Origin of the sequence: Cohnella sp. GCM10027633 (assembly GCF_042675445.1) — a bacterium.
Classification (GTDB): domain Bacteria; phylum Bacillota; class Bacilli; order Paenibacillales; family Paenibacillaceae; genus Cohnella.
In genome coordinates this window covers 57,672-98,148 of sequence record NZ_JBHTGV010000017.1, presented here as the reverse complement: position 1 = coordinate 98,148, position 40,477 = coordinate 57,672, and the positions used below count along the sequence as shown (strand labels likewise).

Here is a 40,477-nt window from a genome sequence, read left to right as displayed (position 1 = left end):
AACGCGTGCAGCTGACGAGTACTAATCGGTCGAGGGCTTATCCTAATGATACGGATGGCCAACGGATGTTTCATACACTTTCACCAACGCTTTGTTTCGCATCCAGTTTTCAAGGCGCAAGCCTTGAGGTAGTTCAGTGTGGCGGTGTAGCTCAGCTGGCTAGAGCATTCGGTTCATACCCGGAGGGTCGGGGGTTCGAGTCCCTTCGCCGCTACCATACCTTTCCTTAGCAGTATCCCGTGGAGGCTTAGCTCAGCCGGGAGAGCATCTGCCTTACAAGCAGAGGGTCGGGGGTTCGATCCCCTCAGCCTCCACCATATTTACCACTTGTTATCGCGGAGCCGTGGTGTAGTGGCCTAACATGCCTGCCTGTCACGCAGGAGACCGCGGGTTCGAATCCCGTCGGCTCCGCCATTATTTCCCCAAAAAGTGACGTTGACCTCCGAAGATGATTCCGATTACTTTTCGGGGACCCCGGTCGCAGGGAAGTAACTTGTATGGCTCGATAGCTCAGCTGGTAGAGCAGAGGACTGAAAATCCTCGTGTCGGCGGTTCGATTCCGTCTCGAGCCACCATTCGTATTATCCGATCGATCATTATTGGGTATAATGATTATCGGCTCTTATCGTGGAGGCTTAGCGAAGTGGCCAAACGCGGCAGACTGTAAATCTGTTCCTTCGGGTTCGGTGGTTCGACTCCATCAGCCTCCACCAGTTTTTCTTTAACCCAAATGGACTTCGAGCCATTAGCTCAGTTGGTAGAGCACCTGACTTTTAATCAGGGTGTCGTAGGTTCGAGTCCTACATGGCTCACCACTCGAACAAACGAACAGACGTGCAAACGTCTGTTTTTTTTGCGTTCTCGTATGCCTTGCCCTCGCGAAGGAGAACTTATAAGCAACTCGCTTGACCGGGGGTGTGGACCATGATGTATTTGTATGCGCTCGTATTCGCCTTTACGCTCGTCCTGCTGCTCGTTCCAATCGTTCGGCATTATGCGATTCGACTTGGGTTCGTGGACCGGCCGTCCAAGAGGAAGATCCACGCGGAGCCGGTTCCGTTGTCCGGCGGTCTAGCGATATTCGTCGGAGTCATTCTGACTTCCTTCCTCTTCATGGGACACCCCGCGGTGTTCCGGACGCTCTTGATCGGCGGCACGACGCTAGTCGCCATCGGGCTCGTCGACGATTTCTTCAAGTCCCGAGGACGGGAGTTTCCCGTCTGGCCGAGATTGATCGCTTACATAGCCGTAGCTTTCGTGCCCGTCTGGCAAGGCATCGTCATTCAAGGCGTATCTTCGCCGTCATCCGCCGCGATGATCTTGTTCACTCCGATGATCGGCGATTTCGTCACGGTCGTCTGGGTGTTCGCCCTCATTAATATGCTGAACTTCATCGACGGCGTAGACGGGCTTGCGTCGGGCGTCTGCGTCATCTCCTCCCTGACGTTGTTCGCGGCTTCCTTAATAGGGGATCAACGCAGCACGGCGGTCATCGCCGTGGCGCTCGCGGGCTCGTGCTTGGCCTTCCTCGCTTACAACTTCCACCCCGCGCGAATATTCATGGGCGACGCCGGCGCGACGTTCCTCGGCTATACGCTGGCCGTTACCGCGATCGACGGCACGCTGAAGGGCGCCACGATTCTGTCCTTGCTCGTGCCTTTGCTCGCAATCGGCGTTCCGATATTGGATACGGCCATCGTGTTCATCCGCCGTCTGATCGAAGGGAAAGGACTGCATCGCGCGGATAACCTTCATACGCACCATAGCCTCATGAAATGGGGGCTGACGCAAGTGCAGACGGTATCCTTCCTCTACTTGATCGCCGCGGTGTTCTCCTTGCTGTCGATCGTCGTCTTGCTGGCCTTACGATAAATAGCGAGCGGATGCCCGTTCCCCGCGCTCAGGCAGCGTCAAATATGGTACAATGACGCAGAGATCGCATCCTTACTGACGAGGGGCACAAGCCATGAATAAAACCAGACTGCAGCAGCTAGAGCAATTGCTGGGTGCGCCGGTCGTGCCGAAGACGCTGACGACTGCCGAATGGGAGCGCGAAGGCGGCAAACGGCTGCCCGAAGTCGGCGATTCGGTCGCTTTGAAGCAAGGCGTACGTATTGTCGCGCGGGTGAACGGCGCCGAACTGAGCGTACTGGAAACCGGCGCGAAGCTTACGCCGTTGGAGGAAAGGCTGCTCAGCTACGTTCTTCAGCAGAACCTAGCGAAGCCGCAAGCCGTCTCCAACGATCTTGAACGTCAAGCCAGACGTCTGGGCGAGTGGATTCAACAATCGGTTACGGCGGGAGAGTGGCGCGCGGAAGTGCCCGACCGCATGGAACTCCGAAATCGGCTATTCGACGGCATGGTGCCGTTCATGCTTCTGTGCGAACAACTGGAAGATAAAGAACCTACATATACGGAATTGGAGAAGACGATCCGTTCCTACATCTCCGACGAGACGCTTCTCATTCCGCTGCGAGAGCACGAATGGTTGATCCTCAGCACCGATCGCGTGCTGACGGAAGCCGAATCCGACACCGAAGAGGTGCTCGGACCGGAGGAGACGAAGGAAGTGCTCGCCTCTCTCGCCGAAGGGCTCCATCAATTGGTGACGGGGGAATGGGGCGGCGAATGCCATATCGCGGTCGGCGAGCCGATCATTCCTTCCGAGAACGTCGTGAGGATCGTAGGCACCATGAGGGAGACGATATTCCTGGGCCGCAAGTTTCACGTGGGCATGCAGGTGCACTTGCCGTGGCTCGTTCACTTGGAGCGTCTGCTTAGCGGCATTCCGGAGCTCGTCCGTTCCCGGTTCGTCGAAGAGATGATGGGCAGACCGGACTTATTCACCGATTCCGAGACGATCACGACGCTCGACGCGTTCTTCTCCATGGACTGCAACGTCAGCGAAACGGCGAAGAAATTGTATATCCACCGCAACACGTTATTGTACCGATTGGATAAGATTAAGCACGAGGCAGGACTGGATGTCAGGTCGTTTAATGACGCAGTATTAGTACGCATATTATTGCTATTGTACAAAGTCACGAAAAGGAAATGAATTTTTTGTACGCTTTGTGCATAGTCATCCGGCTTGGGTCTGAGGTAAGATAGTCGTGTACCTTCAAACGAAGTTTAGGGGGATAAGCAAATGGCAGGCGTACGCTTAGAACACGTGTATAAAAAATATGCAGGAACCGACAAAGCATCGGTTACCGACTTTACCTTGGATATCCAAGATAAAGAATTTCTCGTTCTTGTTGGTCCATCCGGTTGCGGTAAATCCACGACGTTGCGGATGATCGCAGGTCTTGAAGAAATTTCCGAAGGCAAGCTGTACATCGGCGATCGCGTCGTGAACGACGTCGCTCCGAAAGATCGCGACATCGCAATGGTATTCCAATCCTACGCATTGTATCCACATATGAACGTTTACCAGAACATGGCATTCGGCCTGAAGCTGCGTAAGTTCCGCAAAGACGAAATCGATCGTCGCGTACGCGAAGCCGCACGCACGCTCGAAATCGAACACTTGCTGGACCGCAAGCCTAAAGCATTGTCCGGCGGTCAACGTCAGCGCGTTGCCCTGGGCCGCGCAATCGTCCGCGAACCGCAAGTATTCTTGATGGATGAGCCGCTTTCCAACTTGGATGCGAAACTCCGTACGCAAATGCGGGCTAACATCTCCAAACTGATGAAGCGTCTTGAGACGACTTGCATCTACGTAACCCATGACCAAACGGAAGCAATGACGATGGGCGACCGTATCGTCGTTATGAAAGACGGCTTCATTCAACAAGCCGCTACGCCTGAAGTGCTGTACAACCACCCGACGAACCTGTTCGTCGCTGGCTTCATCGGCGCTCCTGCGATGAACTTCATCACCGGCCAACTCGTGGAAGACGGCGGTTCCGTACGTTTCCGCGCTACGGGCTTCAACGTTGAAGTTCCTGAAGGCAAAGCGAAGCTGCTTCGCGGCAAAGGCTACATCGGTAAAGAAATCATCCTCGGCATTCGTCCGGAAGACCTTCATGAAGAGCCAGTATTCATCGAAGCTTCCCCGAACAGCATCGTTAACGCAACGATCGAGGTTTCCGAGAACTTGGGTCACGAAATGTTCTTGTACTTGAACGGACTTGGCAAAGACAACGTGATCGCTCGCGTTGACGGCCGCTCCGGTCTGCGCGAGAACCAAAACGTGAAGCTCGCTATCGATATGAACAAAATTCACGTGTTCGATAAAGAGACGGAACAAAACATCCTCGAACACGAATAAAATTTGCGATACGAGAGACCGTTCGGCTTGCTTGCCGGACGGTTTTTCTTGTTGTGCGGAAGGCAAGCCGCAATCCCGATTGCGTTGTCGGATTATTTTCGATACGATGGGAAGAGGAAACTGGAAAAAGGAGCTGTGCGATGGCTAAGAAAGTGAAAGTATCCGAGCTCGTGCAGCAATTTCACCTGGAGATCGTCGCGGGTGAAGACGGACTGCGCCGGATAATCGTAACCGACGACTTGAATCGTCCCGGCTTGGAGATGGCCGGTTACTTCAATTATTACCCTGCGGATCGCGCTCAGATTCTCGGCCGTACCGAGCTTGCGTTCTTGGAGACGCTGACGACGGAAGAACGCCGAGACCGCATGGAGCGAGTGTGCCATGAAGAAACGCCATGCATCATTATTACGCGAGGATTGGACGCTCCCAAAGAGTTGGTCGAGATCGCGAACGAACGTCATTGTCCGGTGCTGCGCAGCGGCGTGGCGACGACGATTCTGCTCAGCCGCATTACGAACTTCCTCGAGAAACGGCTGGCGCCGTCGGCTACGATACACGGCGTTCTCGTGGACGTCTACGGGGTGGGAATGCTCATCACCGGGGGAAGCGGCATCGGGAAGAGCGAAACGGCGCTAGAGCTCGTCAAGCGCGGACACCGGCTGATCGCCGACGATGCGGTCGAGATTCGTCAGACGTCCGATAACCAGCTGTTCGGAAGCGCGCCGGATCTGATTCGCCATCTGCTCGAGATTCGAGGTCTGGGCATTCTGAACGTCATGACGCTGTTCGGTGCCGGCGCCGTCCGTAACCAGACGAATATCAACTTGGTCGTGAAGCTGGAGAATTGGCAGCAAGACAAGCAGTACGACCGTCTCGGGTTGGACGAAGAGAAGACGAAGATCATCGAGACGGACGTTCCGCTCCTTACCGTGCCGGTTAGACCGGGGCGCAACTTGGCGGTCATTCTCGAGGTCGCGGCGATGAACTACCGCTTGAAGCGAATGGGTTACAACGCGGCGCTGCAATTCACGAATAAGCTTACCGAAGCAATCGCCGAAGACGAATTCGAATAAGAGGCTACGGAGGATGGGTATGTTTCCATTAATTTTGGACCCGATCGCGTTCGAGCTCGGGCCGATCACGGTGCATTGGTACGGAATTATTCTGGGGCTTGCGGCTCTGGCGGGGTTATTGCTCGCGATTCAAGAAGGCAAGCGCTTCGGCATGCTGCCGGACTTCTTCTTGGACTTGCTGCTGTTCGGCGTGCCTTCCGCGATTATCGGCGCGCGGCTCTATTACGTCTTGTTCAAGCTGGATTATTACGTAGATCATCCCGGACAGATCATTCAGATCTGGGAAGGCGGCATCGCGATCTACGGCGCGCTCATCGGCGCATTGGTGTGCGGATTCTTCTACATACGGGCCAAAGGGTATTCCTTCTGGCGCATCGTCGATATTTGCGTGCCATCGCTATTGATCGGACAGATGATCGGTCGTTGGGGCAACTACGTGAACCAAGAAGCGTACGGCGGTCCCGTCGAACAATCGTTCCTGCGGGATACGCTTCACCTGCCATCTTTCATCGTCGATCAGATGAACGTACAGGGCGTGTTCCATCACCCGACCTTCCTGTACGAATCGATGTGGAGCTTGCTCGGCTTGGTCGTCTTGTTCGTCCTTCGCCGTCAGCGCTTCTTGCGCGCGGGCGAGTTGTTCTTCACGTACTTCATCTGGTATTCGATCGGCCGCTTCTTCATCGAGCCGCTTCGCACGGATAGCCTCGCGTTCGAAGGTCCGGGTTGGCTCGCTTCGCTTATGAACGGACTGTGGTCGCCGATGGAACTCCTGTCGTTCGATACGGGGTATCTGAACCCAGACGAAGGCAACGTCCGCATCTCGCAACTGCTGGCGCTGCTCATTATCGTCGTGGGCATCGTGTTGATCGTGCTGCGCCGCCGCATGGGCTGGGCGAAGGAGCGGTATTCCGATCCGCTCGTAAGCACGAAGCCGACCGCGGCAGCAGTCGCGGTCGCGGGAGCGGAGACGGGAGCATCGGCAACGACCGAGGCTACCGGCGGGCAACAACGCAAGGAAACGGAGACAACGGAGAATGACGCCAAGCAACAAGAAGATCCAAGCCGTCCTGTTTGATCTGGACGGGACGATCATCGACACGAATGAACTCATTATCGAGTCGTTCCTGCATGCTCTGAAAGGCATCGTGCCGGAGAGCTTCGGAAGGACGCATATTATCCCGAGCATGGGCCAGCCGCTCACGATGCAGCTGCAGCAGTTCTCCGGACGGGAGCAAGTCGACGACTTGACCGCCTTGTACCGGGAATACAATCATCTTCGTCACGACGAGATGGTAACGTTGTTCCCGGGCGTGGCGGAGGTTGTACCCGCCTTGAGCGAAGCAGGCATCCGAATCGGCATCGTCACGACGAAGATGCGGGCGAGCTCCATACGCGCGCTAGAGCTGCTCGGCATCTACAAGTACGTCGACACGCTGGTGTCCCTGGACGACGTGACGCATGCGAAGCCGCATCCCGAGCCGGTCGCCAAGGCTATCGCAGCGCTTGAGGTCGATCCTGCGGCAACGTTCATGGTCGGGGACAGCTCCGTCGATATGAAGTCCGCGATCGCGGCGGGAGCCGTTCCCGTCGGCGTGGCATGGTCGCTCAAGGGACCGGACAACTTGTTCGAAGCCGGAGCGGTTCATATGCTGCACGGCATGGACGAGCTTCTCATTCTAAGCGGAATTGCGGGTGGCGGCGATTGAGGAAGGTGGAGCGGTATCCGGTAGATGGGCCGAACGCGCTCTGGCAAGTGTATCGGACGGTGTCCAGATTCAAGGCCGTGCGCAACTTCGTCTTCATCCAGATCGCCCGTTATTGTCCAAGCCTGCCGGCGAAGAACTGGATCTACCGCCGGGTGCTGGGGATGAAGGTGGGACGCCATACTTCGTTCGCGCTCATGGTGATGGTCGACGTCTTCTTCCCGGAACGGATCAAGATCGGGGACAACAGCATTATCGGATACAATTCCACGTTGCTCACGCATGAGTACTTGATTAAGGAATACCGCTTGGGCGACATCGTCATCGGCTCGGAAGTGATGATCGGAGCGAACGTGACGATATTGCCGGGCGTGACGATCGGAGACGGCGCCGTGGTGGCGGCCGGTTCGGTCGTTACGAAGGACGTAGCGGCTGGCGCATTCGTCGGCGGCAACCCGATCCGGGAGATCGAGCGCAAGACGGAACGAACCGAATAACGACGCAGGATTGGAAGCCGCCGAGAGGCGGCTTTTAAATTTTAACATTGAGATCACACTCCGATAACATTACAATGAGTAAAGTCAACCTAGGTTATGATAGGAGTGGAAAATATAGTGAAAGTCGCCTGGAAGGGATTTTTGCGGACACCGTTCGTGCTAACGTTCGTATTGCTCATGCTCAAGATGGTCCTCTTCCGTACGTTTATATTCGAGAACGTTCAATTCAGCGGCCTTATGGCCGACGCAGCCGCGATTCTAACGCTCATGTGCGTGTTCGAACTCGCGGTCCCCTCGAGATGGAAGGCGCTCGGCCACGGCATCTTGAACGCGATCGTCTCGATGCTGCTGTTCGCGTCGACGGTATACTTCAGTTACTACGGCACCGTGCCGATCTATACGGCGCTCTATAGCCTCGATCAAGTGGGACAAGTTCAAGACAGCGTGGAGTCGTCGATCTCGATGTCGAACTACTTGCTGTTCGTCGATCTGTTGGCGCTTGCCGTCGTTGGCGTATGGAGCTTGCTGAAAGGCGTACGGATCTTCCGGATGCATCGGGTCGCCAAACCGATGAACGTCGTTATCTCTCTGATTGCCTTCGCCGTCATCTCCGGCGGCTTCATCCGGGCGAACCACGATATTCCGAACGAGCTCGTGCAAGCGGAGAGCCTCGGCTTCCTGAACTACGAAGTAACGGCGGCCGTGAAAGTCAGCCAAGAGGAAGGCGTATCCGAAGAAGAAGTCGACGGAATCTCGAAGGAGCGGCAAGAGCTGGAGGAAGTATTCGCGCAGATCGGCGGCACGACGATACCTTCCGCGGAGGAAGCGAAGCTGTTCGGCGCCGCGAAAGGCAAGAACGTCATCGTCATTCAGCTGGAGGCGTTCCAGAACTTCGCCATTAACCTGTCGATCGACGGACAAGCGATTACGCCGAACTTGAACGCGTTGATCGGCGAGAGCTTCTACTTCCCGCGATTCTTCCAGACGATCGGACAGGGGAATACGTCCGATGCGGAGTTCATGTCGAACACCTCGATCTACCCGACGGGCGTCATCGCGATGTCGACCGGCTACGGCGATCGCGAGATTCCGAGCATGCCGCGGCTGCTCGCGGAAGACGGCTACGTCTCGAACACGTTCCATGTTAACGACGTCACGTTCTGGGACCGCAACCGGATGTACCCGGCGCTCGGCTTCACGAAGTATTACGACAAGCCATCCTTCAACAACGATAAGTTCAACGCGTTCGGCGCGTCCGATATCGAGCTGTATCGGGTAGGGACGGAGAATCTGAAGGAGCTGCACGACGAGAACACGCCGTTCTACGCGCAGTTCATAACGACGTCCAGCCATCACCCGTTCAAGGTGCCGAAGGATCTGCAGCGGATCAAAGTGCCGGCTTCCTTGGAAGGCACGCAACTCGGCAACTACTTGATCGCCTTGAATTATACCGACTACGCGATCGGGGAGTTCATTAAGGGATTGAAAGCGGCAGGAATGTGGGACGACACGGTGCTCGTCATGTACGGCGACCACTTCGGCTTGCAGCCGAAAGACAACGATCCGGCATGGGTAAGCGAGCAGCTCGGCATCACGTACCAAGAGCGGATCAGCAGATTCAACATTCCGTTGTTCGTGCGCGTGCCCGGCGTCCAAGGGGGAATAAAAGAGCAAGTCGGCGGACAAGTCGACATCATGCCGACGATCGCCAACTTGCTCGGGATTTCGTTCGAGGACCGGGGGTACACCGCGTTCGGCCACGATCTAATGAACGTGGAACGCAACGTAGTGGGCATGCGCTACTACTTGCCGACAGGCTCGTTCTTCAACAATGACATTCTGTTCGTACCGGGCAAAGGCTTCGACGACGGAACCGCGGTCGATTTGAAGACTTTGCAGCCGGTAGCGGATTTCAGCCAGTATCGCAAAGACTATGATTATATTCTGTCGCTTCTGAAGCTGTCCGATCAGTACGTGAAGTCGTTGCCTAATAGATAAAAAGAAGATAAGTTCAGGTTACTTGTAGGTAACGCCGACGTACGCGAGCACGTCGCGGATGATCATGAACAATTCGCCGTTCGTCAATCGGTTCACGTCGTTCACGTTCGTGACCGTATCGTTGCGGATCCAGGTCCGGCCGATTAACTTCGTTAATTCGGTTCCCGGCTCGGCCTCCAGTCCGATCGCCTTGGCGATTACGTATGCCGTCTGTTCCAGCGTCAACGGAGCAGGCGGCTTTTCCGTCGAGAGCAAGCCGGATACGTTATGATTAAAGTTGAATGGGTACATTAATTGCAGTCTTCGCATGCCGCTCAGGATCAACGATGGATTCGCGGGATCGTCCAGCTTCCAGGCATCGTTCTTGTAGCCTCCGGTCGTCAGGAACAAGCTCGTGGCGGCGACCAAGCCTTCATAGCTCGGATGCTTCGCGTAAGCGGGCTTAGCGAACGGGCGCATCTTCAGATCCATGCCTTGCTTCGTCAAGCGGCTACGTAATTCCGCAATCGCCGGACGCGAGGCAGACAGCTGTCGGAACGTCAGGTTGCGCTCCTTGGCGAGCTTCGCGGCTGCTCCCGCGGCTTGGCCCGTCGCCATGCCGAGCGGTACGACCCGCGCGCTTCCGTGCGGCAGCGAGTCGAAGCTGGCGGAGCGACCGACGACGAGCAAGCCGTCGATCTTCTTCGGCACGAGCGAGCGGAAGGGCACGCCGTACTGCTCGGGCATCATCATAATCGCGCCCCAAGAAGCGGCGTTCAGCGTCTGAATATCGACTTCGTAGGAGCCGTAGGCGATCGCGTCCCAATAGTCGCGGTTCTCCATCAAGTCGACCATGCGCAGCCTATACTCGCCCGTCAAGTGCCGGGACTCGCGTACGTACAGCTCCGGCGCGACGCCAGCGAACTTCAAGTTCTTGAACGGCTTGTACTTCTTCTTCAAGTAATCGACGATGAGAGGCGCTTCCTTCGCGCCGATCGCGAGACCTTCCTGAACGGAAGCGGGATCGAGCGGATCGACGTCGTAGATCTGCATCGAGTTGATCAGAATCGTGTTGTCGTCTTGGCGTCCGATGTTCAGGCCGCGCATCTTCACGCGCGTCGGATTCGAGGACGGATATTCCTTGGCGTCGGCGTAACCCCAGATGCTGCGCGAGTCGAACCCGGCTCCCGGGTAACGCTGCATCTCGCGCCATACGGCGTCCGTGACGCCGCTCAGCTTGAAGACGAGAGTGACGGCCATGCGCGCTTCCGGCTCGCCGATATCTTCGCGGCCCATCGTGAACGGGGCGCCGGCGGCTGCCGCGACGTCTCCGTCCTGCGTGGCGTCGATGACGGCGCCCGCCCGTACCTCTTGCTCGGAGCCGTCCGCCTTCACAATGCGCAGGCCGACGATCGCGCGACCGTTCATGATCGGATCAAGCTGCTTCGCTTTCATAAGCACGTCGATGTTCGGCTCGTCTTGCACGAGCTTCTGGAACGCGCTCGCCGCACGGTTCACATCGAACGAGGTGCCTTCTATCAGGCCGTACCATTGTTGGAAGATGCCTTGATTCAAATAAGGAGAAGGATATGTAGAATTGATGACGGGCGATTTGTTAAGGTCTAGCGAGTTGAGCCATCCGAGCGTCAGCAAGCCTCCGAGGACGTTGCGTTGTCTAGGCTCGACGAGCAGCACCTTGAGGCCGTTGCGTGCCGCGGAGACGGCGGCCGTCACGCCTTCGGGATCCGTGCCGGCGACGATAACATCGTAAGCGGGCTTGACCGTCTGGACGGAAACGATCGGAGCGGGCGGTTTGAGCGTGACTTTGTACGGGGCGGCGTAGGCCGTGGTCGGGCTCGTCGCGGTCCAGAGCAGCAGGATGGCGAGCAATGCCCAGAGATACGTAGCAATGCGCGGTCTAGGTTGCCGGGTAAGTCGGTTCATGCGGCGTAGTCTCCTTAACATTCTTGTAAATGGCACCCAAAATGGTACAGAATATCTAGCTTCGTGTAAAGAGAGATTTAATCGAAAGAATAGATGAAACAAATGGGATTCTGTAACGTATATAGGTTGGCGCCATTGTTTGCTTGTCGAATTGTAGCGGACGACGTGTTATGGTGTAGAAGATTATCTCTAATCCTACTAGCGCAAGATAGAGAGAAAGTTAGAAGTTCAGATAGAAAGCGAGAGTACACATGATAGCCAAAGGAATTACGAATCGAAGAATGCTGATTAAATACGCGCGGGCGTTCGTCGTGCTCGCGCTCGCTATTTTCCTCCTTATGCCTCAGCCGTTCGCCGCGTCGTACCGCGTCTCGATCCAGTCGAAGCCGCTCTCCTCGACGGCCAACTTGGCAAGCGCCTACGACGTCGTCGTCGTCGGAACAGACCCCGAGGGCGTTGCGGGGGCCGTCTCCGCGGCGCGGAACGGGCTCAAGGTGTTGCTCGTAGAGACGAGGCAGCGCCAAGCGCTCGGCGGCTTAATGACGCTCGGCTGGCTGAACTCGTTGGACATGAACAAGTCGCCGGTCATTAACGGCAAGTACCCGGAGAAGACGCTGAACAAGGGCATCTACCAAGAGTGGTACAGCATGATCGAGGGCACTTCCTTCGACGTGAGCCGGGCAGCGAACGCGTTCCGGAAGCTCGTGCAGGAAGAGCCGAACATCCACCTGCTCATGAACGCCAAGCAAGCGACGCCGGTGCTGCAGGGCTCGAAGGTGACCGGCATGAACATCGTGAGAGAGAACGGGAAGCAACTGAGCATCCGCACGGCTGCCATTATCGACGCGACGCAGGACGCGGATGTTGCAGCGATGGCGGGAGCGCCGTACACGCTGTTGCGCGAGGATCTCGGAGATCCGCCGGATTTGCGGATCGCGGTTACGCTCGTGTTCAAGATCAAGGGCGTTACCGACCAGGTGTGGCAGGAGATGCGCAAGGATCCGAACACGTCGGGATCGGATGCGCGAAGCATATGGGGGTTCAGCAACGCAAGGGAGTACGTGTCCTCCAACCCGGATCGCGTGGGCATCCGCAGCTTGAACATCGGACGGCAGGACGACAATTCGATATTGCTGAACACGATGCAGATCTACGGCATCGATCCGCTCGACCCGGCTTCGCTCGAAGAGGGCATCCAGATCGGCACGAAGGAAGCGCCGCTCATCGTCGATTACTTGAAGAAAAAATACAAGTCGTTCCGCAACGTGTCGTACGGGGGCGTCGCTCCCGAGTTGTACGTGCGGGAATCGCGCCACATCGTCGGCGAATACCGGCTGACGATCGCCGATTTGCTGGAGAACCGCGATTTCCCGGACGCGATCGCTTACGGTTCTTACGAGGTCGACATCCAAGGTTCGAGCATCGGTACGACCGGCAAGCCGCAGAGAGGCTCGATTCTGATGAAACCGAAGCAGTACGGCGTGCCGTTCCGCGCGATCGTTCCGCAGAAGATCGACGGCCTGCTCGTCGTGGGCCGCGCGGCGAGCTTCGATACGCTACCGCACGGCAGCGCGCGCGTTATGCCGCTCGGGATGGCGACGGCCGAAGCCGCCGGTAGCGCGGTAAAGCTCGCGAAGGAGAAGAAGAAATCCTTCCGGGAGCTGTCCCGCTCGAGCGCGGACATGAAGGAGCTGCGGAGCCGGCTGACGAAGCAGGGCATGGATCTGCGGATGAGGCCGATCGCGAAGCAGCCTTATCAGGAGCATAAGGATTATGCGGGCCTGCTCACCGCGGTCAGCTTGTACGCGACGGTCGGGGACTACAACAATAAGGCATGGAAGCTGGACGAATCGTCTAATCCGGTGAGATTCACGAACATGTTCCGCAGGCTGCAGAAGAAGTTCCCGGTTCAATTCCAGACGGAGCACAATATCTCGAAAGTATTGAAGGACGACACCGCCCTTCCGTTAAGCTGGGAGGATGTCGCGTATCTGCTCGCGAAATCGGCGGGCGCGCCCGTCGATCGGAAGCAAGCGCCCGCTTGGATTCTCGAGCAAGGCTGGGTCGCGGAGAAGACGGTCGCGGGGTTCGCGGACAAGAACAAGCTGACGAACGGGAATACGTTCATGGTGCTGCGCGATCTGGCGGAGAACGTCGCCGGCACGAAGTTTAGGTAACGAGAAGGGGCTGCGCCGAAGGGGTGCGGCTCCTTTTCCGTATGTTGGCACCCGTTCCACGAAGAGGAATTTTCGCAACTTATGCCTGAGCAGGCACGTCTATTGGATATGCTGACTAGGGAAGAGAAGGTGTCCATACATGACAAGAGAACGCAATCCGCGGAGATCGCTCGTCGCGCTGCTCGCCGCGACGCTGCTGGCTTCGTCCGCGTCCCCTGCCGCCGCGGCGGGCAACGGAGACATGTCGTCCGGCACGACGTCGGTCGTCCTCTACATAGACAATAAGGAAGCGTTCCTGAACGGCGCGGAAGTCACGCTCGATCAGGCGCCGGTCGTCTTGCAAGGCAAGACGTTCGTGCCCGCCAAGTTCCTCGGCGACGCGCTGGGCATGAAGGTCGAATGGGAAGAGAAGACGCGGACGGCGTACTTGGAGACGCCGACCGCGCTCATCCGCCTGGATACGCTCAACAAATCCGCGTGGGTGAACGACTACTGGTACAAGCTGGACCAAGTGGCAGCGATCGTGAACGGCAAGCTGCTCGTGAAGCTGACGTGGCTCTCCGATTATATGGGGGCGAAGTATACGTACAACCCGGAGCTTCACAGAATCGACGTGCTCCACGTGAACAAGCCGGCGGGCGCGTACGACCCGGCGACGGACAACTCGCGGCCGGTGGCGAAGTTCATGCTCGGCAAGGGCAGCTACAAGATCGGCGAGCCGATCAAATACGTCAACCTGAGCTACGATCCGGACGCGGAGGCGCTGAAGCTCGAGTGGGAAGGCAAGGAGGAAGCGTTCTTCGAGCCGGGAACGCATCCGGTGACGCTCGTCGCGACGGACAAGAGCGGGAACAAGAGCGCGCCTTTCACCCGCAACGTCGTCATCGAGGACGACACGTACTTGAGCGAGGTCGAATATCCGATCTATACGAAGCCGATCGGAAGCTACATGACGACGGACTGGTCGTCGTTGTACTTGAACTTCTTCAAGCTGGCGCAACTGCAGAAGCAGGTATCGGAGGATCGGTCGCGCTCGCTGCTCGTCAGCGACAGCCCGGAGACGTTCAAGGAGACGGGAATCCTCTATCAGGATACGGTCACGGGGAAAACGCGGCTATACGCGAACCATCAGAACGGAACGCCGAACAAGGTGTCGTTCGCGATATTGGCGACGAACGAGAGCGATCGGCCGGTGACGGTAGCGACGACGCGGCAAGGCGAGGTGTATCCGACGATCTACGCGATGCAGATGGGCAGCGAAGCGAGCGTCGACTTTCTAATGAACGATCCGGTGGACGAACGCATGACGATTCCGCCGGGAGAGACGTACGTCTACAAGCAGTTCCCGGACTTCTATCCGGGGCAGGGCGTCAACCTGCTGTACGACGTCGATTCCGACGGCCCGGTGCAGTACACGTTCGCGGTGTCGGATGCCGTGTCCGCCGACATGATCGATCTGCCGAAGCTCGCCTTCAACGGACACATTCGCGGTACGTTCCCGATCACCGGGTTCGATTGGAAAGTCGATCTGACGGCGAAAGGCCTGGATCAGCCGAAGCTGCTGATCGTCGGGGACGGCAAGACCGACGCTTTCCAGAAGGGGGTAGATCCGCTGCGCGGCACCGAAGCTATCGATTCCGGCAATTACGGCACCGTGTATCGCATTCACGCCGACCGTCCGCGGAAAATGGCGATTCTGGTGCTGGCCAGAGGCGGCGCGTTCAAAGGCCCGTTCAAGATCGACGGAGAGATCCGCAAGGTACCGGGCTCGGGCGTGCTGACGGCGTACGACGGGATGGTCATCCTGCACAAGACGACGGGCAAGGAGGCGAGCTTGGACATCGAGTTCACGCCGCCGGCCGGCTCCGCGTTCCCGATCAACCTGATCTTCTATCCACTGGACGAACGCGCGAATTGACGGGCGGCGGCAGGGGGCCGAATCTTGCGGACAGCGTCCGCGAGAGCGGCCCTTTCCTTATGCGCGTTTGCTCCTTGCATCGGGTTGACGATCGCGCGTTAGCGTGCTAATATTACGATTAACATTCTTTATTTTGGCAGTATGGTAACTTATTATCGCTTTAACGCATTGAAGTATTATGGGCGATGATGAATGAAAACGAGGTGCGACAAGGTGACGAAACCGAAAGTGTTCGAGAAGCCGACCGGCGTCAAAGATTACCTGCCCCATGCCGTAACGAAGCTGCGCCGGATCGAGCAGGACGTGCTCGCCTGCATGCAGCGCTGGGGCTACGAGCAGATCATGACGCCGACGATCGAATATTACGATACGGTCGGGGTGGCGAGCGCCACGTCCGATCAGAAGCTGTTCAAGCTGCTCAACCAGAGAGGCACGACGATCGTGCTCCGCTCCGATATGACCGCGCCGATCGCGCGCGTCGTCGGCTCTTTATTGAAGAATAAGGCTTATCCGCTGCGGCTGAGCTATCACGGCAACGTGTTCCGCGCGTTCGAGGAAGAAGGCGGGCGCGAGGCGGAGTTCTACCAGACGGGCGTCGAGCTCGTCGGCGACGCTTCGCCGGAAGCGGACGCGGAGGTCATCGCGCTTGCGATCGCTTCTTTGCAGGCAGCGGGCGTGCCGTCGTTCAAGATCGCGATCGGCCACGTCGGCTTCCTGAACGGCTTGTTCGAAGAGACGCTGCCGGGGCGGACCGGCGAGCAGACGAGGTTGAAGGAATGTTTGCTGCAGCGGGATTACGTCGGCTACCGCGACGTGCTTCGCGCGTTGGAGCTGGACGAAGCGGTGAAGCGGGAGCTGGAAGGCATCCTGAGGCTGCGCGGCGGTCAAGAGGTGTGCGACCAGGCGCTCGTGCTGAGCGGGAACGCGGACGCGCAGGCGGCGATTCGCCATCTGTGCGAAATCTACGACGTGCTGGCCGCTTACGGCGTTCAGGAGCACGTGCTGATCGATTTGACGATGATCGGGGACTTCTCTTACTATACGGGAATGACGTTCGAGGGCTATGCGTCGAATCTCGGATTCCCGGTATGCAGCGGCGGCAGGTACGACAACCTGCTGGCTCAATTCGGCCGTCCGTCGCCGGCGACCGGCTTCGCGCTCAAGACGACGCGGATCATGGAAGTGGTCGGGGATCATCTGGAGCAGCCGGAGCGAGTGCTCGTCGCCTACGCGCGAGAGAAACGGCAATCGGCGCTCGAACAAGCGACGCGTCTGCGGGAGGCGAACCGATCGGTCGTCACCGCGTTAGCGGAAGCGGAAGAACTGCTCGGATTGCTGGCGCTGCGGTCGGCCGGAGAGTCGATCGTATTCAACGGCGAGACTTACGACGAACTGGTGCTCGTCGGCGGCAAGGAGGAATCGGCATGACGGACAACGGCATCTTGAAGGTCGCGATGCCCAAGGGGCGCATCTATAAGCAAGCGAGCAAGCTGTTCCGGGAAGCGGGCCTTCCGATTCCCGAGGACTTCGACGATTCGCGCAAGCTGATCATCCCGGTTCCGGAAGCGAACATGGAGTTCATCATGGCGAAGCCGGTCGACGTGCCGACGTACGTCGAATACGGCGTGGCGGATATCGGCATCGTCGGCAAGGACGTGTTGATGGAAGAGAGCAAGGACGTCTACGAGCTGCTCGACCTCGGCATCGCCAAGTGCCGGATGTCGGTCATCGGGCTGCCGGACTGGAAGCCCGTCATCCATCCGCGGGTGGCGACGAAGTATTCGAACGTCGCTTCGCAATACTATCGCGAGAAGGGCGAGCAGGTCGAAGTGATCAAGCTGAACGGCTCGATCGAGCTGGCGCCGTTGATCGGCTTGGCCGATCGCATCGTCGACATGGTGGAGACGGGCACGACGCTGCGCGATAACGGACTCGTCGAGATGGAGACGCTGTTCCAGGTAACGAGCCGGCTGATCGCGAACCGCGTCAGCTACAGGCTGAAGAATACGGCGATACAGGCGTTGTGCGATCGACTGGGAACGGTCATTAAGGTCGAAGCGTAAGGCGCCGGGATTGAAGACGGATCGGAGGGTTGTCGGATGTATATAGGGAAAGCGGAAGGGTTCAAGCTCGACCGCAAGGTCGAGTACGGGACGATTGAGCAAAACCAGGCAGTCAGAGAGATCGTGAACGCGGTCATGCTTGAAGGGGACGATGCGTTGATCCGCTACTCCGCGAAGTTTGACAACGTATTGCTGACGGCTGGGCGGCTGCGGGTTACCGAGGAAGAAATTCAAGGCGCTTACGAGCGGGTGGAGCCGGAGTTCCTGACGGCGCTCCGGCAAGCGGCCGCGAACATTACGGCTTTTCACGAGAAGCAGAAGCGCGGTACATGGGTCGACGTGCAGCCGGACGGCACGATGCTCGGCATGATCCACCGGCCGCTTCGACGCGTCGGGCTATACGTCCCGGGCGGCAAGGCGGCGTACCCGTCGTCGGTGCTCATGAACGTGCTGCCGGCGAAGGTCGCCGGCGTGCCGGAGATCGCGCTCGTGACGCCGCCGGCGACGGGAGGGCGCGAAGGCATCGACCCGTACATTCTGGTGGCGGCCGCGGAAGCGGGCGTCACGGAGATGTACCGGGTCGGCGGCGCCCAAGCGGTAGCGGCGCTCGCCTTCGGGACGGCGACGATTCCCGCCGTCGATAAGATCTGCGGGCCCGGCAACATCTACGTGGCGCTGGCGAAGCGCGAAGTGTACGGCGCGGTCGACATCGACAGCATCGCGGGCCCGAGCGAGATCGTCGTGCTAGCCGACGGCGGCGCCGATCCGCGGTACATCGCCGCGGATATGCTGTCGCAAGCGGAGCACGACGAGATGGCGTCGGCTGTGCTGGTGACGACGTCGCAAGCGCTCGCGGACGCGGTCGCGGCCGAGCTCGACCGTCAGGTAGCGACGCTGCCGCGCGTCGATATCGCGCGCAAGTCGTTGGAGGCGCACGGCGCGATTCTCGTCGTGGACAGCCTGGACGAAGGCATTGCCGTCGTGAACAAGCTGGCGCCCGAGCATCTCGAGGTGATGACGGAGGAGCCGATGGAGCTGCTCGGCCGCATCGAGACGGCGGGAGCGATCTTCCTCGGGCCCTACAGCTCCGAGCCGGTCGGCGACTACTTCGCCGGACCGAACCATATTCTGCCGACGAACGGGACGGCGCGATTCTCCTCGCCGTTGAACGTCGACGACTTCGTGAAGAAATCGAGCCTTATCCGATATAGCAAGGAAGCATTGCTGAGAGACGCAGCCGGCATCGCCACGCTAGCCCGCCATGAAGGGCTGGAGGGGCATGCGCGCGCGGTCGAAATCCGATTGGAAGGACGGGAATCCTAAGATGAGCGAACTGGAAAACAAGCAAGGCCGCAACGCCGCATTATCCCGCCGCACGAACGAAACCGATATTAAGCTGTTGCTTGGCGTCGACGGCTCGGGGGACGTCTCGCTCGAGACGGACGTTCCGTTCTTGAACCACATGCTGGACCTGTTCGCGAAGCACGGGCAGTTCGACCTGAAGGTCGACGCGCGCGGCGACGTGGACATCGACGACCACCACACGGTCGAGGACATCGGCATTTGCCTCGGGCAGGCGCTGCGCGAGGCGCTCGGCGACAAGGCCGGCATCAAGCGCTACGCGAGCGTGTTCGTTCCGATGGACGAAGCGTTGGCGCAAGTCGTCATCGACATCAGCAACCGGCCGCACTTCGAGCTGCGCGGGGAGTTCCCCGCGGCCAACGTCGGCAGCTTCACGACGGAGCTCGTGCACGAGTTCCTATGGAAGTTCGCGCTCGAGGCGCGCGTGACGCTGCACGTCATCGTCCACTACGGACGCAATACGCACCATATGGTCGAAGCGGTATTCAAGGCGTTCGGTCGCGCGCTGGACGAAGCGACGACGATCGATCCCCGCGTGAAGGGCGTGCCCTCCACGAAAGGAGTGCTCTAAGTGATCGCCATCATCGACTACGGCATGGGCAACCTGCATAGCGTGAGCAAAGCCGTCGAGCGGCTCGGCCGCGAGGCCGTCGTCACGGCCGACCCGGAGACGATCCTGGCGGCGAGCGGCGCCATTCTGCCGGGCGTCGGCGCGTTCGGCGACGCGATGGCGAACTTGCGGGAGACCGGGCTGGACGCCGTGGTCAAACGTTACGCCGAGACGGGCAAGCCGCTGCTCGGCATCTGCCTCGGCATGCAGCTGCTGTTCTCGGAGAGCGAGGAGCACGGGGTTCACGAAGGGTTGAACCTGTTGCCGGGCCGCGTCGTGCGGTTCCAAGGCAATTACAAGGTGCCGCACATGGGCTGGAACGAACTGGCGTTCAAGCAAGAGAGCCCGTTGTTCGAAGGCGTCGAGCCGGGCCACGTCTACTTCGTGCACTCGTTCCACGCGTTGCCCGAGCGCCCCGAAGACTTGCTCGCGGTAACGGATTACCACCAGCCGGTGACGGCGATCGTCGGACGGGGATCGCTGTACGGCATGCAGTTCCATCCCGAGAAGAGCGGAACGCTAGGCATGCGGCTGCTGGAGAAGTTCGTCGATATCGCGAAGCTTGCACCGGCGCCGGCGCGAAAGGACTGAGAAGACGTTGCGGTTCAGACCGTGTATCGATATTCATCAAGGCAAAGTGAAGCAGATCGTCGGCGAGACGCTGCAGGTGGACGCATCGAAGGTCGTGGAGAACTTCGTCTCCGAGCGGGGAGCGGACTACTACGCTTCGCTGTATAAGGAAGACGGGCTAACGGGCGGTCATATCATCATGCTCGGCGGCGGCAATCGCGATGCGGCGTTGTCCGCGTTGCGCGCGTATCCGGGCGGGCTGCAGATCGGCGGCGGCATTACGGCGGACAACGCGGCGGAGTATCTCCGAGAAGGCGCTTCGCACGTCATCGTGACGTCGTACGTGTTCCGCGACGGACGTCTGGACATGGATAACCTGCGCCGGATCGCGTCCGAGGTCGGCAAGGACCGGCTCGTGCTCGATCTGAGCTGCAAGGAGAAGGAAGGCAAGTGGTACGTCGTCACGAACCAATGGACGACGTTCAGCGATCTAGAAGTGAACGAAGCGAACGTGAGAGAGCTCGAAAGCTATTGCGACGAGTTCCTGATCCACGCGGTCGACGTGGAAGGGAAGCGGGAAGGCGTGCAGGAGCGGTTGGCGGAGAAGCTGGCCGAATGGTCGCGCATTCCCGCGACCTATGCGGGCGGCGCGCGCTCGATCGCCGATCTGTCGCGGTTCCGCGACATTACCGGCGGCAAGCTGGACATTACGATCGGCAGCGCGCTCGATATTTTCGGAGGGACGCTTCCTTACCGGGAAGTCGTCGACTATTGCGATTCCAAGCGGTCGCGATAGAGGGGAGGAACGTACTTATGTTGGCCAAACGAATTATTCCTTGCCTCGACGTGAAGGACGGACGGGTCGTGAAGGGCGTTAACTTCGTGAACCTGCGCGACGCCGGGGATCCGGTGGAGCTGGCGGCGATCTACGACCGCGAGGGCGCGGACGAGCTCGTCTTCCTGGACATTACCGCTTCCGTCGAAGGTCGCGCGGCGATCGTCGAGGTCGTCCGCCGGACGGCGGGCGAGATCACGATTCCGTTCACCGTCGCGGGAGGCATCTCCACTGTCGAAGACATGAAGCGGCTGCTACGCGCGGGGGCGGACAAGATCGGCATCAACACGTCGGCCGTCCGCACGCCGGACCTGATCACCGAAGGTTCCCGGATGTTCGGCGCGCAGTGCATCGTCGTGGCGATCGACGCGAAATGGAACGCGGATTGGAACGATTGGGAAGTGTATACGCACGGCGGGCGCAACCCGACCGGCCTTCGCGCGATCGAATGGGCGAAAGAAGCCGAGCGCCGCGGCGCCGGCGAGCTGCTGCTGACGAGCATGGACGCGGACGGCACGAAGAACGGCTTCGATATCGCGCTCACGCGCGCCGTATCGAACGGCGTCGGCATTCCGGTCATCGCTTCCGGCGGCGCGGGCACGGCGGAGCACTTCGTCGATGTCTTCGCGGAGGCGAACGCGGACGCGGGGCTGGCGGCGAGCATATTCCACTTCAAAGAAATCACGGTACAGGAAGTCAAAGATACATTGCGCGGCAAAGGAGTGAACGTACGATGACGGCGACATTCAAAGCGGATGGCTTGCTGGAGCAAATCGCGTGGAACGCGGACGGTCTCGTGCCGGCCGTCGTGCAGGACGCGCTAAGCAAGGAAGTGCTTATGCTTGCTTATATGAATAAGGAGTCGCTCCGCCTCTCGCTGGAGAGCGGCCGGACCTGGTTCTGGAGCCGTTCCAGGGGCGAGCTGTGGAACAAAGGCGCGACGAGCGGACATACGCAGCAGATCCAGTCGCTGCACTATGATTGCGACGGAGACACGCTGCTCGTGAAGGTGCTGCAGCAAGGTCCGGCATGCCACACCGGCGCGTATAGCTGCTTCTATCGCGCGGCCGAGCAGGCCGATGGCGATAGCGCGGAAGAACAAGTGAAGTCGGCCGACGCCGACCGCTTCGGTCCGCTCAGCCGCCTCGAGGCGACGATCGCCCAGCGCGACGCGGAGCGTCCGGAAGGCGCGTACACGACGTATCTGTTCGACAAGGGCGTCGAGAAGATCGTCAAGAAGATCGGGGAAGAATCGGCCGAAGTGATCATCGCGGCGATGAAGCGGGACGGAACCGAGCTTCGCAGCGAAGCGGCGGACTTGATTTTCCACCTGATGGTGCTGCTGCGCGAGCAAGGCATTCCATTCGACGACGTGCTCTCCGAGCTCGAATTCCGGCACCGCAAGCCGGTCAAGAAAGACTAGGTGATCGCATGACGACGAACGCGGGCGCGGATAGCGCCATCGGCATGCCGATCGATTACCATACGCACAACGTGCGCTGCGGCCACGCGGTCGGCGAGCTGGAGGAGTACGTGCAGAGCGCGATCCGGCAAGGCATGACGCAGATCGGATTGTCCGACCATATGCCGCTCGTCAACTTGTCCAACGAGGAGCATCCCGACATCGCGATGCCGATGGAGGAGCTGCCGCGCTACTTCGAGGAGTGCCAACGCCTGAAGGAGAAGTACAAGGACGAGATCGCCGTGCGCGTCGGGTTGGAGATGGATTACGTCGAAGGCTTCGAAGAGGCGATCGGGAAGATCGCGACCGCCTTCCCGTGGGACTACTTGATCGGCTCGGCGCACTTCCTCGGGACGTGGGACGTGACGGACTTCCGTCAAGCGCGCAGGTGGGAAGGCCTGCGGGTAGTCGATGCGTTCGAACGGTACTACGACGCGATCAAGAAGGCGGCCGCGACCGGATTCTACGACTATATCGGGCATATCGACGCGATCAAGCGGTTCGCTCCGCATGCGCCGGAAGCCGACGTCGCGGCTCTCGAAGAAGAGACGCTGCAGGCGCTGAAGAAGCACGATCTCGCGTTCGAGCTGAACGTGGCGGGCATTCACGCGCCGTGCAAGGAGCAGTACCCCGCCTTCCGGATTCTGGAACGCGCCCGAGCGCTCGACATTCCCGTCACCTACGGCTCGGACGCCCATCATCCCGATAAAGTCGGACAAAAAGGGGCAGAAGCGAGAGCGATGCTGATTAAGGCCGGTTATACGCGACTGGCGACGTTTGAAGGGCGCAGGAGGTTCTTGAATCCTTTTTGAATTCCGCACGTATAGGATGTATAATGGGAGATGGTTTTGACGGATTTCGACATCAGCTTGTCGAAAATTTATTTTGGAGGGTCACATGGACAGCAGCAGCAGTAAGCTTCGTATTTTTTCCGGATCATCGAATCCTTTATTGGCAAGCAAGATCGCCGAGCGTCTCGGAGTGCCGCTAGGGAAAACCAAGCTTTCCCGGTTCAAGAGCGGCGAGGTATACGTTCACTACGAGGAGACGATCCGCAACTGCGACGTGTTCATCGTCCAATCGTTATCCCATCCGATCAATGACCATTTCGTCGAACTGCTCGTCATGATCGACGCTGCCAAACGCGCTTCGGCCCGGACAATTAACGTAGTGCTGCCGTATTACGGTTACGCCCGCCAAGAGCGCAAAGCCGCTCCGCGCGAGCCGATCTCCGCGAAGATGGTCGCGGACGTACTTACGACCGTAGGCGCGCACCGGATCGTGACGATCGATCTTCACGCGCCGGCGATCCAAGGCTTCTTCAATATCCCGGTCGATCACTTGACCGCTCTCGATCTCATCAGCGATTATCTGAAATCCAAAAATATACGCAATCCGGTCGTCGTCTCTCCGGACGCGGGCCGCGCTTCGACGGCGGAGAAGCTGGCGAACCAGCTCGACTGCTCGTTCGCGATCATGATCAAGAAGCGCCCGGCGCACAACGAATCGGTCATCACGCACGTCATCGGCGAAGTCGAAGGCTGCACGCCGATCATCATCGAGGACATGATCGACACGGGCACGACGATCGTGAACGTTGTCGAAGGCTTGAAGGAACGCGGCGCGGAAGATCCGTTCGTCTGCGCGACGCATCCGCTGTTCTCCGGTCCGGCGCTTCAGCGCCTCGACCATCCGAGCATCCGGGAAGTCGTCGTCACCGACTCGATTCTGCTGCCGGAAGACCGCTCCTCGCGTTTCAAGATCATCTCCGTCGCTCCGATGCTGGCCGACGCGACCCGCATTATCATGGAAGGCGGCTCGATCAGCACGCTGTTCAAGGACGCCGGCGTGTAATTCAAGGCCTTTTTTCAACCGCATATAGACCGCTGACAACTGTTGGTGTCGGCGGTTTTTATTTTATGGAACGGGCGCGCTGTGTTATAATCTCTATGATTCTAGATCAACAGGAGGTGCCTTGCCGATGAGTCAGCGGAAGCGCGCGGCCAAACCCCGACGTCCCAAAGTCATTCCGATTCGACTGGATGCGACCTTTTTCTTCGAACGCGCCGTGCAATCGCTTGACCGGTATCACTACGACAAGGCATTGAAATATTTCCGCAGGGCGGTCGAATACGAGCCGGAGAACCCGGTCAACCATTGCAACATGGCGGGCATTCTGTCGGAGATGGGCCGTTACGAGGAATCGAACGACGTGCTTCGTTCCGTGCTCGACCGGATCGATCCGGCGATGACGGAATGTTATTACTACTTGGCGAACAATTACGCGAACATGGAGCTGTACGAGGCGGCCGAAGAGGCGCTCGTCCGCTACCTGGAGAACGATCCGGACGGCCAGTTCCTGGACGAAGCCGACGAGCTGCTGGATCTGCTGAAGTTCGAGCTGAATCGTCCGACCAAGCTGTCGACGATCAAGTCGAAGGAGAACGTATTCGCGCACGACAAGGCCCGCGAGTTGCTCGAGGCGGGACGCTTCGCTGACGCGGTCAAAATATTGGAAGACATTATCGTGCGGGAACCTACCTTCCTGGCGGCGCGGAACAACCTCGGACTGGCATACTATTATATGGGACTCTTCGAGAAGTCCGTCGTCACCATTACCGAGGTGCTGGAGTCGGAGCCGGGCAATCTGCACGCTCTGTGCAACCTGGCGATCTTCTATCAGCACTCGAACCGGGAAGGACCGCTGCGCGAGCTGGTGGAACGGCTCAACAAGACGGTGCCTTTCCATCCCGAGCACGTGTTCAAGATGGCGACGACGCTCGGCATCGTGGGCGAGCATCGCGAGGCTTACCGGCATTTCCGCCGGCTGCTGCGCACGGGGGAGCTGGCCGGGGAGCCTAGCCTGCACCACTTCGCGGCGGTAGCGGCGACGAATCTGGGCAGGTACGCCGAGGCGGAGCGGCATTGGAACCAAGCCGAGAAGCTGGACGCGGGCTCTCCGGTGCCGGCGTATTACTTGCGCAGGCTGGAGAAGGTGCGCGCGGGCGAAGAGAACGCGCCGTCTCATTACCACTATCATCTCCCCTTCGAGGAGCAGTTCCGTCAATGGGAGAACGATCCGGGACTCGTGACGGAAGCGCTGAAGCGCGAACCGCTCATCCGGTCTTCGTTCTTCTGGGCGCTGCGCCACGGCGACCGCAAGACGAAGGTGCAAGTGATCCAGGCGCTCGGTCTGATCGCGGACGAAGAAGTGATCGAAGCTCTGAAGGCGTTCTTGATCGACGCGGACGAGGAAGACGAACTGAAGCGCGTCGCGGTGCTCGTGCTGCGCTCGATCGGCGTGCAGGATTCGCTTCCGGTTACGTTCGGCGGACGGACATTGACGCTCGAGGCTCGCCGCAAGTCCGCCAGGCTGCCCGTCTGGGACAGCGCGTGGCAGACGGTGCTGGAGCAAGCGCTTGCCGGCATGTCGGGACGTTACGACGTCGTTCAGCAGCACGATATGATGACGTTATGGGTCGATTATCTGTCCCGCGTCTATCCCGAGGTGCCGAAGCTGCACAAGTCGACGGGGTGGGCGGCGGCGCTCGAATATTGGACGGCGAAGATGCATCGCAGGACGGTTACTTACGCGGATCTCGTCAGCCGGTACGGCGTATCCCAAGCGAGTATCAGCCGATACGCGAACCGGATTGATGAAGCATGCGGCATTCGGGAGAAACTGGACTTGACGACTCCGTCGTTCCATTGAACCCGAACAGCAAGACTAGGAGGCAAGCAAGATGCATAAATGTATCGTGATCGGCACCGGCCCGGCCGGATTGACGGCGGCGATCTACTTGGCGCGGGCGAACCTGTCCCCCCTCGTCATCGAAGGACCGGAGCCAGGCGGCCAGTTGACGACGACGACCGAAGTCGAGAACTTCCCGGGCTTCCCCGAAGGCATCATGGGGCCCGATCTCATGGCGAACATGCGCAAGCAGGCGGAACGGTTCGGAGCGGAATTCCGCACGGGATGGATTAACGAGGTCGACCTGTCGCGGCGACCGTTCACGCTGTCGCTCGAAGGCGGCGAGACGCTGAAGGCGGAGACGCTCATTATCTCCACGGGCGCGTCGGCGAAGTATCTCGGCATTCCCGGGGAGAAGGACAACGTCGGCCGGGGCGTCAGCACGTGCGCGACTTGCGACGGCTTCTTCTTCCGCGGGAAGAAGATCATCGTCGTCGGCGGCGGGGATTCGGCGATGGAGGAAGCGAACTTCTTGACGCGCTTCGCGAGCGAAGTGACGCTCGTGCACCGCCGCGAAGAGATGCGCGCCTCGAAGATCATGCAAGACCGCGCTCGCCAGAACGACAAGATCGCATGGGGTCTCAATAAGACGCCGGTCGAAGTCGTCGCCGGCGGCAACGGGGTTACCGGCTTGAAGGTTCGCGACAACGCGACCGGCGAAGAAGAGGTCATCGAGACGCAAGGGCTGTTCGTCGCGATCGGCCATACGCCGAATACGAAGTTCCTCGGCGGGCAGATCGACACCGACGAGACCGGCTACATCAACGTGAAGCCGGGCACGACGGAGACGAACGTGCCGGGCGTGTTCGCCTGCGGCGACGTCCAGGATACGAAGTACCGCCAAGCGATTACGGCGGCCGGCAGCGGCTGCATGGCGGCGCTCGACTGCGAGAAGTTCCTCGAGCATTCGGCCGTCCACGATTGGAGCCAGACGCTCGGCTGAAGCTCTTAACGGGCTTACATTCATACCGCTAACGCGTTAACCATTATTCCTTATGAGGTGTCGACTAACATGTCACAATTGCTGTACGTAGGCGTAGATCTTGGCGGAACCGCCATTAAAGTAGGACTTTGCAACGCTTCTGGAGATTTGCTTCGCACGCACGAAGGCCCGACCGGGTCGGCGGGCGGCTCGGACGCCGTTCTGGCCAACATCGCGGAATACGTCAAGGAGCTCGTCCCGCCCGGAACGCCCGAGTGGGAAGCGCTGGCCGGCGTAGGCATCGGAATCGCGGGATTCCTGAACATTCCGGAAGGAATCATCGATTTCTCCGCGAACCTGCCGTTCCGCAACGTGCCCGTGAAGCAAATCATGGAAGAGAAGCTTGGCAAGCCCGTCAAGATCAATAACGACGCCAACGTGGCGGCTCTCGGGGAAGCATGGGGCGGCGCGGGCAGGGGAATTCCGAACTGCGTATGCTACACGCTCGGCACGGGCGTCGGCGGCGGAATCATCCTGAACGATCGGCTGATCGAAGGATCGAAGGGAATGGCCGGCGAGCTCGGCCATATGTCGGTCGTGCCGGATCTGGAAGCGATCCAGTGCGGCTGCGGCAAGATGGGCTGCCTAGAGACGGTATCGTCGGCGACGGGCATCATCCGAATGGCGCGCGATGCCGTCGGACGCGGGGACCGGACGTCGCTGTCGCTGCTGGAGAACGGCGTGAACGAAGCGAAGGAAGTATTCGACGCCGCGAAGAACGGCGACGAGGTCGCGCAGCGGATCATCGCTCGCGCCGCCTTCTATCTCGGGAAGTCGATGGCCGCCGTGGCGGTCGTCGTGAACCCGCAGCGGTTCATTCTCGGCGGCGGCGTAAGCAAGGCGGGAGAATTCCTGTTCGCCCAAATCCGCGAGGTGTTCCAGAAGCTTACGCCAGGGGCGGCGCAAGAAGGCGTCGAGATCGTGGCGGCCGAGCTGGGGAATAACGCCGGCGTCGTAGGAGCCGCGGGACTGTTCCTACGCGCGTGACGCAAGAAGCATCGACGCTTGGCTCCGCCGTTCTCGCGGCGGGTCAAGCGTTCTGTCGTTCATAGCCGATCTTTGATCGATTTGGGGGAGAGGAAGCTTATGGATACGATAACGCAGCAACCTACGCTGGTCATTATTACGGGGATGTCGGGAGCGGGGAAGACGATCGCGGTGCAGAGTTTGGAAGATCTCGGGTTCTTCTGCGTCGATAACTTGCCGCCTGTGCTTATTCCGAAGTTCGCGGAGCTGATCGAGCAATCGCAAGGGCGCATCGCGAAGGTAGCGCTCGTCATCGACTTGCGCGGCCGGGAGTTCTTCACCGCGCTGTCCGAATCGCTCAACTATATCCGCGAGCACTATACGATCCACTACGAGATTCTGTTCCTGGATTCGACCGACAGCGTGCTCGTGCAGCGTTACAAGGAAAGCCGCCGCAGGCATCCGCTCGCGCCGGACGGCATGCCGCTGGACGGCATCCGCCTCGAGCGCAAGTTGCTGGAGGATCTGAAGGGCTGGGCGACGCAGGTTATCGACACGAGCAACCTGAAGCCGGCGGCGCTGAAGGAGAAGATCATCGGCCGGTTTACCGACCTCGACCGCAACAGCATCTCGATCAATGTGACCTCGTTCGGCTTCAAGTACGGCGTTCCGATCGACGCGGACTTGATCTTCGACGTCCGCTTCCTGCCGAATCCGCATTACGTGGAACAGCTTCGGCCGAAGACCGGCCAAGAGCCGGAAGTGTACGACTACGTCATGAAGTGGCCGGAGACGCAGACGTTCCTCGCGAAGCTGCTCGACATGCTGCAATATTTGATTCCTCTGTATCACAAGGAAGGCAAGAGTCAAGTCGTGATCGGCATCGGCTGTACGGGCGGCAAGCATCGTTCCGTGGCGCTTGCGGAGTATCTCGGACGCAGGCTCGGATCGAGCGAGACGGAGTACGTACGGGTTAGCCATCGCGACGCGGATCGCGATCGCCAGAGTTGAGGTGAAGCGATGACAACCAAACCGAACTTACCGCGCAAGCCGCGAATCGTCGTCATCGGCGGAGGCACGGGCTTGTCGGTCATGCTGCGGGGGCTTAAGCAGAAGCCGCTCGACATAACCGCGATCGTGACGGTCGCGGACGACGGAGGAAGCTCCGGCATTCTAAGGGAAGAGCTGCAAATTCCGCCGCCCGGAGACATTCGCAACGTGCTGACCGCGTTAGCCGATACGGAGCCGCTATTGGCCGAAGTGCTTAAGTACCGCTTCAACAGCGGCGGCGCGCTCTCCGGACATAGTCTGGGCAATCTGATTCTCGCCGCGATGACCGATATTACCGGAGACTTCGTGACCGGAATCACCGAGCTCAGCCGCATCTTCGCCGTTCGCGGACGCGTGCTTCCCGCCGCCAATCAGGCGATCGTGCTGAAGGCCGAGATGGAAGACGGATCGATCGTCGTCGGCGAGTCGACCATTCCGAAGTCGGGTCTGGCGATCCGCAAAGTGTTCATCGAGCCGGAGGCGGTCGAGCCGCTTCCCGAAGCGGTGGAGGCGTTGGAGCAAGCGGATGCGATTCTGATCGGTCCGGGCAGCTTATATACGAGCATCATTCCGAACTTGATCGTACCGAAGCTGGCGGAGGCGATCGTGAAGTCCGAAGCGGTGAAGCTGTTCGTCTGCAACGTCATGACGCAGCCCGGCGAGACCGACGATTATTCCGTCAGCGACCATCTGGTCGCGATTCATGAACATATCGGCCATCATCTATTCGATTACGTCATCGTGAACGACGGCGAGATTCCTCCGCAAGTACAGAGCCTGTACGCGGAGAAGGGCTCCAAGGCGGTCCATCTGGACCTCGAGGAGGTTACGCGCCGGGGGTACAAGGTCATCGCCGACAAGCTCGTGCTGTTCCGCACGTACTTGCGTCACGATGCCGCCAGATTAAGCGATCATATCTATCATCTCGTGGAAGACTGGATGATTCGAAAGGAGGGCTAGAGCATGTCTTTTGCCGCGCAAACGAAAAAAGAGCTGACGATGGTCGTCGCCGACGGCTGCTGCGAGCGCGCGGAATTATCCGCGCTCATCCGAATGAACGGTTCGGTAGCGCTAACCGGCAAACGCATCGTCCTCGATATCGCGACGGAGAATGCCGCCATTTCCCGCCGAATCTATACGCTGTTGAAACGGCATTTCGTCGTGCCTACGGAACTGCTCGTCCGCAAAAAAATGCGTCTGAAGAAAAACAACGTGTACGTCGTTCGAATACCCGGCGGCGTAGAGGAAATTCTAAAGGAACTGTCCATTACGACGGAAGGGTTCCAATTCCATCCGAGCATCGACAAGAACCTGGTCAAGAAGCCTTGCTGCAAGCGCGCGTATCTGCGCGGGGCATTCCTGGCGGGAGGATCCGTCAACAATCCGGAGGGCTCCTCGTATCATTTGGAGATCGCTTCGATATACGAAGAGCATTGCCAAGCGCTCGTCGATCTGGCGAACAAGTTCCAGCTGAACGCCAGGTTCATCGAGCGGAAGAAGGGCTTCGTTCTCTATATCAAGGAAGGCGAGAAAATCATCGAATTCCTGAGCATTATCGGAGCTCACCAAGCGCTTTTCAAATTCGAGGACGTTCGAATCATGAGAGACATGCGCAATTCGGTCAACCGGATCGTCAATTGCGAGACGGCCAACCTCAACAAGACGATCGGCGCGGCCGTCAGGCAGATCGACAATATCAAGCTGCTTCAGAAGGAAGTCGGTTTGCACAATTTGCCCGATAAATTGCGGGAAGTCGCCGAAATCCGCCTTCAGCATCCGGACATGAATCTGAAGGAAGTCGGCGATCTGCTTAAGGGTCAGGTCAGCAAGTCCGGCGTCAACCATCGGTTGCGAAAATTGGATGAATGGGCTGAAAAAATCCGAAACGGCGGCGCTTAGACGTATAGCGTATTTGTCGTCTTCAATGTTATAATAGTCAAGAAACGATGTACGGGGTTCCCGATGAGCGGGACGATTAAAGATAGGGGGTAGCCGTTCCATGACGAGACAGCCGGTGGTTGTTCGGCTAAAAACGGGGCTTCACGCCAGACCGGCGGCACTGTTCGTGCAAGAAGCCAATAAATTCTCCTCTGATGTGTTCGTGGAGAAGGATGACAAGAAAGTTAACGCCAAAAGCATCATGGGAATCATGAGTCTTGCGATTAGTTCCGGTACGGAAGTCTCGATCAGCGCGGAAGGCTCCGACGCAGAGCAAGCTGTAACCGCTTTAGTGCAGCTCGTGAGCAAAGAAGAGCTGGAGAACCAATAATACCGAAGCTTAAAGCTCCCGCGACGGGGGCTTTTTGCATCCCGATAGAAACCAGGAAGCAGATGGCAACCTTGCCTGCATCCTGGTTTTTCTGCATGCAGGGAATCGGATAGGAACGCAAAAAAACCGCCCTCCGATTGGAAGGCGGTTCATATTGATGCGAGCTTACGCTTCTTGGTAGTTGTTCAGTTGGCGAATGCTGATGGCTTCTTCGAGCAACTCGATGAACTCGAGCGACAGATTCATCTTCTTGGCTTCCCGGTACACTTCCAATAGATGTTGATCTTGCAGCGGGCGAAGCAACGAGGCTTTATCGCTTAGCCGGCGGGCGGCTATAGGTTCGATATCGCGAGGCTGTTGGTAACGCGCACTGTGCTCGGTATGGTTGCTGATGACATACGGATAGGACCGTTGGTTCATGCTAGATCCCCCTCTTCCATTGTTCCTAGGTGCTGACTAGAACTGGAGGTATATGGTATTCCCTCTGTGTGATAGCATACCATGGATTGTCCGAACGGAAGAGGGGGGATTCAAAGATTTGAATTTTGCTTGACAGATGATCCGCGGTGTGTTATTAGCCGATCTTGTCGATGACTTTATCGATCAAGCCGTATTCGCGAGCCGTCTCGGCTTCCATGAAGTTGTCGCGGTCCGTGTCCTTCTCGATCCGTTCGATCGGTTGGCCCGTGCGCTCGGATAGAATGCGGTTGAGCTTGTCGCGCATCTTCAGGATGCGGCGGGCGCGAATCTCGATATCGCTCGCTTGGCCTTCCGCGCCGCCGAGCGGCTGGTGGATCATGACTTCGCTGTTCGGAAGCGCGAAGCGTTTGCCTTTGGCGCCGGCCGCGAGCAGGAACGCGCCCATGGAAGCGGCCATGCCCACGCAGATCGTGGATACGTCCGGCTTGATGAATTGCATCGTATCGTAGATGGCCATGCCGGAAGTGATGCTTCCGCCCGGGCTGTTGATGTATAGGTGGATGTCCTTCTCGGGGTCTTCAGCGGCCAAGAACAGCAGCTGCGCAATGATGGAGTTGGCGACTACGTCATTCACCGGAGTACCCAGAAATACGATGCGGTCCTTCAGCAGACGGGAATAGATGTCATAGGCTCTTTCCCCGCGGTTACTTTGTTCGACGACCATTGGAATGAAACTCATGTTTGACGTCCCTCCTCATGATTTTAGTTTCCTTATCATAGCGAAATCGCGAACAAAAGTCAAAGAACGTCAAAGAGGCTTGCGCAACAAAAAAACCGGCCGTATGGAACGGCCGGTTCTGCTGTATGCTATTGGTTGGTTCGCGTTAGCGATTGTTGGCGCGCCCGCGAGGAATCGAACCTCGATCTCAGGCTCCGGAGGCCTACGTCATATCCGTTGGACCACGGGCGCAAGTTAATCGGTAGATACCAATTAAGAGTGACAGCAAGAGTTATTATAGGTCATTCGGTCTCGAAAAGCAAGCGATTCTACAGGAGTAAATTTGTTCATTTCGTGGACGTTGGTGGTTGCATCGTTCAACGATTTTCGATAATATAGTGGTGGGACTTAAAAGTAAGTGGTGGGACGATTCGTGACCAACGAATCGCAATCGCATGAGTGCCGAGGATGACTGTCGGTTGCCGGGAGGATAGACGCGGATACATGCGAAAAATCGTGGACATACAAAAGAAGCTCATCCCGGACATTCTCCAGACGATGGAGAAGCGTTACGATATTCTGCGGCATATCTTCGTGTCGGGAACGATCGGACGGCGAACGCTCGCGTCCGGCGTAGATCTGACCGAGCGCGTCTTGCGGTCCGAGCTGGAAGTGTTGCGCGCCCAAGGCTTGCTCGAGATCGGAACGGTCGGCATGGCGCTTAGCGATGCCGGACGGCAACTGGTCGAAGAGATGGAGCCGGTCGTCAAGGAGCTCTTCGGATTGTCCGACATGGAGGAGGCGGTTCGCCGGGCTTTCGGGCTGAAGCGGGTCATTATCGTTCCGGGAGATTCCGATTCCTCCGACCATATCAAGCGCGAGATGGGGCGCGCGGCCGGACGAGTGCTTCGCGAGAGCTTATCCTCCGGAGACGTGGTGGCGGTCATGGGCGGCTCGACGATGGCGAGAATGGCTTCGCAATTCCAAGCGCCGACGCAACTGAGGGACAATTGGTTCGTACCGGCTCGCGGGGGACTCGGCGAGAGCGTCGACTACCAAGCGAACACGATTGCCGCGGAACTGGCCAAACGGACGGGAGCAAGGTACCGGATGCTTCACGTGCCGGATCATCTGAGCGAGGAAGCTTATCAGACGCTCATGCAGGAGCCGAACGTACGCGAAGTCGTCGATATGATCCGCAGCGCGAGAATCGTCGTGCACGGGATCGGGGACGCGCTTACGATGGCGCGCAGGCGGAAGCTAAGCGACGGCACGAAGGATGAGCTGGTGAAGGACGGCGCGTTGGCGGAGGCGTTCGGATATTATTTCGATCGTACCGGCAAGGTCGTGCACCGAATGGCGACGGCGGGCTTGCGGCTCGAAGATATCGAGGCGGCGGGCATCGTGATCGGCATCGCGGGCGGACGCAGCAAGGGCGAAGCGATCGCTTCGGTCATGCGGTTCGGACACGACGACGTGCTCGTGACGGACGAAGCGGGCGCGGAGGAAGCGCTGAAGCACATTTGATTGGGTAATTCATGTATGGAAGCTAGGAGCTAGTTGTCCCGGCGCGAACCCGCGCTTGACATAGATCAAATCAGAGTGGCTATTCTAAGGAGGAAACCCTAATGGTAAAAATCGGTATCAACGGCTTTGGACGTATCGGTCGTAACGTATTCCGCGCATCCCTGAACAACCCTAACGTCGAAGTCGTCGCAATCAACGACTTGACGGACGTAAGCACGCTGGCTCACCTGCTCAAATATGACACTACGCATGGTCGTCTGGACGGAACCGTTGAAGTGGGCGAAGGCGCTCTTATCGTCAACGGCAAAACGATCAAAGTGTTCGCAGAGCGCGATCCAGGCAACCTTCCTTGGGCTTCCGTAGGCGCTGAGATCGTCGTTGAATCGACGGGTATCTTCACCGCGAAAGAAAAAGCCGAGCTTCACCTGAAAGGCGGCGCCAAAAAAGTCATCATCTCCGCTCCCGCAACGAACGAAGACATCACGATCGTTCTGGGCGTTAACGAAGATAAATACGATGCTTCCGCTCACACGATTATCTCCAACGCTTCTTGCACGACGAACTGCCTCGCGCCGTTCTCGAAAGTGCTTAACGACCAATTCGGCATCGTCAAAGGCATGATGACGACGATCCACTCCTATACGAACGACCAAAGCGTTCTCGACTTGCCGCACAAAGACCTGCGTCGCGCTCGCGCGGCGGCAGAGAACATCATTCCTTCTTCGACGGGCGCCGCGAAAGCGATCGGTCTCGTATTGCCTGAACTGAAAGGCAAGCTGAACGGCATGTCGTTCCGCGTTCCTACGCCTAACGTATCCGTAACGGATCTCGTTGCCGAGTTGAAAGTAAACGTAACGGTAGACGAAGTCAACGCTGCTCTGAAAGCTGCTGCCGACGGCCCGCTTAAAGGCATCTTGAACTACTCCGACGAGCCGCTCGTATCGAGCGACTACAACAGCGACCCTGCTTCCTCCACGATCGACGCGCTGTCGACGATGGTCGTCGAAGGCAACATGGTTAAAGTCGTTTCTTGGTACGACAACGAGTGGGGCTATTCCAACCGCGTAGTCGACCTCGCCGCATTCATCGCAAGCAAAGGCCTGTAATCAAGCTATAAGCAACCCCAGGATCCCCCTCTCGCAGGGGGATTCGAGGGAGTTGCCCCTCGGACACCCTTAGCGGTGACAACCAACCGCGGCTAACGCCGCCGGGTAAGGTTGCGCAGCGGGTGTCCTGCTTCATGGATAGGCAATGTAGAGGCTACCCGAGGAGGAATCGTACTTGAATAAGAAAAGCGTAAGAGATGTTGAGGTTGCAGGCCAAAGAGTGCTCGTTCGCGTGGACTTTAACGTCCCGCTCGAGAACGGCGCCATTACGGACGATACGCGGATCCGCGAGACGCTCCCGACGATCCGTTACTTGATCGAAGGCGGCGCGAAGGTCATTCTGGCGAGCCACTTGGGCCGTCCGAAAGGCGAAGTCGTGGACGGCTTGCGCTTGACGCCGGTCGCGGCACGCTTGTCCGAACTGCTCGGCAAACCGGTCGCGAAGGCGAACGAAGTCGTCGGCGCTGCCGTTAAGGCGCAAGTGGACGCTCTGAATAACGGCGACGTGCTTCTTCTCGAGAACGTGCGTTTCGAAGCGGGCGAAGAGAGCAACGATTCCGCGCTGGCCCAAGCGTTCGCGGAGCTGGCGGACCTGTACGTGAACGACGCGTTCGGCGCCGCTCACCGCGCGCATGCATCCACGGAAGGCGTAGCGCACTTCTTGCCGGCCGTATCCGGCTTGCTGATGGAGAAGGAGCTCGACGTGCTCGGCAAAGCGCTCAACAATCCGGAGCGTCCGTTCACGGCGATCGTCGGGGGTTCCAAGGTCAAGGACAAAATCGACGTCATCAACAAGATGATCGAGATCGCCGACAACATCGTTATCGGCGGCGGGTTGTCCTACACGTTCCTGAAGGCGCAAGGCAAGGAGATTGGCCAATCGCTGTGCGACAACTCCAAGCTGGATCTGACGATCGAATTCCTCGAGAAGGCGAAGAAGCTCGGCAAGAACTTCTACCTGCCGGTCGATATCGTCATCACCGACGAATTCAGCGCGAAGGCGAACACGAAGATCGTCGACACCGACGGCATCCTTCCCGATTGGGAAGGCATCGACATCGGGCCGAAGACGCGCGAGATCTACGCGGACGTCATCAAGAACTCGAAGCTCGTCGTCTGGAACGGACCGATGGGCGTATTCGAGATCGAACCGTTCTCCCACGGCACGTTAGCCGTCGCGCAAGCTTGCGCGGAGACTGCGGGCTACACGGTCATCGGCGGCGGCGACTCCGCGGCGGCCGCGGAGAAGTTCCACTTGGCCGATAAGATGGACCATATCTCGACGGGCGGCGGCGCATCGCTGGAGTTCATGGAAGGCAAGGCTCTTCCAGGCGTAGTCGCGCTGAACGACAAATAGGAGCGAGAAAACATGAGCAGAACACCGATTATCGCAGGCAACTGGAAAATGTTCAAAACCGTCTCCGAAGCGACGTCCTTCGTCGCCGAAGTGAAAGGCAAAGCGGAAGTCGCCGGCGTCGAGAGCGTCATATGCGCTCCGTTCACCGCGCTTCCGGCATTGGTCGAAGCGGTTAAGGGAACGAGCATCAAGATCGGCGCGCAAAACCTGCACTTCGAAGACAACGGCGCGTACACGGGCGAGATCAGCGGCGTCATGCTGAAGAATATCGGCGTGGACTACGTCATTATCGGCCATTCGGAGCGTCGCCAGTATTTCGCGGAGACGGACGAGACGGTCAACAAGAAAGCCCACGCCGCGTTCAAGCACGGCATCGTTCCGATTATCTGCGTCGGCGAGAAGCTCGAAGAGCGCGAAGCCGGCCAGACCAAAGAAGTGTGCCGCGTGCAAACCGAAGGCGCGTTAGTCGGTCTATCCGCCGAGCAAGTCGCGGCCGCGATTATCGCGTACGAACCGATCTGGGCGATCGGAACGGGCAAGTCTTCGACCGCGGACGACGCGAACGAAGTAACGGCCTATATCCGCCAAGTCGTCGCCGGCCTATACGGCGCGGACGTAGCGGCGAAAGTCCGCATCCAGTACGGCGGTTCCGTTAAGCCGAACACGGTCGCGGAGTACATGAGCAAGTCCGATATCGACGGCGCGCTCGTTGGCGGCGCCAGCCTTGAACCGGCGTCTTACGTGGCGCTCGTCGAAGGGGCGAAGTAAGATGGCTGCACCGAAACCCGTAGCGCTCATCATTCTCGACGGCTTCGGCCTTCGCCAGGAGACGCACGGCAACGCCGTGGCCCAGGCGAACAAGCCGAACTACGACCGTTACTGGAACGCTTACCCTCACACGACGCTGGTCGCTTGCGGCGAGGCCGTCGGCTTACCGGAAGGTCAGATGGGCAACTCCGAGGTCGGCCACCTGAATATCGGCGCGGGACGTATCGTGTACCAAGACTTGACCCGCATCACGAAGTCGATTCGCGACGAGGAGTTCTACGCGAACGAGACGTTGCTCGGCGCAATCCGGCACGCGAAGACGAACGGCAAGAAGCTGCATCTGTACGGCCTGTTGTCCAACGGCGGCGTCCATAGCCATATCGACCATCTGTTCGCGCTGCTCGAGCTGGCGAAGAAGGAAGAACTGAACGACGTGTACATCCATGCATTCCTCGACGGACGCGACGTCTCGCCGGATAGCGGCATCAACTTCCTGCATCAGTTGCTCGCGAAGATCGAGGAAGTCGGCGTAGGTACGCTTGCGACCGTTCAAGGCCGCTACTACGCGATGGATCGCGACAAGCGCTGGGATCGCGTCGAGAAGTCGTATCGCGCGATGGTGTACGGCGAAGGCCCGACGGCGGTCGATCCGATCGCGGCGGTGCAGGAATCGTACGAGAACAACGTATACGACGAGTTCTTCGTGCCGACAGTAATCGTGGGCGCGGACGGCAAGCCGAACGCGGTCGTCGAGTCCGAAGACGCGGTCATCTTCTTCAACTTCCGCCCGGACCGCGCGATTCAGCTGTCGAACGTGTTCACGAACGAGGACTTCCGCGGCTTCGATCGCGGTCCCGGCGTTCCGAAGAACTTATACTTCGTCTGCATGACGCTGTTCGCTGAAACCGTAGGGGGCCTTGTCGCGTATAAGCCCAAGGAGCTCGACAACACGTTCGGCGAAGTGCTCGTGCAGCAAGGCAAGAAGCAATTGCGCATCGCCGAGACGGAGAAGTACCCGCACGTCACGTTCTTCTTCAGCGGCGGACGCGACCACGTGCTCGACGGCGAGACGCGCATCCTCATCAATTCGCCTAAGGTCGCGACCTACGACCTGCAGCCTGAGATGAGCGCGTACGAAGTCGCCGCGGCGGCGGTGAAGGAGATCGAGGCGGATAACCACGACGCGATCATCCTGAACTTCGCCAACGTCGACATGGTCGGACACTCCGGCATGCTGGAGCCGACGATCAAGGCGGTCGAAGCGACGGACGATTGTCTCGGCCAAGTGGTCGACGCGGTTATCGCGAAGGGCGGCGTCGCCGTGATCATCGCGGACCACGGTAACGGCGATATGGTCATCGACGACGACGGTCGCCCGTTCACGGCGCACACGACGAACCCGGTGCCTTGCATAGTCACGCAAGCGGGCGGCGCTCTCCGTGAAGGCGGCATCCTGGCCGACGTCGCTCCGACGCTACTGAAGCTGATGCAGCTGCCTCAGCCGAAGGAAATGACGGGCACGTCGTTGGTGTAAGTCGCGTAAATCAGTCGTACGGAATCAATGCCCTCTCCAGCCGCTGTTCTCATCCCTTAGCCTGATTGAATTTTTAAGGTGGCTAAGGGATTCGAAAGGCGGACGCTTCGCTCTTCCGAGAGCATTGTTCCTTCCGCCTTTAGCGCGACAGGTATGTGTAGGCTTAGATGGATCGGTCGCATCGTCGACCGACTATTAATTATTAACAAGGAGTGTTCTTCTCATGACGATTATTACCGACGTTTACGCACGCGAGATTCTTGATTCCCGCGGCAACCCGACCGTAGAAGTAGAAGTACGCCTCGAATCCGGCGCGCTCGGCCGCGCTATCGTTCCATCCGGCGCATCGACCGGCGCATACGAAGCCGTAGAGCTTCGCGACGGCGACAAAAGCCGTTACCTCGGCAAAGGCGTTCTGAAAGCAGTCGAGAACGTCAACTCCATCATCGCGCCTGAAATCATCGGCTACGATGCGCTCGACCAAGTCGAAATCGACAACAAAATGATCGCGCTCGACGGCACGCCGAACAAAGCGAAGCTGGGCGCCAACGCGATCCTCGCGGTATCCATCGCGGTCGCTCGCGCGGCTGCAGAAGCTCTTGACGTGCCTTTGTACCAATACCTGGGCGGATTCAACTCCAAGAAACTGCCGGTGCCGATGATGAACATCATCAACGGCGGCGCGCACGCGGACAACAACGTCGACGTGCAAGAGTTCATGGTTCTGCCGGTAGGCGCTCCTACGTTCGCGGAAGCTCTTCGCACGGGCGCGGAGATTTTCCACGCTCTGAAATCCGTACTTAAAGACAAAGGCTTGAACACGGCAGTAGGCGACGAAGGCGGCTTCGCTCCGAACTTCGCGTCCAACGAAGAAGCGCTCTCGACGATTATCGTCGCGATCGAAAAAGCCGGCTACAAGCCAGGCGTCGACGTATTCCTCGGCATGGACGTCGCTTCCACCGAGTTCTTCAAAGACGGCAAATACCACCTCGAAGGCGAAGGCAAGTCCTACACGCCTGCCGAGTTCGTCGACCTGCTCGCTAGCTGGGCCGACAAATATCCGATCATCACGATCGAAGACGGCTGCTCCGAAGACGACTGGGAAGGTTGGAAGCTGCTTACCGAGAAATTGGGCGGCAAAATCCAACTCGTCGGCGACGATCTGTTCGTAACGAACACCGAGCGTCTGTCCACGGGCATCGAGCAAGGCATCGGCAACTCGATCCTCGTTAAAGTCAACCAAATCGGTTCCTTGACCGAGACGTTCGACGCGATCGAGATGGCTCAACGCGCCGGCTACACGGCCGTTATCTCCCACCGTTCCGGCGAATCCGAAGACAGCACGATCGCGGACATCGCGGTCGCTACGAACGCGGGTCAAATCAAAACGGGCGCTCCTTCCCGTTCCGACCGCGTCGCGAAGTACAACCAATTGCTCCGCATCGAGGACAAACTGGGCTCCACGGCGTCCTATGCAGGCAAAAAAGCGTTCTACAACCTCAAGAACTTCAAGTAATTCGAGGCATACGAGTTCTCGAATTCCGGCACGACCACATAACGAA

The 40,477-nt window shown here is 58.7% G+C and carries 36 protein-coding genes and 7 tRNA genes; 39 read left to right on the top strand and 4 right to left on the bottom strand.

What is annotated here, in order from left to right; all coding sequences use genetic code 11:
* Positions 1–140 precede the first annotated feature (140 nt).
* The 14 genes from ACFQZG_RS25040 (at position 141) to ACFQZG_RS24975 (ending at position 9,547) form a co-directional block, all read left to right on the top strand.
* A tRNA-Met gene (locus ACFQZG_RS25040) sits at positions 141–217 on the top strand.
* 24 nt (positions 218–241) lie between these two features.
* Positions 242–317, top strand: a tRNA-Val gene (locus ACFQZG_RS25035).
* 20 nt (positions 318–337) lie between these two features.
* Positions 338–414 (top strand) — tRNA-Asp (locus ACFQZG_RS25030).
* Between the two features lie 85 nt (positions 415–499).
* Positions 500–575 (top strand) — tRNA-Phe (locus ACFQZG_RS25025).
* Between the two features lie 54 nt (positions 576–629).
* A tRNA-Tyr gene (locus ACFQZG_RS25020) sits at positions 630–713 on the top strand.
* A gap of 26 nt (positions 714–739) precedes the next feature.
* Positions 740–815, top strand: a tRNA-Lys gene (locus ACFQZG_RS25015).
* 109 nt (positions 816–924) lie between these two features.
* The gene (locus ACFQZG_RS25010) at positions 925–1,872 is read left to right on the top strand and encodes an MraY family glycosyltransferase (protein ID WP_378157483.1); all 948 of its coding nucleotides are present in this window, start codon (positions 925–927) and stop codon (positions 1,870–1,872) included.
* A 94-nt stretch (positions 1,873–1,966) separates the two neighbouring features.
* On the top strand, positions 1,967–3,058 hold the full coding sequence (locus ACFQZG_RS25005) for a PucR family transcriptional regulator (RefSeq protein WP_378157482.1): 1,092 nt from the start codon (positions 1,967–1,969) through the stop codon (positions 3,056–3,058).
* A gap of 90 nt (positions 3,059–3,148) precedes the next feature.
* Positions 3,149–4,273, top strand: a complete 1,125-nt coding sequence (locus ACFQZG_RS25000; protein ID WP_378157481.1) for an ABC transporter ATP-binding protein — start codon at positions 3,149–3,151, stop codon at positions 4,271–4,273.
* Between the two features lie 140 nt (positions 4,274–4,413).
* Positions 4,414–5,346 carry an HPr(Ser) kinase/phosphatase gene (gene hprK, locus ACFQZG_RS24995; protein WP_378157480.1) on the top strand — a complete coding sequence of 311 codons (933 nt, stop codon included), beginning with the start codon at positions 4,414–4,416 and terminating at the stop codon, positions 5,344–5,346.
* Positions 5,347–5,365: 19 nt separating this feature from the next.
* Entirely contained in the window at positions 5,366–6,424 is a 1,059-nt protein-coding gene (gene lgt, locus ACFQZG_RS24990) for a prolipoprotein diacylglyceryl transferase (RefSeq protein ID WP_378157479.1), read from the top strand.
* Positions 6,384–7,055 carry a pyrophosphatase PpaX gene (ppaX, locus tag ACFQZG_RS24985; protein ID WP_378157478.1) on the top strand — a complete coding sequence of 224 codons (672 nt, stop codon included), beginning with the start codon at positions 6,384–6,386 and terminating at the stop codon, positions 7,053–7,055. The genes lgt and ppaX overlap by 41 nt, the downstream gene beginning before the upstream one ends.
* A complete protein-coding gene (locus ACFQZG_RS24980) occupies positions 7,052–7,549 on the top strand; it encodes an acyltransferase (protein ID WP_378157477.1) in 498 nt (165 codons plus the stop codon). The genes ppaX and ACFQZG_RS24980 overlap by 4 nt, the downstream gene beginning before the upstream one ends.
* Before the next feature lie 117 nt (positions 7,550–7,666).
* The gene (locus ACFQZG_RS24975) at positions 7,667–9,547 is read left to right on the top strand and encodes an LTA synthase family protein (RefSeq protein ID WP_378157476.1); all 1,881 of its coding nucleotides are present in this window, start codon (positions 7,667–7,669) and stop codon (positions 9,545–9,547) included.
* Positions 9,548–9,565: 18 nt separating this feature from the next.
* Here ACFQZG_RS24975 and ACFQZG_RS24970 read toward each other — a convergent pair whose 3' ends face one another.
* Positions 9,566–11,470, bottom strand: a complete 1,905-nt coding sequence (locus tag ACFQZG_RS24970; protein WP_378157475.1) for an FAD-dependent oxidoreductase — start codon at positions 11,468–11,470, stop codon at positions 9,566–9,568.
* 251 nt (positions 11,471–11,721) lie between these two features.
* On the opposite strand from ACFQZG_RS24970, the gene ACFQZG_RS24965 reads away from it, so the two are divergent.
* The 19 genes from ACFQZG_RS24965 (at position 11,722) to ACFQZG_RS24875 (ending at position 31,485) form a co-directional block, all read left to right on the top strand.
* Positions 11,722–13,647, top strand: a complete 1,926-nt coding sequence (locus tag ACFQZG_RS24965; RefSeq protein ID WP_378157474.1) for an FAD-dependent oxidoreductase — start codon at positions 11,722–11,724, stop codon at positions 13,645–13,647.
* Positions 13,648–13,786: 139 nt separating this feature from the next.
* Positions 13,787–15,565, top strand: a complete 1,779-nt coding sequence (locus ACFQZG_RS24960; RefSeq protein ID WP_378157473.1) for a copper amine oxidase N-terminal domain-containing protein — start codon at positions 13,787–13,789, stop codon at positions 15,563–15,565.
* 213 nt (positions 15,566–15,778) lie between these two features.
* The gene (locus tag ACFQZG_RS24955; RefSeq protein WP_378157472.1) at positions 15,779–16,993 is read left to right on the top strand and encodes an ATP phosphoribosyltransferase regulatory subunit; all 1,215 of its coding nucleotides are present in this window, start codon (positions 15,779–15,781) and stop codon (positions 16,991–16,993) included.
* Positions 16,990–17,628 carry an ATP phosphoribosyltransferase gene (hisG, locus tag ACFQZG_RS24950; protein ID WP_378157471.1) on the top strand — a complete coding sequence of 213 codons (639 nt, stop codon included), beginning with the start codon at positions 16,990–16,992 and terminating at the stop codon, positions 17,626–17,628. Before ACFQZG_RS24955 ends, hisG begins: the two co-directional genes overlap by 4 nt.
* 36 nt (positions 17,629–17,664) lie before the next feature.
* Positions 17,665–18,951, top strand: coding sequence for a histidinol dehydrogenase (gene hisD, locus ACFQZG_RS24945; protein WP_378157470.1), 1,287 nt, complete (start codon positions 17,665–17,667; stop codon positions 18,949–18,951).
* A 1-nt stretch (position 18,952) separates the two neighbouring features.
* Positions 18,953–19,561, top strand: a complete 609-nt coding sequence (gene hisB, locus ACFQZG_RS24940; protein WP_378157469.1) for an imidazoleglycerol-phosphate dehydratase HisB — start codon at positions 18,953–18,955, stop codon at positions 19,559–19,561.
* Positions 19,562–20,191, top strand: coding sequence for an imidazole glycerol phosphate synthase subunit HisH (gene hisH, locus ACFQZG_RS24935; protein ID WP_378157468.1), 630 nt, complete (start codon positions 19,562–19,564; stop codon positions 20,189–20,191).
* A 7-nt stretch (positions 20,192–20,198) separates the two neighbouring features.
* Positions 20,199–20,966 (top strand): phosphoribosylformimino-5-aminoimidazole carboxamide ribotide isomerase, encoded by a 768-nt coding sequence (gene hisA / locus ACFQZG_RS24930; RefSeq protein ID WP_378157467.1) that lies wholly within the window; start codon positions 20,199–20,201, stop codon positions 20,964–20,966.
* Between the two features lie 17 nt (positions 20,967–20,983).
* Positions 20,984–21,742 (top strand): imidazole glycerol phosphate synthase subunit HisF, encoded by a 759-nt coding sequence (gene hisF, locus ACFQZG_RS24925; protein ID WP_378157466.1) that lies wholly within the window; start codon positions 20,984–20,986, stop codon positions 21,740–21,742.
* The gene (gene hisIE / locus ACFQZG_RS24920; RefSeq protein WP_378157465.1) at positions 21,739–22,428 is read left to right on the top strand and encodes a bifunctional phosphoribosyl-AMP cyclohydrolase/phosphoribosyl-ATP diphosphatase HisIE; all 690 of its coding nucleotides are present in this window, start codon (positions 21,739–21,741) and stop codon (positions 22,426–22,428) included. Before hisF ends, hisIE begins: the two co-directional genes overlap by 4 nt.
* A 44-nt stretch (positions 22,429–22,472) precedes the next feature.
* Positions 22,473–23,279: a histidinol-phosphatase HisJ gene (gene hisJ, locus ACFQZG_RS24915; RefSeq protein ID WP_378157485.1), complete on the top strand. Its 807-nt coding sequence runs from the start codon at positions 22,473–22,475 to the stop codon at positions 23,277–23,279.
* An 85-nt stretch (positions 23,280–23,364) separates the two neighbouring features.
* Positions 23,365–24,321, top strand: coding sequence for a ribose-phosphate diphosphokinase (locus ACFQZG_RS24910; protein ID WP_378157464.1), 957 nt, complete (start codon positions 23,365–23,367; stop codon positions 24,319–24,321).
* 127 nt (positions 24,322–24,448) lie between these two features.
* Entirely contained in the window at positions 24,449–26,179 is a 1,731-nt protein-coding gene (locus tag ACFQZG_RS24905) for a tetratricopeptide repeat protein (RefSeq protein WP_378157463.1), read from the top strand.
* A gap of 31 nt (positions 26,180–26,210) precedes the next feature.
* Positions 26,211–27,161 (top strand): thioredoxin-disulfide reductase, encoded by a 951-nt coding sequence (trxB, locus tag ACFQZG_RS24900; RefSeq protein ID WP_378157462.1) that lies wholly within the window; start codon positions 26,211–26,213, stop codon positions 27,159–27,161.
* A 69-nt stretch (positions 27,162–27,230) separates the two neighbouring features.
* Positions 27,231–28,187 (top strand): ROK family glucokinase, encoded by a 957-nt coding sequence (locus tag ACFQZG_RS24895; RefSeq protein WP_378157461.1) that lies wholly within the window; start codon positions 27,231–27,233, stop codon positions 28,185–28,187.
* A 99-nt stretch (positions 28,188–28,286) separates the two neighbouring features.
* Positions 28,287–29,177, top strand: coding sequence for an RNase adapter RapZ (rapZ, locus tag ACFQZG_RS24890; RefSeq protein ID WP_378157460.1), 891 nt, complete (start codon positions 28,287–28,289; stop codon positions 29,175–29,177).
* Between the two features lie 9 nt (positions 29,178–29,186).
* Entirely contained in the window at positions 29,187–30,176 is a 990-nt protein-coding gene (locus ACFQZG_RS24885) for a gluconeogenesis factor YvcK family protein (RefSeq protein ID WP_378157459.1), read from the top strand.
* 3 nt (positions 30,177–30,179) lie between these two features.
* Positions 30,180–31,115: a DNA-binding protein WhiA gene (whiA, locus tag ACFQZG_RS24880; protein ID WP_378157458.1), complete on the top strand. Its 936-nt coding sequence runs from the start codon at positions 30,180–30,182 to the stop codon at positions 31,113–31,115.
* A 100-nt stretch (positions 31,116–31,215) separates the two neighbouring features.
* Complete coding sequence (locus ACFQZG_RS24875) at positions 31,216–31,485, top strand: HPr family phosphocarrier protein (RefSeq protein ID WP_123042820.1); 270 nt, start codon at positions 31,216–31,218, stop codon at positions 31,483–31,485.
* Positions 31,486–31,650: 165 nt separating this feature from the next.
* On the opposite strand, the gene sda is transcribed toward ACFQZG_RS24875, so the two are convergent.
* The 3 genes from sda to ACFQZG_RS24860 all read right to left on the bottom strand — a co-directional run bounded on the left by sda (position 31,651) and on the right by ACFQZG_RS24860 (position 32,875).
* Positions 31,651–31,905 carry a sporulation histidine kinase inhibitor Sda gene (sda, locus tag ACFQZG_RS24870; protein ID WP_378157457.1) on the bottom strand — a complete coding sequence of 85 codons (255 nt, stop codon included), beginning with the start codon at positions 31,903–31,905 and terminating at the stop codon, positions 31,651–31,653.
* Positions 31,906–32,059: 154 nt separating this feature from the next.
* Positions 32,060–32,644 carry an ATP-dependent Clp endopeptidase proteolytic subunit ClpP gene (gene clpP / locus ACFQZG_RS24865; RefSeq protein ID WP_378157456.1) on the bottom strand — a complete coding sequence of 195 codons (585 nt, stop codon included), beginning with the start codon at positions 32,642–32,644 and terminating at the stop codon, positions 32,060–32,062.
* Positions 32,645–32,800: 156 nt separating this feature from the next.
* Positions 32,801–32,875, bottom strand: a tRNA-Arg gene (locus tag ACFQZG_RS24860).
* Between the two features lie 252 nt (positions 32,876–33,127).
* Between ACFQZG_RS24860 and ACFQZG_RS24855 the strand changes: the two genes are divergently transcribed.
* From ACFQZG_RS24855 to eno, 6 genes are all read left to right on the top strand, one after another.
* On the top strand, positions 33,128–34,150 hold the full coding sequence (locus tag ACFQZG_RS24855; protein ID WP_378157455.1) for a sugar-binding transcriptional regulator: 1,023 nt from the start codon (positions 33,128–33,130) through the stop codon (positions 34,148–34,150).
* A gap of 101 nt (positions 34,151–34,251) precedes the next feature.
* Complete coding sequence (gene gap, locus ACFQZG_RS24850) at positions 34,252–35,256, top strand: type I glyceraldehyde-3-phosphate dehydrogenase (RefSeq protein ID WP_378157454.1); 1,005 nt, start codon at positions 34,252–34,254, stop codon at positions 35,254–35,256.
* 175 nt (positions 35,257–35,431) lie between these two features.
* On the top strand, positions 35,432–36,613 hold the full coding sequence (locus ACFQZG_RS24845) for a phosphoglycerate kinase (RefSeq protein WP_378157453.1): 1,182 nt from the start codon (positions 35,432–35,434) through the stop codon (positions 36,611–36,613).
* Between the two features lie 12 nt (positions 36,614–36,625).
* On the top strand, positions 36,626–37,381 hold the full coding sequence (gene tpiA / locus ACFQZG_RS24840; RefSeq protein WP_378157452.1) for a triose-phosphate isomerase: 756 nt from the start codon (positions 36,626–36,628) through the stop codon (positions 37,379–37,381).
* 1 nt (position 37,382) lies between these two features.
* Positions 37,383–38,915 (top strand): 2,3-bisphosphoglycerate-independent phosphoglycerate mutase, encoded by a 1,533-nt coding sequence (gene gpmI, locus ACFQZG_RS24835; protein WP_378157451.1) that lies wholly within the window; start codon positions 37,383–37,385, stop codon positions 38,913–38,915.
* Between the two features lie 223 nt (positions 38,916–39,138).
* Complete coding sequence (eno, locus tag ACFQZG_RS24830; RefSeq protein ID WP_378157450.1) at positions 39,139–40,431, top strand: phosphopyruvate hydratase; 1,293 nt, start codon at positions 39,139–39,141, stop codon at positions 40,429–40,431.
* Positions 40,432–40,477: the final 46 nt, after the last annotated feature.

Coding starts and splice junctions, on each gene's coding strand:
- ACFQZG_RS25010 (WP_378157483.1), top strand. CDS start 925: ATGATGTATTTGTATGCGCTCGTATTCGCCTTTACGCTCGTCCTGCTG.
- ACFQZG_RS25005 (WP_378157482.1), top strand. CDS start 1,967: ATGAATAAAACCAGACTGCAGCAGCTAGAGCAATTGCTGGGTGCGCCG.
- ACFQZG_RS25000 (WP_378157481.1), top strand. CDS start 3,149: ATGGCAGGCGTACGCTTAGAACACGTGTATAAAAAATATGCAGGAACC.
- hprK (WP_378157480.1), top strand. CDS start 4,414: ATGGCTAAGAAAGTGAAAGTATCCGAGCTCGTGCAGCAATTTCACCTG.
- lgt (WP_378157479.1), top strand. CDS start 5,366: ATGTTTCCATTAATTTTGGACCCGATCGCGTTCGAGCTCGGGCCGATC.
- ppaX (WP_378157478.1), top strand. CDS start 6,384: ATGACGCCAAGCAACAAGAAGATCCAAGCCGTCCTGTTTGATCTGGAC.
- ACFQZG_RS24970 (WP_378157475.1), bottom strand. CDS start 11,470: ATGAACCGACTTACCCGGCAACCTAGACCGCGCATTGCTACGTATCTC.
- ACFQZG_RS24965 (WP_378157474.1), top strand. CDS start 11,722: ATGATAGCCAAAGGAATTACGAATCGAAGAATGCTGATTAAATACGCG.
- ACFQZG_RS24960 (WP_378157473.1), top strand. CDS start 13,787: ATGACAAGAGAACGCAATCCGCGGAGATCGCTCGTCGCGCTGCTCGCC.
- hisG (WP_378157471.1), top strand. CDS start 16,990: ATGACGGACAACGGCATCTTGAAGGTCGCGATGCCCAAGGGGCGCATC.
- hisD (WP_378157470.1), top strand. CDS start 17,665: ATGTATATAGGGAAAGCGGAAGGGTTCAAGCTCGACCGCAAGGTCGAG.
- hisB (WP_378157469.1), top strand. CDS start 18,953: ATGAGCGAACTGGAAAACAAGCAAGGCCGCAACGCCGCATTATCCCGC.
- hisF (WP_378157466.1), top strand. CDS start 20,984: ATGTTGGCCAAACGAATTATTCCTTGCCTCGACGTGAAGGACGGACGG.
- hisIE (WP_378157465.1), top strand. CDS start 21,739: ATGACGGCGACATTCAAAGCGGATGGCTTGCTGGAGCAAATCGCGTGG.
- hisJ (WP_378157485.1), top strand. CDS start 22,473: ATGCCGATCGATTACCATACGCACAACGTGCGCTGCGGCCACGCGGTC.
- ACFQZG_RS24910 (WP_378157464.1), top strand. CDS start 23,365: ATGGACAGCAGCAGCAGTAAGCTTCGTATTTTTTCCGGATCATCGAAT.
- ACFQZG_RS24905 (WP_378157463.1), top strand. CDS start 24,449: ATGAGTCAGCGGAAGCGCGCGGCCAAACCCCGACGTCCCAAAGTCATT.
- trxB (WP_378157462.1), top strand. CDS start 26,211: ATGCATAAATGTATCGTGATCGGCACCGGCCCGGCCGGATTGACGGCG.
- ACFQZG_RS24895 (WP_378157461.1), top strand. CDS start 27,231: ATGTCACAATTGCTGTACGTAGGCGTAGATCTTGGCGGAACCGCCATT.
- rapZ (WP_378157460.1), top strand. CDS start 28,287: ATGGATACGATAACGCAGCAACCTACGCTGGTCATTATTACGGGGATG.
- ACFQZG_RS24885 (WP_378157459.1), top strand. CDS start 29,187: ATGACAACCAAACCGAACTTACCGCGCAAGCCGCGAATCGTCGTCATC.
- whiA (WP_378157458.1), top strand. CDS start 30,180: ATGTCTTTTGCCGCGCAAACGAAAAAAGAGCTGACGATGGTCGTCGCC.
- ACFQZG_RS24875 (WP_123042820.1), top strand. CDS start 31,216: ATGACGAGACAGCCGGTGGTTGTTCGGCTAAAAACGGGGCTTCACGCC.
- sda (WP_378157457.1), bottom strand. CDS start 31,905: ATGAACCAACGGTCCTATCCGTATGTCATCAGCAACCATACCGAGCAC.
- clpP (WP_378157456.1), bottom strand. CDS start 32,644: ATGAGTTTCATTCCAATGGTCGTCGAACAAAGTAACCGCGGGGAAAGA.
- ACFQZG_RS24855 (WP_378157455.1), top strand. CDS start 33,128: ATGCGAAAAATCGTGGACATACAAAAGAAGCTCATCCCGGACATTCTC.
- gap (WP_378157454.1), top strand. CDS start 34,252: ATGGTAAAAATCGGTATCAACGGCTTTGGACGTATCGGTCGTAACGTA.
- tpiA (WP_378157452.1), top strand. CDS start 36,626: ATGAGCAGAACACCGATTATCGCAGGCAACTGGAAAATGTTCAAAACC.
- gpmI (WP_378157451.1), top strand. CDS start 37,383: ATGGCTGCACCGAAACCCGTAGCGCTCATCATTCTCGACGGCTTCGGC.
- eno (WP_378157450.1), top strand. CDS start 39,139: ATGACGATTATTACCGACGTTTACGCACGCGAGATTCTTGATTCCCGC.